This is a genomic window from Bradyrhizobium sp. MI1.7, assembly GCF_055811795.1.
The window spans coordinates 1-57,229 of record NZ_JBVVPO010000034.1; the positions used below are offsets into that span (position 1 = coordinate 1).

At 64.3% G+C, this 57,229-nt stretch carries 50 protein-coding genes, 1 tRNA gene and 2 pseudogenes (1 of these 53 cut by a window edge); 26 read left to right on the plus strand and 27 right to left on the minus strand.

Annotated elements, in window-relative coordinates:
• Positions 1-236: 236 nt before the first annotated feature.
• The 3 genes from AC0L3X_RS27080 to nthA are packed head-to-tail and all read right to left on the minus strand — an operon-like array spanning position 237 to position 1,893.
• Positions 237-614, minus strand: coding sequence for a nitrile hydratase accessory protein (locus tag AC0L3X_RS27080; protein ID WP_354096318.1), 378 nt, complete (start codon positions 612-614; stop codon positions 237-239).
• Positions 614-1,273: a nitrile hydratase subunit beta gene (gene nthB / locus AC0L3X_RS27085; RefSeq protein ID WP_166341639.1), complete on the minus strand. Its 660-nt coding sequence runs from the start codon at positions 1,271-1,273 to the stop codon at positions 614-616. The genes AC0L3X_RS27080 and nthB overlap by 1 nt, the downstream gene beginning before the upstream one ends.
• Positions 1,270-1,893 carry a nitrile hydratase subunit alpha gene (gene nthA / locus AC0L3X_RS27090; RefSeq protein WP_063983312.1) on the minus strand — a complete coding sequence of 208 codons (624 nt, stop codon included), beginning with the start codon at positions 1,891-1,893 and terminating at the stop codon, positions 1,270-1,272. Before nthA ends, nthB begins: the two co-directional genes overlap by 4 nt.
• A gap of 120 nt (positions 1,894-2,013) precedes the next feature.
• On the opposite strand from nthA, the gene AC0L3X_RS27095 reads away from it, so the two are divergent.
• From AC0L3X_RS27095 to AC0L3X_RS27115, 5 genes are all read left to right on the plus strand, one after another.
• Entirely contained in the window at positions 2,014-2,820 is an 807-nt protein-coding gene (locus tag AC0L3X_RS27095; RefSeq protein WP_354096319.1) for an enoyl-CoA hydratase/isomerase family protein, read from the plus strand.
• A 114-nt stretch (positions 2,821-2,934) separates the two neighbouring features.
• Entirely contained in the window at positions 2,935-4,407 is a 1,473-nt protein-coding gene (locus AC0L3X_RS27100) for a DASS family sodium-coupled anion symporter (protein ID WP_354096320.1), read from the plus strand.
• Between the two features lie 233 nt (positions 4,408-4,640).
• Entirely contained in the window at positions 4,641-5,780 is a 1,140-nt protein-coding gene (locus AC0L3X_RS27105; RefSeq protein WP_354096321.1) for a methionine ABC transporter ATP-binding protein, read from the plus strand.
• Positions 5,770-6,426: a methionine ABC transporter permease gene (locus tag AC0L3X_RS27110; protein ID WP_473317003.1), complete on the plus strand. Its 657-nt coding sequence runs from the start codon at positions 5,770-5,772 to the stop codon at positions 6,424-6,426. The genes AC0L3X_RS27105 and AC0L3X_RS27110 overlap by 11 nt, the downstream gene beginning before the upstream one ends.
• Before the next feature lie 28 nt (positions 6,427-6,454).
• Positions 6,455-7,228 (plus strand): MetQ/NlpA family ABC transporter substrate-binding protein, encoded by a 774-nt coding sequence (locus tag AC0L3X_RS27115; RefSeq protein WP_354131523.1) that lies wholly within the window; start codon positions 6,455-6,457, stop codon positions 7,226-7,228.
• A gap of 177 nt (positions 7,229-7,405) precedes the next feature.
• Here AC0L3X_RS27115 and AC0L3X_RS27120 read toward each other — a convergent pair whose 3' ends face one another.
• Complete coding sequence (locus tag AC0L3X_RS27120) at positions 7,406-8,395, minus strand: helix-turn-helix domain-containing protein (RefSeq protein ID WP_135213631.1); 990 nt, start codon at positions 8,393-8,395, stop codon at positions 7,406-7,408.
• Positions 8,396-8,574: 179 nt separating this feature from the next.
• Between AC0L3X_RS27120 and AC0L3X_RS27125 the strand changes: the two genes are divergently transcribed.
• From AC0L3X_RS27125 to fsrB, 5 genes are all read left to right on the plus strand, one after another.
• Complete coding sequence (locus AC0L3X_RS27125; RefSeq protein ID WP_354131524.1) at positions 8,575-9,771, plus strand: serine hydrolase domain-containing protein; 1,197 nt, start codon at positions 8,575-8,577, stop codon at positions 9,769-9,771.
• A 15-nt stretch (positions 9,772-9,786) separates the two neighbouring features.
• Complete coding sequence (locus tag AC0L3X_RS27130) at positions 9,787-11,787, plus strand: primary-amine oxidase (RefSeq protein WP_354131525.1); 2,001 nt, start codon at positions 9,787-9,789, stop codon at positions 11,785-11,787.
• Positions 11,788-11,994: 207 nt separating this feature from the next.
• Entirely contained in the window at positions 11,995-12,453 is a 459-nt protein-coding gene (locus tag AC0L3X_RS27135; RefSeq protein ID WP_028147544.1) for a hypothetical protein, read from the plus strand.
• Positions 12,454-12,534: 81 nt separating this feature from the next.
• Positions 12,535-13,941, plus strand: a complete 1,407-nt coding sequence (locus AC0L3X_RS27140) for a Dyp-type peroxidase (protein ID WP_063983306.1) — start codon at positions 12,535-12,537, stop codon at positions 13,939-13,941.
• 495 nt (positions 13,942-14,436) lie between these two features.
• The gene (gene fsrB, locus AC0L3X_RS27145; RefSeq protein WP_063983305.1) at positions 14,437-15,729 is read left to right on the plus strand and encodes a siderophore utilization protein FsrB; all 1,293 of its coding nucleotides are present in this window, start codon (positions 14,437-14,439) and stop codon (positions 15,727-15,729) included.
• A 350-nt stretch (positions 15,730-16,079) separates the two neighbouring features.
• Here the strand turns inward: fsrB and AC0L3X_RS27150 are convergent.
• A pseudogene (locus AC0L3X_RS27150) lies at positions 16,080-16,173 on the minus strand (ClpX C4-type zinc finger protein); the annotation flags it as partial.
• Between the two features lie 66 nt (positions 16,174-16,239).
• Positions 16,240-16,398, minus strand: a pseudogene (locus AC0L3X_RS27155) (glyoxalase superfamily protein); the annotation flags it as partial.
• Positions 16,399-16,687: 289 nt separating this feature from the next.
• Between AC0L3X_RS27155 and AC0L3X_RS27160 the strand changes: the two are divergent.
• Positions 16,688-17,503 (plus strand): hypothetical protein, encoded by an 816-nt coding sequence (locus tag AC0L3X_RS27160; protein ID WP_063983303.1) that lies wholly within the window; start codon positions 16,688-16,690, stop codon positions 17,501-17,503.
• Between the two features lie 149 nt (positions 17,504-17,652).
• On the opposite strand, the gene AC0L3X_RS27165 is transcribed toward AC0L3X_RS27160, so the two are convergent.
• Both AC0L3X_RS27165 and AC0L3X_RS27170 read right to left on the minus strand, forming a co-directional pair.
• Positions 17,653-18,849, minus strand: coding sequence for a M24 family metallopeptidase (locus AC0L3X_RS27165; RefSeq protein WP_473317004.1), 1,197 nt, complete (start codon positions 18,847-18,849; stop codon positions 17,653-17,655).
• A 148-nt stretch (positions 18,850-18,997) separates the two neighbouring features.
• Entirely contained in the window at positions 18,998-19,975 is a 978-nt protein-coding gene (locus AC0L3X_RS27170; protein ID WP_354079939.1) for a LysR family transcriptional regulator, read from the minus strand.
• A gap of 228 nt (positions 19,976-20,203) precedes the next feature.
• Here AC0L3X_RS27170 and AC0L3X_RS27175 point away from each other — a divergent pair, with 228 nt between their 5' ends.
• The 6 genes from AC0L3X_RS27175 (at position 20,204) to AC0L3X_RS27200 (ending at position 27,775) form a co-directional block, all read left to right on the plus strand.
• On the plus strand, positions 20,204-21,412 hold the full coding sequence (locus AC0L3X_RS27175) for an ABC transporter substrate-binding protein (RefSeq protein WP_354096328.1): 1,209 nt from the start codon (positions 20,204-20,206) through the stop codon (positions 21,410-21,412).
• Positions 21,388-22,158 carry a nitroreductase gene (locus AC0L3X_RS27180; protein ID WP_354096329.1) on the plus strand — a complete coding sequence of 257 codons (771 nt, stop codon included), beginning with the start codon at positions 21,388-21,390 and terminating at the stop codon, positions 22,156-22,158. Before AC0L3X_RS27175 ends, AC0L3X_RS27180 begins: the two co-directional genes overlap by 25 nt.
• Positions 22,137-22,676, plus strand: a complete 540-nt coding sequence (locus tag AC0L3X_RS27185) for a 4-hydroxylaminobenzoate lyase (RefSeq protein WP_354096330.1) — start codon at positions 22,137-22,139, stop codon at positions 22,674-22,676. Before AC0L3X_RS27180 ends, AC0L3X_RS27185 begins: the two co-directional genes overlap by 22 nt.
• Before the next feature lie 486 nt (positions 22,677-23,162).
• Complete coding sequence (locus tag AC0L3X_RS27190; RefSeq protein WP_354123803.1) at positions 23,163-24,182, plus strand: TRAP transporter substrate-binding protein; 1,020 nt, start codon at positions 23,163-23,165, stop codon at positions 24,180-24,182.
• Between the two features lie 30 nt (positions 24,183-24,212).
• Positions 24,213-26,102: a TRAP transporter large permease gene (locus tag AC0L3X_RS27195; RefSeq protein WP_354123802.1), complete on the plus strand. Its 1,890-nt coding sequence runs from the start codon at positions 24,213-24,215 to the stop codon at positions 26,100-26,102.
• A 23-nt stretch (positions 26,103-26,125) separates the two neighbouring features.
• Positions 26,126-27,775, plus strand: coding sequence for an acyl-CoA synthetase (locus AC0L3X_RS27200; protein WP_354131527.1), 1,650 nt, complete (start codon positions 26,126-26,128; stop codon positions 27,773-27,775).
• Positions 27,776-27,790: 15 nt separating this feature from the next.
• On the opposite strand, the gene AC0L3X_RS27205 is transcribed toward AC0L3X_RS27200, so the two are convergent.
• The 6 genes from AC0L3X_RS27205 to AC0L3X_RS27230 all read right to left on the minus strand — a co-directional run bounded on the left by AC0L3X_RS27205 (position 27,791) and on the right by AC0L3X_RS27230 (position 34,504).
• Positions 27,791-28,588 carry an MBL fold metallo-hydrolase gene (locus AC0L3X_RS27205; protein ID WP_283016467.1) on the minus strand — a complete coding sequence of 266 codons (798 nt, stop codon included), beginning with the start codon at positions 28,586-28,588 and terminating at the stop codon, positions 27,791-27,793.
• 13 nt (positions 28,589-28,601) lie between these two features.
• Positions 28,602-29,378 (minus strand): TatD family hydrolase, encoded by a 777-nt coding sequence (locus AC0L3X_RS27210; RefSeq protein WP_283016468.1) that lies wholly within the window; start codon positions 29,376-29,378, stop codon positions 28,602-28,604.
• A 12-nt stretch (positions 29,379-29,390) separates the two neighbouring features.
• Entirely contained in the window at positions 29,391-31,400 is a 2,010-nt protein-coding gene (gene metG / locus AC0L3X_RS27215) for a methionine--tRNA ligase (protein ID WP_283016469.1), read from the minus strand.
• Between the two features lie 109 nt (positions 31,401-31,509).
• Positions 31,510-32,556, minus strand: a complete 1,047-nt coding sequence (locus tag AC0L3X_RS27220; protein ID WP_283016470.1) for a DNA polymerase III subunit delta' — start codon at positions 32,554-32,556, stop codon at positions 31,510-31,512.
• Positions 32,553-33,239, minus strand: coding sequence for a dTMP kinase (gene tmk / locus AC0L3X_RS27225; protein WP_085401502.1), 687 nt, complete (start codon positions 33,237-33,239; stop codon positions 32,553-32,555). The genes AC0L3X_RS27220 and tmk overlap by 4 nt, the downstream gene beginning before the upstream one ends.
• Before the next feature lie 2 nt (positions 33,240-33,241).
• Positions 33,242-34,504, minus strand: coding sequence for a D-alanyl-D-alanine carboxypeptidase family protein (locus AC0L3X_RS27230; RefSeq protein WP_166341880.1), 1,263 nt, complete (start codon positions 34,502-34,504; stop codon positions 33,242-33,244).
• Between the two features lie 152 nt (positions 34,505-34,656).
• Here AC0L3X_RS27230 and AC0L3X_RS27235 point away from each other — a divergent pair, with 152 nt between their 5' ends.
• Positions 34,657-35,613, plus strand: a complete 957-nt coding sequence (locus tag AC0L3X_RS27235) for an alpha/beta fold hydrolase (RefSeq protein ID WP_354113831.1) — start codon at positions 34,657-34,659, stop codon at positions 35,611-35,613.
• Here the strand turns inward: AC0L3X_RS27235 and AC0L3X_RS27240 are convergent.
• The 4 genes from AC0L3X_RS27240 to AC0L3X_RS27255 all read right to left on the minus strand — a co-directional run bounded on the left by AC0L3X_RS27240 (position 35,610) and on the right by AC0L3X_RS27255 (position 37,920).
• Complete coding sequence (locus AC0L3X_RS27240; RefSeq protein ID WP_354123800.1) at positions 35,610-36,125, minus strand: GNAT family N-acetyltransferase; 516 nt, start codon at positions 36,123-36,125, stop codon at positions 35,610-35,612. The genes AC0L3X_RS27235 and AC0L3X_RS27240 overlap by 4 nt on opposite strands.
• 22 nt (positions 36,126-36,147) lie before the next feature.
• Positions 36,148-36,696, minus strand: a complete 549-nt coding sequence (locus tag AC0L3X_RS27245) for a phage tail protein (RefSeq protein WP_354113829.1) — start codon at positions 36,694-36,696, stop codon at positions 36,148-36,150.
• Between the two features lie 40 nt (positions 36,697-36,736).
• A complete protein-coding gene (locus AC0L3X_RS27250; protein ID WP_166096568.1) occupies positions 36,737-37,264 on the minus strand; it encodes a phage tail protein in 528 nt (175 codons plus the stop codon).
• 110 nt (positions 37,265-37,374) lie between these two features.
• The gene (locus AC0L3X_RS27255) at positions 37,375-37,920 is read right to left on the minus strand and encodes a phage tail protein (protein ID WP_063983286.1); all 546 of its coding nucleotides are present in this window, start codon (positions 37,918-37,920) and stop codon (positions 37,375-37,377) included.
• A gap of 521 nt (positions 37,921-38,441) precedes the next feature.
• Between AC0L3X_RS27255 and AC0L3X_RS27260 the strand changes: the two genes are divergently transcribed.
• Positions 38,442-42,950, plus strand: a complete 4,509-nt coding sequence (locus tag AC0L3X_RS27260; RefSeq protein ID WP_441268831.1) for a beta strand repeat-containing protein — start codon at positions 38,442-38,444, stop codon at positions 42,948-42,950.
• A 66-nt stretch (positions 42,951-43,016) separates the two neighbouring features.
• On the opposite strand, the gene AC0L3X_RS27265 is transcribed toward AC0L3X_RS27260, so the two are convergent.
• A complete protein-coding gene (locus AC0L3X_RS27265) occupies positions 43,017-43,949 on the minus strand; it encodes a septal ring lytic transglycosylase RlpA family protein (protein WP_354113827.1) in 933 nt (310 codons plus the stop codon).
• 804 nt (positions 43,950-44,753) lie between these two features.
• Between AC0L3X_RS27265 and AC0L3X_RS27270 the strand changes: the two genes are divergently transcribed.
• Positions 44,754-44,882, plus strand: a complete 129-nt coding sequence (locus AC0L3X_RS27270; RefSeq protein ID WP_256374848.1) for a hypothetical protein — start codon at positions 44,754-44,756, stop codon at positions 44,880-44,882.
• A gap of 31 nt (positions 44,883-44,913) precedes the next feature.
• Here AC0L3X_RS27270 and AC0L3X_RS27275 read toward each other — a convergent pair whose 3' ends face one another.
• On the minus strand, positions 44,914-45,204 hold the full coding sequence (locus AC0L3X_RS27275; protein WP_071913898.1) for a hypothetical protein: 291 nt from the start codon (positions 45,202-45,204) through the stop codon (positions 44,914-44,916).
• Positions 45,205-45,366: 162 nt separating this feature from the next.
• Here AC0L3X_RS27275 and AC0L3X_RS27280 point away from each other — a divergent pair, with 162 nt between their 5' ends.
• The gene (locus AC0L3X_RS27280; RefSeq protein WP_063983282.1) at positions 45,367-45,957 is read left to right on the plus strand and encodes a TIGR00645 family protein; all 591 of its coding nucleotides are present in this window, start codon (positions 45,367-45,369) and stop codon (positions 45,955-45,957) included.
• Between the two features lie 18 nt (positions 45,958-45,975).
• Here AC0L3X_RS27280 and AC0L3X_RS27285 read toward each other — a convergent pair whose 3' ends face one another.
• The gene (locus AC0L3X_RS27285; RefSeq protein WP_063986370.1) at positions 45,976-46,296 is read right to left on the minus strand and encodes a DUF1476 domain-containing protein; all 321 of its coding nucleotides are present in this window, start codon (positions 46,294-46,296) and stop codon (positions 45,976-45,978) included.
• Positions 46,297-46,557: 261 nt separating this feature from the next.
• Here AC0L3X_RS27285 and AC0L3X_RS27290 point away from each other — a divergent pair, with 261 nt between their 5' ends.
• Positions 46,558-46,782 carry a hypothetical protein gene (locus AC0L3X_RS27290; RefSeq protein ID WP_028153369.1) on the plus strand — a complete coding sequence of 75 codons (225 nt, stop codon included), beginning with the start codon at positions 46,558-46,560 and terminating at the stop codon, positions 46,780-46,782.
• A gap of 58 nt (positions 46,783-46,840) precedes the next feature.
• Here AC0L3X_RS27290 and AC0L3X_RS27295 read toward each other — a convergent pair whose 3' ends face one another.
• From AC0L3X_RS27295 to AC0L3X_RS27320, 6 genes are all read right to left on the minus strand, one after another.
• Positions 46,841-47,032 (minus strand): hypothetical protein, encoded by a 192-nt coding sequence (locus tag AC0L3X_RS27295; protein ID WP_028153368.1) that lies wholly within the window; start codon positions 47,030-47,032, stop codon positions 46,841-46,843.
• Positions 47,033-47,147: 115 nt separating this feature from the next.
• Positions 47,148-47,795, minus strand: a complete 648-nt coding sequence (locus tag AC0L3X_RS27300) for a DJ-1/PfpI family protein (protein WP_354113826.1) — start codon at positions 47,793-47,795, stop codon at positions 47,148-47,150.
• 31 nt (positions 47,796-47,826) lie between these two features.
• Positions 47,827-50,034, minus strand: coding sequence for a multicopper oxidase family protein (locus tag AC0L3X_RS27305; protein ID WP_354233553.1), 2,208 nt, complete (start codon positions 50,032-50,034; stop codon positions 47,827-47,829).
• A 10-nt stretch (positions 50,035-50,044) separates the two neighbouring features.
• On the minus strand, positions 50,045-50,824 hold the full coding sequence (locus AC0L3X_RS27310; RefSeq protein ID WP_473317008.1) for a tryptophan 7-halogenase: 780 nt from the start codon (positions 50,822-50,824) through the stop codon (positions 50,045-50,047).
• Between the two features lie 82 nt (positions 50,825-50,906).
• Positions 50,907-53,186: a LodA/GoxA family CTQ-dependent oxidase gene (locus AC0L3X_RS27315; protein ID WP_473317005.1), complete on the minus strand. Its 2,280-nt coding sequence runs from the start codon at positions 53,184-53,186 to the stop codon at positions 50,907-50,909.
• Between the two features lie 18 nt (positions 53,187-53,204).
• Positions 53,205-55,310, minus strand: a complete 2,106-nt coding sequence (locus tag AC0L3X_RS27320) for a tyrosinase family protein (protein ID WP_354123795.1) — start codon at positions 55,308-55,310, stop codon at positions 53,205-53,207.
• Between the two features lie 458 nt (positions 55,311-55,768).
• On the opposite strand from AC0L3X_RS27320, the gene AC0L3X_RS27325 reads away from it, so the two are divergent.
• From AC0L3X_RS27325 to AC0L3X_RS27340, 4 genes are all read left to right on the plus strand, one after another.
• A tRNA-Ser gene (locus AC0L3X_RS27325) sits at positions 55,769-55,858 on the plus strand.
• 358 nt (positions 55,859-56,216) lie between these two features.
• The gene (locus tag AC0L3X_RS27330) at positions 56,217-56,471 is read left to right on the plus strand and encodes a hypothetical protein (RefSeq protein WP_038937372.1); all 255 of its coding nucleotides are present in this window, start codon (positions 56,217-56,219) and stop codon (positions 56,469-56,471) included.
• A gap of 42 nt (positions 56,472-56,513) precedes the next feature.
• Positions 56,514-56,777: a hypothetical protein gene (locus AC0L3X_RS27335; RefSeq protein WP_354123794.1), complete on the plus strand. Its 264-nt coding sequence runs from the start codon at positions 56,514-56,516 to the stop codon at positions 56,775-56,777.
• Between the two features lie 283 nt (positions 56,778-57,060).
• On the plus strand, positions 57,061-57,229 hold the 5' portion of the coding sequence (locus AC0L3X_RS27340; protein ID WP_071917452.1) for a DUF3551 domain-containing protein. It continues 92 nt past the right edge of the window; 169 of the gene's 261 nt are visible here — the first part of the coding sequence; its start codon is at positions 57,061-57,063; its stop codon lies off the right edge, out of view.

A 57,229-nucleotide genomic window follows, 5' to 3' on the forward strand; every position in this document is an offset into this window, starting at 1 on the left:
CGCCGCCGCCCCCCCCCCCTACGGGGCGTTTACTTTTTACCCCTTGTGGTTGCTGCCGCCCCCCCGCGGGGGGGTCGGGGGGCCCGCGCCCCCGCGGGCCCACGACGGAGGAGAGAGCTTGCGCCCTCTCCACGTCGTCATTGCGAGGAGCGAAGCGACGAAGCAATCCAGACTGCCGCCGCGGAAAGATTCTGGATTGCTTCGCTACGCTCGCAATGACGAGATTGTGGCGCGAGCTAGCCAAAATCCTCTGGCTTTAGCTCGATCGGCTTGCCGTGCGGCGTGCGGTCGGCGGCGTGGTCCCAGGCGTCGCGGTAGCGGTGCAGCGTCTCCGCCGATGCGACGCCCTTGCTTGCAACCAAACCTTCCAGCGTGGCGAGCCAGTGCAGGTAATAGGTCTCGCCCGTGTCAGGGTCGCCGGCGGCTTGGGCGCGCTTGATCTCGGAGGCCAGGGCTGCGGCCCATTCCGGCCAGGTGAACACGCCGCGCTCGTGCAGCGTCAGCGCCATCGCGAACGCATGCGCTTCCCAGGGCGCGCGGAAGACCGGGCCGTCGTCATCGCGCGGAATGCTCGGAATGGCCGCCGTCGCGGCGGCCGCAGCCGTGCTGCTCATCACGCCGGGTCCAGATAGGGTTCGAAGGCGTCGATCGACACCTTCAAGGTCGGATCACCGTCCGCGCCCCAGAGATCGCGGCCCTCGAAGACGACCGTGTAAAGCCATTGCGGATTTTCGCCGAGCTCCATCGCCGCCGAATCCGGAAATACATGGCAGCCGTGGTTCAGCTCGACGACACCGACATGGCCGCGCACATAGCGCGGCAGCCGCGTATGCGTGGTCGGATGGATGTTCCTGGCGCGGACGCGGTCGCCGATGTTGAATTTTGCCGGCGCCGGAGCAGGGCGGGCGAACTTGCCGCGCACCATGACGCGCTCGACATTGGCGAGGTCGAACTTGCCGTGCTTGAGCGCCTTTGCAGGCTGCATCGCGTGGCCGGCGGCGACCTCGTCCCGGGTGAGGTAGCCCTTCTCAATCAGCATCTCCTCGAGCCCGAGAAACCATTTCTTGTAGTAGGAGCTCGAGAGATAGACGTGCGGCGGCAGCGTCTCGCGATAGAAGCGCGAGGTGTCGATGTTGAAGGCGCCCGCCGCGCCCATCGCGCGCACCATGGCGAGAACACGCGATTCCCACTCCTCGTGAAACATCGGCTCGTTCGGCTCGGCCTCGACCTTGCCGAACCCGTCCATGCCGCCCATGTCGTGGACGCCGTTCACGAGGGCGCTCCAGGCGTCTTGGGAAAGCCGGTGCCGATCATGGAATCGCGCGTGACGAGCTCGGCGAGCTGCTCCTCACTCCAGCCTTCGGTGCCCGCGGGGCGCATCGGCAGCACCAGGAAGCGGGTCTCGGCCGTCGAATCCCAGACACGGATTTCCATGTCCTTGGGCAGCGTGACGTCGAAATCGGCGAGCACGCCGCGCGGGTCCTTCACCGCGCGCGAGCGATAGGGCGCGGCCTTGTACCAGACCGGCGGCAGTCCCAGCATTTCCCAGGGGTAGCAGGAGCACAGCGTGCACACGACCATGTTGTGTCGCTCTGGCGTATTCTCGACCACGACGAGATGGTCGCCGACGCGGCTGACATGGCCGAGCGTGCCGATGGCCTTCGAGCCATCCTCCAGCAGCGCCTTTTTGAACGCCGGATCGGTCCAGGCCTTGGCGACGACGCGCGCGCCGTTGTGCGGGCCGATCCTGGTCTCATAGGCCTGGATGATGGCGTCGAGCGCGGCCGGCTCGACATAACCTTTTTCTGTCAAGATCGTCTCGAGCGCGCGCACGCGCAGCTCGGTCTCCGACAGCTCGGAATGGTCGTGATGATGGTCGTGATCGTGGCTCATGGCGCAAAGATAGGCGCAATGGTCCCTGCCTGTCGAGTATGCGCTGGGGCGCAACCGGGTCCCATATTCGTGAGGCCGGATGTAGGCTAGCCTCGCAGCAAAGCGGATAGGGAGACATCGGTGACGGACTTCGTGACGATCGAGAAGGGGCTCGGACCGGAGGGGCGGATTGCGGTGGTGCGGTTCGACCGCGGCGACGGCATCAACGCGCTCTCGCCGGAGGCGCTGCGCCAGCTCACCGCGGCAGCGCGCAGTTTCGAGGATGATGCCGCAACGTCCGTCGTGGTTCTGACGGGCAGCACCAGCGCCTTCAGCGCCGGCTTCGACCTCAAGGATGCCGAGGGCCGCTCGCGCAAGGACATGGATCTCGGCACGCTGCGGCGGCATCTCAAGCTCGGGCCGCGTCTGACCCATGCCTGGCATGAGATGGAGCAGATCACGATCGCGGCCATCGAGGGTTTTTGCGTCGGCGGCGGCGTCGCGCTGGCCGTGGCGCTCGACTTCCGCGTGATGGGGCACGACGCGCATCTGCGCGTGCCCGAGATCGGGCTCGGCATGAACATGAGCTGGCAGAGCATCCCGCGCATGCTGCATCTGATCGGGCCGGCCCGCACCAAGCAGGCGGTGATCCTGGCCGACCAGCGCATCTCGGCCGATGAGGCCTTCGAGTGGGGTTTGGTGGAGCAGGTGGCCGATCCCGGCCATGCGTTCGATGCCGCCATGGAGCTTGCCCGGAAGGTCGCCGCGCAGCCGCCGCTCTCGGTCGCCATGACCAAGCTGACCGTCAACCGGCTGGCACATGCGCTGGACGATCTCGCCAGCCACATGGACGTCGACCAGTTCGCACTGGCGAGTCTCACCGAAGACCACAAGGAGGGCGTTGAGGCGTTCCTGACCCGCCGCAAGCCGCGCTTCAAGGGGCGGTAGAACGTGAAGTCAGACCATTGATCGCGCCGCAGACAGTCCGTATACGCCGCGCTAGGACAAAAACGGCTCGGCCAACGGGCGGTACAATGCGACGACAATCGAGGGGGAGGGCCCATGGCCGCAAGCTCGCAGACGCCTCAGGCAAAAGGGTTTAGCTGGAAGCTGATCGCGCCGCTCGTGGTGTGGTTGGCCATCTATCTGTGGCCGGTGCCGACGGGTCTCAACGCCAATCAGTGGCACTATTTTGCCGTGTTCGCGGCCGTTATCACCGGACTCATTCTCGAATCGATGCCGGTCGGCGCGGTCGGGTTCATCGGGCTGACGGTCGCGGGCGTCGCCGGCTATATCGATCCCGATCCCGGCAAATCGCTGCGCTGGATGCTGGCGGGTTTTGCCGAGAGCACGGTGTGGCTGATCGTCGGCGCCTTCGTATTCTCGATCGGTTATCGCAAGAGCCAGCTCGGCCGCCGTATCGCGCTGGTGCTGGTGCAAAAGCTCGGCCGCAACACGCTCGGTCTCGGCTATGCGGTCGCGATGTCGGACTTCCTGCTGGCACCAGCGACGCCATCCAACACCGCGCGCAGCGGCGGCATCGTCTATCCCATCATAAGCAACATCCCGCGCATCTACGGCTCCGAGCCCGGGCCGACCGCCGGCAAGATCGGCACCTATGTGATGTGGACGGCGTTTGCGGCAACCGCGATCACCAGCTCGCTGTTCTTCACCGCGCTCGCGCCCAATGCGGCCGCGCTTGCGATCGCCAAGAGGACCGCCGGCGTCGAGGTGAGCTGGGCGCAGTGGTTCGTCGGCTTTGCGCCGCTCGGCATCCTCCTGATGATCCTCGTGCCGCTGCTCAGCTATGTGGTCTGCCGTCCCGAGGTGAAGCACAGCCCGGAGATCTCCGAATGGGCGGCCAGGGAGGTCAGCGAGATGGGCCCGATGTCGCGCAACGAGTGGATCATGCTGGCTCTGATCGTCCTCGCGATGTTCCTGTGGATCGCGGGCTCGAGCCCGGACATCCACGTGCCGCTGCTCGGCTCGAACTTCGTCAACGCCACCACCGTCGTGTTCATCGTGATCTCGCTGATGCTGGTGACGGGCGTGATCGAGTTCGCCGACATCGTCAGCGAGAAGAGCGCCTGGGAGGTGTTCTTCTATTTCACCTCGCTGCTGACGCTGGCCTCGGGCCTCAACGAGATCGGCTTCATCAAATGGTTCGCGACCGAATACGCCAAACCGCTCGCGGGGCTGTCGCCGTCGACCGCGATGATCCTGCTGGTCGCGCTGTTCTTCTGGATCCACTACTTCTTCTCGAGCATCACCTCGCATGCCGCAGCCGTGCTGCCGGTGGTGCTCGCGGTCGGATCGAGCATCCCCGGCCTGCCGGTTACGACGCTCGCCATGCTCTGCATGTATTCGCTCGGCCTGATGGGCGTGATCTCGCCTTACGCGACGGGACCCGCGCCGATGTATTTCGGCAGCGGCTACATCGGGAAGGGCCAGTTCTGGGGCTTTGGGCTGCTGTTCGGGCTGCTCTATTTTGCGGGACTGCTGCTGATCGTGCTGCCCTGGTTGCAGATCAGCTGAGCGGGGCCGGAAGCTCATACCCCCGGCAGACGAATTTTCTTCGCCGGGGTGGGATTAGGAAAACTTCGTCCAACTCCCCGCAAATATCTGACATTGCAAGGAAGACCTGAAAAGGCGATGGTGCGTGCTGCAGTGCAGCGCGTTCCACCGGAACCATTGCCGCGATTTCACTCTCCGTCGCTTGACGCGACCGGTTCCCGCATGCCCCACGGGGGCAGCAGGAACTGTTGTGCATGAAGGCCGCCTCTATGAACGCCCACCAATCGCTCGCGATCGGACAGAAGATCGAAACGCTTGAAGCGATTTCACCTGCCGCCCGGAACGCTGACGCGATGGTCCGTTTCGAGGGCATCTCGAAGATCTATCCGGCCTATCGCGGCAAGCCCGGCGTCAACGCGCTGCAAGACATCGACTTCGCGATCGCGCGCGGCTCGATCACCGGCGTCATCGGCCGCTCCGGTGCCGGCAAGTCGAGCCTGGTCCGGCTGATCAACGGGCTGGAGAAGCCGACCACGGGCCGCGTGATCGTCGACAACAGCGACATCTCGGCGCTGGCAGGTCGCGAATTGCGGCTGGCGCAGCGCTCGATCGGGATGATCTTCCAGCATTTCAACCTGCTGTCGTCGCGCACGGCGGCCGACAACATCGCGCTACCGCTGGAGATCGCCGGCTGGGCCAAGTCCGACATCAAGGCCCGCGTCGCCGAGCTGCTGGCCCTGGTCGGCATCGCCGACAAGCACGACCGTTATCCGTCAGAGCTCTCCGGCGGCCAGAAGCAGCGCGTCGGCATTGCCCGTGCGCTGGCGACCCGGCCGAGCGTGCTGCTGTCGGACGAGGCGACCTCGGCGCTCGACCCGCAAACCACGCGCGCGATCCTCGATCTGCTCGCCAACATCAACCGCGAGCTCGGGGTGACCATCGTGCTGATCACCCACGAAATGTCCGTGGTGCGCCAGCTTGCCAAGGAAGTGGTCGTGCTCGATGCCGGCCACGTCGTTGAGAGCGGCCATGTCGCCGACATCTTCACGCATCCCAAACATCCGATCACGCAGTCCTTCCTCGCCGAAGTCATCGGCGACAGCCTGCCGGTCTCGCTGGCGAGCCGGATCGTGGCGGAGCCGTCTGTCGGCGGGCGGGCCGTGATCCGCGTCCAGGTGCGCGGGGCAGGGGCCGGCGACACGGTGGTGGCGCGGCTTGCCCGCGAGCTCGGTCTCGACGTGGCGCTGCTGTCGGCGCGCATCGACGAGATCGGCGGCCAGCATGTGGGCTCATTGACCCTCGGTATTCCCGGTGGCGAGGACGCGGTGACGCGCACGCTCGCCTGGCTCTCTCAATATCAACTCCCGGCGGAGCGTCTCGGCTATGTCGCCTGAACTCATCAACCTCATCGTCCAGGCAACAGGCGAAAGCCTGTACATGGTCGGCATCGCGGCACTGGTCGGCACCGCCTTCGGCCTGCCGCTCGGCGTGTTCCTCGCGACCAGCCGGAAAGGCGAGCTGTTCGCGGCGCCCACCATCAATCGCGTGCTCGGCATCGTCGTCAATGCGACGCGCTCCACGCCCTTCATCATCCTGGTCGTCGCCATCATCCCGTTCACCCGGCTCATTGCCGGCACCTCGATCGGCTCGACCGCAGCGATCGTGCCGCTGGTCATCGCATCGACGCCGTTTATCGCGCGCCTGGTCGAAGCTGCGATCCGCGAGGTCGATGGCGGCCTGATCGAAACCGCGTCCTCGTTCGGGGCATCACCGATCCAGATCGTTCTCAAGGTACTGATCCCCGAAGCGTTGCCCGGCCTGCTCCTGGCACTGACGCTCGCGGTGGTCAGCCTGCTCGGCTACTCCGCCATGGTCGGTGGCGGCGGGCTCGGCGATCTCGGCATCCGCTACGGCTATCAGCGCTTCATGCCGGAGATGATGCTCGCCGTCGTGGTCGTGCTGATCGCGCTGGTGCAGCTCGTGCAGAGCGCGGGCGATTATCTGGCACGTCGGGTCAACCGCCGGCTGCGGCAGCGCTGATACACATTTTCTGAAACTGGAGACTTCAATGCGTTTTCTCGCAACCCTTGCGGCTGCAGCCTTGCTTGCGACCACCGCTCAAGCTGAAACCATCCGCGTCGGCGTCACCGCCGGCCCCCATGCCGAGATCCTGGACGTGGTGAAGAAGGTCGGCGCCGAGCGCGGCCTCGACATCAAGGTGGTCGAGTTCACCGACTACGTCATTCCGAACCAGGCGCTGGCGCTGAAGGACCTCGAAGCCAACTCGTTCCAACACGAGCCTTACCTGAAGAACCAGATCTCCAAGACCGGCTGGAAAATCGTCAAGGTCGCGAACACGATCGGTTCGCCGCAGGGCGTCTATTCGCAGAAATACAAGAAGCTCGCCGATTTGCCGGAAGGCGCCCGCGTTGCGATTGCCAACGATCCCTCCAATGGCGCCCGCGGCCTGATGATTTTGGCGTTGCACGGCGTGATCAAGCTGAAGGACCCGAACAACGTCTCCTCGACCATTGCCGACATCACCGAGAACCCGAAGAAGCTGCGCTTCGTCGAGCTCGACGCCGCCCAGCTTCCGCGTGCGCTGCAGGACATCGACGTCGTCTCGATCAACAACAATTACGCCGTGCAGGCCGGCCTCAATCCGGCGACCGATGCGATCGCGCGCGAGAACCCCGATGGTCCCTGGGTCAACATCCTCGCCGTCCGCGAGGAGGACAAGGACAAGCCGTGGGTGAAGCAGTTGATCGCGGTCTATCACTCCGATCCCGTGAAGGCGTTTCTTGAGACGCGCTTCAAGGGTACGTATTTGCCGACCTGGTAACGTGCCCGGCCTGCATGGCTCGAGACGCCCGCTTGCGCGGGCTCCTCACCACGAGGGTCCAATATCTCGCCGCAAAACACGACCTCATCCTGAGGGCCCGCCAGAGGCGGGCGTCTCGAAGGATGGCCGCAAGCGAGCTGCTAGCCACGACTTGTCCTGGAGTAGAAGACGCGCGCGTCAGGCGACAAGCCTCGCGCGCCGCAGTGTCTCCGAGGGCAGTTCGGAGAAGTGGCGCTTGTAGTCGAGCGAGAACTGGCTGAAGTGCCAGAAGCCGTGTTGCACGGCGACGTCGTAGATCGACGTCTCGGCGCCACTGGCGCGCTTCAGGTCCCGCCGCACCCGGTTCAGCCGCATCGCGCGCCAGTAATGCATCGGGCTCGTGCCCACGACTTCCTGAAAGCAATAGCCGAGCTTGCGCGGGCTCGCGCCGACCGCCTTGCAGACCTCCAGCAGCGACAGCGAGCGATCGCCGCTGCCATGCATCAGCTCGCGGGCGCGATCCACGGTGCGCTTGCGCGCCGTGGCGCTGCGGCCGGGATCGCTGGGCTGGGCCGTCGGCAGCATGTCCATGATCTCGACGAGGAGGGCGTCCTCCAGCGCCTGTCGCGCGGCCGGATCGTCGAACCGTTCGGGTGCGGCCGTGATGGTCTCGTGAATGGCGGCGAGATGGGCGCGCAGCCGCGCAACCGGTGCCGCCGCCATCTCGATCACCCGCAACTGGTGCCAGACGGCGCGCGGCAATTCGATGTCGAGCCGTGCCGCAAGCTCCGCGATCAGCACCGCGCTGGCGACGACACCGCGCAGCTCGAAGGCCTTCGGCGTACACATGTCGATCTCGGCATCGATGCTGGCGATGACCTGGGAGCCTGCAACACTGGCGCCGTTGCAATTGACTTCGCCGTCGCCGTGCCAGGGCAGACCGATGCCAAAGCTGTCGGCACCGAGCTGGCCGTATTGGCGGACTTGCTGGCTGGTGATCTCGCAGAACACTTCGAGCCGGGGCAGGGAGAGTTGCGTGAAGCTGCCCCGGAACGCCCCGGCGCTGATCTGGTCGTAGCTCAGCCGCCAGCGGCCGAGCGTGGCGCAATGCTCGTCGACATCCGTGCTGCTCGCTTGAAGTAGATTGGCAGCCGAGTCTTGAATCGGAAGAGTTGCGCTTAAGGCCATGACAGCACGTCAGAATTTGCAAGCCGAATAGCCAGCAAGAACTACGCCAGACTGGCACGGCCATGGCCGCTGTCCAGCAAAATATTGCCGGATCTCGATAACGCCCGATGCGGCCTGTGTGCAGTCTTCTCCCTTGCCGTTCCGACATCGCAGTCGGGATGGCCTTGCGGAGGATCGAGATGCGACCGACGGACATCATGCGCGGCAGCCCGCCTGCGCCCGAGGCCCAAGTGACCCGTGCCAATTGGCGCAGCTTTCCCGCCATCCGCTGGGGCTTCACCCACACCCGCGAAGTGCTGCCGACCGCGGAGGTTCGCCGCTCCGCGCATCCCACACCGATGGCAAGCGCGCCGCGCGAGCTGCAAAAGCTCAGCTTCACCGCGCCGGACGGCAAGCCGACCACGGTCGAGGCCACGTTGCGCGAAACCTTCGGCGATGTGCTGCTCGTCATGCACCGGGGCACGCTGATCCACGAATGGTACGGCGACGGCATGAGCGCGACCACGCCGCATCTGATCTGCTCCATCAGCAAGTCGATCGCCGGCACGCTCGGCGGCGTGCTCGCCGCGCGCGGCCTGCTCGATCCGGAGGCGAGGGTGGTGCGCTACGTGCCGGAGCTGGAGAGCTCGGTCTATGGCAGCTGCACCGTCCGCAACGTCCTCGACATGGCGGTCGCGATCAAGTTCGAGGAGGATTACGAGGACCCCGCCGGCGACGTCGCGCGCTATCGCTTCTCCTCGGGCTGGGACGTGCCGCCGCCGGGCGTCGAGGCCGGCCATCAGCGCGCCTATCTCACCACGCTGCGCGGGACAGGAAAGCCGCACGGCAAGGTGTTCCACTACGTCTCGACCAATACGGAAGTGCTCGGCTGGGTCTACGAGCGCGCCTGCGGCATGCCCTACCATCGCATCCTCTCCGACTATCTCTGGCAGCCGATGGGCGCCGAGGAGGATGGCTCCCTCACGCTCGACAGCCACGGCATGGGCCGCATCGCCGGCGGGCTTTCTGTCACCGCACGCGATCTGCTGCGCTTCGGCGAAATGATCCGCTGCCGCGGCGTGGTCGAGGGGCGGCAGGTGGTGCCCGGCTGGTGGATCGACGACATCCACGAGAACGGCGATCCCCAGGCGTGGAAAGACGGCGATCTCGCCGACATCTTCCCGGGCGCCCGCTACCGCAGCAAATGGTACACCATCGATCCCTCGCGGAACGATCTCGCGGGGATCGGCATCCACGGCCAGTGGCTCTATATCGACGCGGCCACCGACACCGTCATCGTCAAGCTCGCGACGCAGCCGAAGGCGATGGACGTTCCGCTCGACCACCGCTGGCTCGCCGCCTTCCGCGCCATCACCGCGCATCTCGCCCTGCGCTGATTTCTGGTCATCATCATGCTCGATACCGTCAAAGCCAAATCACCGATTCAAGCGGCCGCACCTCATCCGCTCGATCCTCTGACAGCCGAAGAGATCACGGCCGCCTCCACGCTGGTTCGTGCCGCCGCGACCTCGCCCGAGAACTGCCGCTTCCCGACGGTGCGGCTGGAGGAGCCGACCAAGCAGGAGCTGGCCGCTGGCGGAGCAGGGCGCCGTGCCTTCGCGCTCACGCTGGACATCACCACGGGCGAGGCGATCGAGCACATCGTCGATCTCGGCCGCAACGAGATCGTCGGCCGCAAGGTCATTCCGAACCGCGAGGCGCCATACGGGCAGCCGCCGGTGATGCTGGAAGAATTTTTCAAGTGCGAGGCCGTGGTGAAGGCCGATCCAGGCTGGCGCGCGGCGATGGTCCGCCGCGGGCTCACCGACAAGGATATCGAGCTGGTCCAGGTCGATCCGTTCTCCTCGGGCTTCTTCGATTTTGAGTACGAGCGCGGCGCCCGTATCGTGCGCGCCGTCAGCTTTTTCCGCGAACATCTGCAGGACAACGGCTACGCCCATCCGATCGAGGGCGTAGTCGCTGTGGTCGACCTGATCGGCGGCAAGGTCATCGACCTCACGGACGCAGACCCGATCGTGCCGATCCCGCGCAAGAAGCGGAATTACGGCGCGCATGAAGTCAAAAACCCGCGCACCGACATCAAGCCGCTGCATATCGAACAGCCGGAGGGCGCGAGCTTCAAGGTCGATGGCTGGAAGGTCGACTGGCAGAAATGGAGTTTTCGCGCCGGCTTCACGCCGCGCGAAGGGCTGGTGCTGCATCAGCTCGCCTACCAGGACGGTGATCGCAAGCGCTCGCTGATCCATCGCGCCAGCGTCACCGAGATGGTGGTGCCCTATGCCGATCCGACCGAGAACCATTTCTGGAAGTCGGCGTTCGATGCCGGTGAATACGGGCTCGGCATGCTCGCCAATGCGCTCGAGCTCGGCTGCGACTGTCTCGGCAACATCCATTATTTCGACGTGCCGGCCGCCGACAACAAGGGCGCGCCCTTCGTCATGCAGAATGCCATCTGCATGCATGAGGAAGATTACGGAATTGCCTGGAAACACTACGAATTCCGCAACGGCCTGTTCGAGGTGCGCCGCTCGCGGCGCCTCGTCATCTCGTTCTTCGCCACCGTCGGCAATTACGACTACGGCTTCTACTGGTACCTGTACCAGGACGGCACGATCCAGCTCGAGACAAAACTCACCGGCATCATCCAGACCGCCGCCGTGCCATCCGGCGAAAAGTACAAATGGGGCGGCATGGTCGACGACAATCTGGGCGGCCCAACGCACCAGCATTTCTTCAACGTGCGCCTGCACATGGACCTCGACGGCGGCGGCAATACCGTCACCGAGCACGAGTTCCTGCCGCGGCCCTGGGGCGCGGACAATCCGCACGGCAACGCGTTCGATACCACGACCCGCATCCTGTCGCGCGAGCGTGATGCGGCTGCCATTGCGAACGGCGAGACCGGCCGGTTCTGGAAGATCAGCAATCCCAACGAGACCAATTCGGTCGGCAACGCGCCGGCCTACAAGCTCGTGGTCAATCCGAGCCCGCTGATGCTGGCGCAGGAGGGCAGCTATGTGCGCAAGCGCGGCGGCTTTGCCACAAAGCATGTCTGGGTCACGGCCTTCGACAAGGACGAGAAATACGCCAGCGGCGATTATCCCAATGTCCACGCCGGCGGCGACGGCCTGCCGCGCTACGCCGCGCAGAACCGCAACATCGAGAATACAGATCTCGTGGTGTGGCACTCCTTCGGCCACACCCATGTCTGCAAGCCCGAGGATTTTCCGATCATGCCGGTCGAATATGCCGGCTTCATGCTGAAGCCGACCGGATTCTTTTCGGCCAATGCCGCCGGCGACATTCCGCCGGAGCGCAACAGCCGCAGCGTGCTGGCGGGCGACCCGAAGGATGCCGCCGGCGGCGCGTGCTGCCACGCCGGCAAAGCGTAGGCTCGTCGCGCGACAACAACGTTCGCAGCAGGCCAACCAGCGCTGGTTCGCTGGTCGCATGCGCTCGCGGTCGAATTGTCAGGGGAGTATTGCTGCCCCTTTCGAAGGGCCCGCGACGCGACGGCCGGCCGCACGTCGAAAAGATCGCTTCCAATTCCTTTCGAGAGTGATACCATCTTAAGGTTGTATTCTTTAAGGAGATTTCCCATGACCCATGCACTCAATCTCACGCTGCCGATCAAGCAGGATGCCGAGACCCTGGCAAAGCTGCGGAATCTCGAGGCGAGCTTCACTGAGAAGGTTCAGCCCGCCATCGCGGCGGCGCTGAAGCAGTCCAGGATTGTTCATTTCGCCCGGGTCGTCGTCATCGAGGACAAGTACATCCAGGTCATCACCGAATATGAGGGAACGCACCAGGAATACACGGAGTTTTTCCGGCGAGCGCTCACGCCGATATTTGCCGCGATATTTTCCCTGGCAGATACGACTGGCCTGGACATCAACGATCCCAATGCGTTCTTCGAATTCTCGAAGAACCACAACGCGCGCTCGCTGGGCACTGCGACCGACGGCTCAACCGACATCAGCGGCAACCCGTCCGGCTGGCTGTTCTCGGCTTACGACGGCATGACTGTCGCAGACATTCTGGCAAAGCTCGGGAAATAGCTTTCAGAGCGTATTTGCGCTTTCGGGATAGGCCGGCTTTGAGGCTGCCTATCGACTGACCGTTCTTGCAGGGCAGGCGCCATGGTGGATCTCGGCAATTTGCAGGCGATCGTCGCTCGAAGCTCGGCCAAGCCGCTACTTGCGGCTCTGTTGTTTAGGTTTGGCGACGCCGGCGGCGCCAGGTCCTTCCTGCGGCAATGGATACCGCGGGTCGCGGTGGGGGCGGGCCCGGACGCCGAGGGTCCCGCGTTCCACTTCATGTTCAGTTGGAACGGCATCGCGACGATGATGTCGGGTCGCGCCGACCTTGACGTCGCGCAGGGGCGGCAGCAATTCGAGGTATCGTTCGTGGACCCGGCGCAGGCGCCGGATGGCGGCATTGCGACACAGCTTGGTTTCTTCGACGCCAGCGCTCCGGCGGGATGGTGGGACGGCAAGTTCAAGTCGAGCGATATCGATCTCGCCATCCACATCGGGTTCGACACGCCCGAGCAGAAAGCCGATTGCCTCGCGCAGGTGCGGCAGTCCGCGACAGGCCTCGGTGTCCGGGAATTGTCGCTCGACAGTTGGGACGACGGCGCGCTGTCCGGCTGTCGGCCAGCCGACGGCCGCCTGCATTTTGGCTATCGTGATGGAATCACCGCGCCCAATATTGACTGGCAGGATGCGCCGGCTGCCAGGGCTTCCGACGCCGTCGATTGTCGCGAGATCGTCGTCGGCTATCCGAACAGCGATTTTCCCACTGCACCGTTCAAGCCCGGTCCATGGCAGGACTTCGCGCGCGATGGATCATTCGTCGGCCTGTCGTGGCTTTATCAGGACGTCGCGGCCTTCAACAGATTCCTGAAGGCGAATGCACCGCAGGCGGCGCCGCATGTCGGCCCGGAACTGGCCGAAGAATGGATCGCGGCCAAGATGATGGGGCGCTGGCGACACGGGTCGCCGCTGTCACGTTTTCCGGATGCACCACCGTCGACCCCGCAATTGAACGATGCTTTCGGCTATGGCGACGATCCAAACGGCGTCAAATGCCCGCTCGGGGCTCACATTCGCATTGTCAATTGCCGCGATCATCCGCTGAAATTTGCCAATCAGATTCGTTTCCCCAAGGGGCCGCCACGCGTCATACGCCGCGGATTTTCCTACGGTCCTCATCTGGAGGGCACGGAGGACGACGGCAAGGACCGCGGCATCGTAGGGCTTTTCTACTTCGCCAGGATCAACGAGCAATTCTATACCATCCTGCGGTGGATGCATCAGACCGACTTTGCCGACGCCTACATGCGCCTTCCGAACGGAGCCAACGCGCAGGATGCCTTGACTGGAAACCGGGCAGATCCAAAGGCCGAGACCCGGTTCCAGGTTCCGCTCGCGGGGGACGCCTCCGTGACGTTCCAGATGAAGCAATTTATCCGCTACAAGGGCGTCGCAGTGCTGTTTGCGCCGAGCGTTAAAGCGCTCAACACGATGATTGCCGTGCAACGTTGAATTGCCGGCTCCCGTCAGCCTTCGCATCGTCGTCGCAGCCATTCGCTCGCGGCAGCGAGTCCGCCGTTGTCACGCGTTTGCGGACAAGCGGCGAATGTTCTCACTCTAGAAGCATTCCATATCGAAGCGCTCATAGAAGCCGGCGATGCGCCTCGACGCGCAGATGGGCGCATTGGTCGCACGATTTATTCCCCGGTCTCGATAGATTCTAACTCTGCGTCTCTCGCACTGAGAATGCCCCCGCGTTAGGGCGAGAGTCCAAAAATCATTCCGGCAAAGCCGGCAGCGCGGGACCTCGCTAGACGTGTCAGACTTCCAACTTCGTTCGTGCTCCAATGCGCGTGTTCGACAGCTTCAGGTGCTTTTCTTCGGCGCCGTCAGCACATTCGCTCTCTGCGTTCCCTTCGCGCCCGTACAGGCGCAGACTCAAATTCCCACGGTCTCGGTGGAAGCGCCGGCGCAGCGCGCCCGACCCGCTTAATGAGAGTCGAGACGATGAGAGCGATATTTGGCAGGCTGCATCGCTGGGCGGGACTGCTCACGGCCGGATTCCTGTTCTTCTCCGGCATCACCGGGGCGATCATCTCCTGGGACCACGAGATCGACGAGGTGCTGAATCACCACCTGTTCGATGTCACCAGCAAAGGCCCGGCCATTCCCTCGATCGAGCTCGCGAAGATGATCGAGCAGCGCGATCCCCGCGCGCGCGTCGTCTACCTCTTCATGACGCCGGAGGAGGGGCACTCGCTGTGGTTCTTCGTGATGCCGCGGATCGATCCGGCGACGGGAAAACGCTTCGCGATCGACTACAACCAGATTTTCCTCGATCCCAACACCGGCGCGGAGCTCGGCCGGCGCTATTGGGGCGCGGTGTGGCCGGTGACGCGCGAAAACTTCGTCTCGTTCCTCTACAAGCTCCACTATACCATGCACATCCCGGAATTCTGGGGCAGCGATCGCTGGGGCATGCGCGTGCTCGGCGTGATCGCCATCATCTGGACCATCGATTGCTTCGTCGGCTTCTATCTGACGCTGCCCTCGCGACGGCGCGCCAAGACCGCGCGGGCGCCCCAGGTCACGCGCCAGCTCGAACGCGGCTTCTGGGCGCGCTGGGCGCCGGCCTGGACCATCAAGGCATCGGGCAGCGCCTACCGGATCAATTTCGACATCCATCGCGCCTTCAGCCTGTGGACCTGGGGCGTGCTGTTCGTCATCGCCTTCACGGCGTTCTCGCTGAACCTCTATTTCGAGGTGTTCTCGCCGATGATGAAGATGGTGTCGAACTACACGCCGACGCCCTATGAGCAGCGGCCCTACCGCAATCCCGACGATCCCATCGAGCCCAAGGTGACGTTCGCCGACATTGCTGCGCGCGCGGCGGCTGAGGGCAAGGGGCGAGGGTGGACCGTCCCGGTCGGCGCGCTCAGCTACGGCCCGGCCCATGGCGTCTATGCCGCGGCGTTCTTTCATCCCGGCGACGATCACGGCGCCGGCGGCGTCGGGCCGGCGCAGCTCTATTACGACAGCGAGGACGGCCGCCCGATCGGCGAACGGCTGCCCTGGGTCGGCACGGCCGCCGACATCTTCGTGCAGGCGCAATTCCCGCTACATTCGGGCCGCATCGTCGGGCTGTTCGGCCGCATCTTGATCTCGATCATGGGCCTCGTGGTGGCGGCACTGTCGGTCACCGGCGTCGTGATCTGGTGGCGCAAGCGCCGCGCCCGCGTCCGGGCGCGCGAGACGGCGGCGATGCGCCTGAGCCGGCAGCAACTCACGCCGGCGGAGTAGGGCCGGCGTGCCGCTCGATCGTCTGCGCGTTTACCGAGTCCGCTCGTTGACGATGGGCATCGCTGTCTGCAGCGCCTGCTCGTAACGCTTCGACTGACTGAGCGAAAACTTCTTCATCGCCAGCAGTTCGTCGGACGTCTTGCCTCTCAATCGGGCGACGTTGGATGTCTTGAACACGTCATCATTTGCCGCCGAAGCGTTCTGTCGAAGCGCAAAAACCCTTTCGATGTTCTGCGACAACAGCCGATTGCGCTCCACCCCTTTGTTCGCGTGCTCCACATAGTGAAGCAGTCTATCGGTGGGCATGGCGCGAGCACTGTCTGCATCGCCTTCGATGAGGCGAAGCAGCTGCTCATCAACGATATCGGTGCATAGGTCGATACATTCGTCGCATATAAAGACAGCTGGCCCAGCCACCAGCTTGCTCACTTCATGCTGGTTCATGCCGCAGAACGAACAGTAGATGGGACGATCCTGCTGGGCAGGATTCTGCACGCCAGCACTCGGCTGCGCCGCATCAATCTTGGCCGACAGAATATTCCAGTTCTCGTACCCGAACGCTTTCGCGATCAGTTCCAAAGCTTCGCTGTGAGTGGTTTGCACGGCTTTGGCATTCAAGGCATCGCGCAAGGAACGAGCCATAGCCTTCGCATCGCGGAAATCGCGCATGAGAGCACCCGTATCGGCGAACGGAGAAGATCGGTGCCTGCCTTGCCGACCCGCTCGCCAATAGCGAGGGTGAGGGCGACTTTGATACGTTCACCATCCCCAAAGGGCGCAGGCAGCGGGTGTATCGACCCAACCGAATTTTGGCGCTGGACGGCCGCTCTTGTCAACCTGAAACGGGTACATCGACACCTCCGGCCGCCGCGCAGTTTGCAGTTCAGGAGCCGATGAACCTTCCAGTCCGGCACCGGCACAAAGACTGGAGATCGCTCCCAGTCTTCCGGAAATTGCAATGAGATCGCTCGCCTTGCTCTGCCTGCTCGTTTTCGCGACGCCAACCGACGCCGCCACGCCCGAGCAGCACTATCTCGATTTACGCGATCGCTACATCGCAAAATTCTCCAAAGCCAAGGAGAACGACGAGACTTTCAAGCAGCACGATGCAGCGCTCAACGAGCTGACCGGTGTGCTGCGCGGCCTGGTCGGACCGGTCACGATCAAGGGGCTGCCGGCCGAGGGCAAGTCGAACGCCGACACGCTGTTCAAGGGCGACTCGGGCTTCGGCCATCTCGACGGTCTGGGCTTTGCCTCCGAAGGCGACAAGATGCAGGCCGTGGTGACCACCACAGGTCTGCTCAAGCACTGGCTGCGCGAGCACCGCGAAGACGGCATGCCGCAGGAGATCGCCGCAGCCTTCAAGCCGGATCGCTTCTACTATCAAGCCATCCAGGACTCGGCCTTCGCCAAATATGCCGAGCTGCCGATCACGAAGCCCGCATCCACGAGTACCGCGGTCGCCGTGCTCGGCGTGCGCGGCAACGGCGACCTGAAGGGCGCGCCGCACGAAATCGATGTCGTCGCGATCCAGGGCGAGAAGGTCTTCTTCCTCGCCGTCACCGACGCCGTGAAGACGGCCGAGATCCCGGCCTGCGAAAAAGTCTGGAAGCAGATGATGGCCAGGAAGACTCCAGAGGACGCCATGGCCAAGGAAGACCAGGCGATGGACGCCTACACCAAATGTTTCGCCAAGGAAGCGCCAAGCCAGAGCTGGTTCGCGGGCGCGGTGAAGAAGGCGCAGAGCCAGCTGGAGATGCTGCTGGCGCGGTAATTGCGCAGCTTCACCACACTCCGCACCTCATCCTGAGGAGCCCGCAAAGCGGGCGTCTCGAAGGATGGCCACACGCGAGAGGCGGGCCTTCATGGTTCGAGACGCGCGTGCCGCGCTCCTCACCATGAGGGTATTGCAACGCCATCAGGCTAGAGCGCGCTGCCACCCAAATTCCACCCCCGTCCGCCCTCGCCAAAAATCTCATACCCGATCGGCGTCACCACAACCGTGTCCTCGAGCTTGATGAAGCCGCGCTTCGGATGCTTCATGGTGGTCTCGATCGAGACCACCATGCCTGTTTCGAGCGGCAGGCGGGCGTCGGTGTCGTCGTAGGGGACCGGGCCCTTCGCGGTCAGGCGAGGGGCCTCGTGGCTGACGAGGCCCATGCCGTGGGCCAGGAAATCGGTGCAGTCGCGCTGGGTGATCTGGGCAAGCTGCCGCTCGGCCGCGACGTAGATGTCGCCGCCCAGAGCGCCCGGCCGGACCGCGGCGAACGCGGCGCGCTGCACGGCTTCGATCTCGGCCAGACAGTCTCTCAGTTCGGCATCGGGCTCGCCCAGCACGGCCATTCGGGCGAGGTCGCCGATATAGCCGTGATAATTGCCGCCGGAGTCGAGCGACAGCACGTCGCCTTGCTCCCAGCGCTGCGATGACGGCGCCCTGTTGTGGCTGCTGCCGCAGGCGAGCAGGCAGTATTCGAAGGTCAGGCCGCGATTGGCCTCGGCGACACGCAAGCTGTCCGACAATTGCTGCTTGGTGGTGCCCGGGCCGTGCGCGGCGATCACCTCCAGCATTGATGCAATGACGAGCTCGGACGCCGTCTTGAGCTTGGCCAGTTCGTCCGCCGACTTGACCGCCCGCAGCCGCTCCAGCACCAGCAGCGCGTCCTTGAGCTCGGCGCCGGGCAGGGCGTCAGCGAGCGCCCTTCCTGCATCCATTGGCAGGAACGCCATCTCGACGCCGACCCGCTTCAAGGGCACGCCGGCGTCGCGGATCAGGCTAATCGCCCGTGTGACCGCGTCGACCGAGCCATTGGACTCGGTGCGGACCTGCGGCACCCACGGCGGCGCCACGGCACGCTGATGGGTTTCCAGACGGTGACCGATATAGACCGCCTTATCAGGTGCGCCCTTGGGATAGACCAGGACCGGCAAATAGCGGCTGACGCCCATCGCGTCCATGTAGTCGAAGAAGATCGCGCGCTCGGCGCCCAGCAGGTACTGCACATTGTGCTTGGAGGTCGCGACCAGCACGTCGAGGCCGGCGGCGTCCATCAGCTTGTCGAGTTTGGCGGCATCGAACGGAATGGCGCGCGAGCTGTTCGCGCGTGCGACGCTCTCTTGCATGACGGGGCTCCCTTGGGCGGGCGGTTGGGACCGCCTTGTATCGTTGACCTCTGCAGGACTGCGACGCCCAGTCTAGCACAACCTCCACTCGCGCGCCCCAACCGAACGACCCGATGGAAAATGGAACCAGGACTGAGAGCGTCTCCAGCTAGCGTCCACGCCTGAGATCCGCTGTCGCGCGCCTGAGGATATCGTGAAGCCAGTCATGCGACGGCTCGCCCTCGATACGTTCGTGCCACAACAGCCGGACCTCGACCGGCGTTGTGGCGTAAGGCAGTTCGTACGTCGTGATGGCATGCTCACGTTCGAATGCCCGCGCCAATGGACGCGGAACGATGGCCGCGAGTTCAGAGTCCGCGAGCAGGGCGGGCAGCGCCAGGAAATGCGGCAGCGAAACAGCTATGCGCGGCGGCCGGTCGCTTTCGGACAATGCCCGTTCGAGTGCCGCGCGGTCATACATCTCCGATCGCCTTGCGAGGCCGCGCTCGGAGATGAAGCCCCCGATCGCGCCCTCCTGCTCGCCGCCGAAGGAGACGACGACCAGCGGCATGCGCGCCAGGGCCGCGTTGTCGATCCGCCCGAGCTTGCGCTTTCCGCCCACGATCAGCACGTCGTCATATTCGAACAACAGCGAGGTCCGGAAGCGGCTCGGCGGATCCGAGAAGACGCCGATCGCAACGTCGATGCGACCAAGGTCGATCTGCTCGGCAAGGTCGATCCGTGTCACCGGCTTGATGATCAGGTCGATCGCCGGCGCCTCAAGCCCAAGGATCTTCAGGAGCGGTGACGCCAGCACCATCGTGGTGAAGTCGTTGGCGGCGAGGGTGAATTGCCTTGTGGAGGCCGCCGGAACGAAGCGCGGCTGCTCGACCGCCGCCTCGAGAGATCGCAGCGCTTCGCGAACCTGTGGCGCCATCGTCAATGCGCGCGCGGTCGGCTGCATGCCGGTCGCCGTGCGCACGAACAAATCGTCTTCCAGCATCTCGCGGAGCCGGGCGAGCGAATGGCTCACGGCGGATTGACTGAGCGCAACCCGCTGGCTCGCCCGCAGCACGCTGCGCTCCTCCATGACGGCGTCGAAGACCTTGAGCAGGTTCAGGTCCAGGGTCTTGAAGGAAACAGCCACGTGCAGGACACCGTCGCAGGCGGATCGCGCGCCCGTTGCGTACCTGCGATCGTTTCGAGTTAAGGCCATGCGCGCGGCCAACGCAACCGAGCAGGGCGCCCGGACCGCGACGCCCAGCCGTTCGCGCCACCAATCTGAAGGCGGTTCAGGATCACTCTGCAAGAGTTTCACTTCCGAATTCGCGCGATCCCGTCATGATCCCGACGCCGAATTTGGAGGAGACGGGCAATGAAATCCTGCGGGATGTCGATCGGAGCTTTCGGACTGGCACTCGCGCTGTTCTCGGCGCCGGCCCTTGCGCAGGACGGTCCGGTGAAGCTCGGCGTTCTCACCGACATGTCCTCGCTCTACGCCGACAATGGCGGCCAGGGCTCGGTGATCGCGGCGCAAATGGCGGTCGACGACTTTGGCGGCCAGGTGCTGGGGCGCAGCATCCAGATCGTCGCGGGAGATCACCAGAACAAGGCCGATGTGGGAGCCACCATAGCGCGGCGCTGGCTCGAAAATGAAAACGTCGAGGTGATCCTCGACGTGCCGAATTCTGCGGTCGCGCTGGCGGTGCAGGGCATCACACGGGACAAGAAGAAACTGTTCCTCGCCACCGGCGCCGCCACGTCGCGCCTGACTGGCGACGAATGCTCGCCGACCGGAATTCACTGGACCTACGACACCTATGCGCTGTCGCAAGGAACAACGCGGGCGATGTCGCGTCTCGGCGCAAACTCCTGGTACTTCATCTCGGTCGACTATTCCCTCGGCGCCCAACTCGAGGCCGACAGCCGCAAGGTCATCGACGCCATGGGCGGCAAGGTGATCGGCGCGGTGAAACATCCGCTCAATACGCCGGATTTCTCCTCCTTCCTGCTCCAGGCACAGTCCTCGAAGGCGGACGTGATCGCGCTCGCCGACACCGGCGGCGACTTCATCAACGTCGTCAAGCAGGCCGGCGAATTCGGCATCACGCAGCGGCAGAAGCTGGTCGGGCTCCTCGTCTTCATTGCCGACATTCACAGTCTCGGGCTCCAGAGTGCCCAGGGCCTGATGCTGAGCTCGGCGTTCTACTGGGACCTGAACGAGGACACGCGGGCGTGGTCGAAGCGCTTCATCGCCAAGACCCAGAAGGTCCCGACCATGATCCACGCCGGCACCTATGGCGCGGCGATGCACTACCTTAGGGCGGTCCAGGCGGCCGGCACGCTGGATGGGCCGACCATAGCCGCCAGGATGCGCGCCATGCCAGTGAACGATTTCATGACGAAAAATGGCCGGATCCGCGAGGACGGCCGGCTGGTCCGCGACATGTATCTGTTTCGCGTCAAGTCGCCCGAGCAGTCCAAATACAAGTTCGACTATTACGAGTTGCTGGCGACGATTCCGGGCGAGGAAGCCTTCCGGCCGATGGAGCAAGGCGGATGTCCGCTCCTGAAGCAGCCATGATTGGCGAGGGCACGGCCGTGCAGACCGGGATCGACGAGATCATCGCAGGCCGTTTTGCATGCCGCGACTTCTCAGGCGCGCCGGTCGGGCGAGGGACCATCGAGCAGATTCTGCGCGTGGCACGGTTTGCGCCAAGCGGTGCCAACATCCAGCCCTGGCACGTCTACGTGCTGGCTGGCGATGCCAAAGACAGGGTCTCGGTGGCGCTGCGCGAGGCGCACGAAACCGCCCGCGACGCGCATATGTCGGAATACAGATACTACGCCAGTGACCTGCCCGAACCCTACCTGCAACGACGACAGCAGTTCGGCCGGTTGTTCTACGGTTCGCTCGGCATCGCCCAGACCGATATCGAAGCCAGGAGCGGCCAGACCGCCAAGAACTATGCGTTCTTCGGCGCGCCCGTCGGGCTGATCGTCACGATCGACCGGCGCCTGGAGGTCGGCAGCTGGCTCGACCTCGGCATGTTCATCCAGAACGTGCTGCTGGCTGCGGCAGGCCATGGGCTCCAGTCATGTCCGCAGGAGACGTTCTCGAAATACCACCGAATCCTGCGTCCGCTGCTGTCGATCCCGGCGGAGCAAATGGTCGTGTGCGGCATTTCGATCGGCCGTGCCAGGCACCAAATCGCGGGCAGGCTGATGCCGCGCGCGGACATCGCGGACTTCGCCTCGTTCGCGGGCTTTGAAGAACAAAGTGCAACCCAAATGGAAAGGACAACGCCATGGGAAGCCGAGACGAACTGATTCAGTGCAGCATTCCGTTCCTCCGCGAGGTCAAGGACATGACGCCCGGCGCGGAGATGGAGCGGTGGCTCAACCAAACATACGGCGAGGGCAGCCAGCTCTACCAGGACCTGGCACGCCTGATTAAGCTCGGGGTCGCGGAAGGCTGGGCGGCGAACCAGGAGGTCGAAGGTCCGAACTATCGGCGCAGCCGCATCCATGAGCCGATGCCCGAAACGTTCCAGTTCAGCATCACGGCCGTCTACATGAACAGCACCGATCCACGCCGCTTCAAGGACGACGATGACCACGACGTGCTCCGCGGGCAATATCACGGTCACCCATATGGGGAACTGAACCTGGTCGTGCCGCTGGACAAAGGCGCCGAGCTGATGGGGCTGCAAGGCTGGCAAGGGCCTGGCTGGACCGCGCCCGATCCCGGCAGCCGGCACTATCCCGAGGTCCGCGGCGGCGCCGTCATCGCGCTGTTCTATCTGCCCGCCGGACGCATCTCCTACGACTTCGCCGCACCGTCCTGACTGCCGGCCGGGCCTTCTCGGGTGACGCCGTGTGCGAGCGTCACCCGTTCAAAAGAATGCACAGCTGAGTCCGCGCGCGGCGATGCGCCGCGACGCCACGGCCAGCAAGGCGGCTCACCATGGACGGTGGGGAGGGATTTCGGCGACCATGCGCCAAGCGGGCCCCAGCCCGGCACCGCCATATCCTTGATTCGCATAAGGTATATTATGGAATATCTTTATATACAATTAGATCAGATATTTAGATCGAATTCCTGACACCGCGTCTTCGCTTGCCGTCCGTTTTCGGTCTACGCCGCGACCGGCCTCTCGGCTCTTGTTGTTTTTCAGATTTTGAATCCGGGCCATCTGCCGAAAGCCGATATTGCCGCAACGGTGCCCGGCTGCAATAAGCGAGACCTCGCGAGATCGCAGATGACCTTCAGGCCTTCCGTCCGTATAGGTTTGCATCTCAGAACAATAACAAACTTCCGAGGAAGCAGACCCATGAGCTTTTCCCGACGCACGCTTCTCAAGGCCTCCGCCGCGACCGCGGTCCTGGGCGGCCTCGGTGCGCCCCATGTGGCCCGCGCCCAGAGCGCCGAGTTCACCTACAAATACGCCAACAACCTGCCTGACACCCATCCGCTGAACGTGCGCGCCAAGGAGATGGCGGCGGCGATCAAGGCCGAGACCAACGGCAAGTTCGACCTCCAGATCTTTCCGAACAACCAGCTCGGCTCCGACACCGACATGCTGAGCCAGATCCGGTCCGGCGGCGTCGAATTCTTCACGCTGTCAGGCCTGATCCTGTCGACCCTGGTGCCGGCCGCGTCCATCAACGGCATCGGCTTCGCGTTCCCGGACTACGGCACGGTCTGGAAGGCCATGGACGGCGACCTCGGCGCCCATGTCCGCGGCGAGATCAAGAAGGCCGGCCTCGAGGTCATGGACAAGATCTGGGACAACGGCTTCCGCCAGACCACGTCGTCGAGCAAGCCGATCACCGGTCCCGACGACCTCAAGGGCTTCAAGATCCGCGTGCCGGTGTCACCGCTGTGGACCTCGATGTTCAAGGCGTTCGACGCCGCGCCCGCCTCGATCAATTTCGCCGAGGTCTATTCCGCGCTTCAGACCAAGATCGTCGAGGGCCAGGAGAACCCGCTGGCGATCATCTCGACCGCCAAGCTGTACGAGGTGCAGAAGTACTGCTCGCTGACCAACCACATGTGGGACGGATTCTGGTTCCTGGCCAACCGCCGCGCCTGGAGCGCGCTGCCAGAGGATGTGCGCACCGTCGTCGCCAAGAACATCAACGCCGCCGCCGTCAAGGAGCGTGAGGATACCGCCAAGCTCAATGCGAATCTCCAGCAGGAGCTCGCGGGCAAAGGCCTGACCTTCAACCAGCCTGCGGTGGCGCCGTTCCGTGACAAGCTGCGCTCCGCCGGCTTCTATGCCGAGTGGAAGGGCAAGTATGGCGACCAGGCCTGGGATCTCCTGGAAAAGGCCGTCGGCAAGCTGTCGTAACGCGTCGGGGCCGCCGAGGTTCTTATCGAGATGGCTCATGTCGAGGTTCAGGCGACCGAAGTGGTGGGCGAGGTGGCTGTTCAGCCCCCTCGCCGATCCCCCGTGCTGGCCTCGCTGGAGCGCCTCCTCGGCCTCGCCGTCGAGATCCCCGCGGCAATCCTGGTCGTCGCCGAGATCGTAATCCTGTTTGCCGGCGTGGTCGCACGCTATGGCGTGCACCGGCCGCTTATCTGGTCGGATGAGCTCGCCTCGATCCTGTTCCTGTGGCTGGCGATGCTGGGCGCGGCGGTCGCATTCCGCCGCTCCGAGCACATGCGCATGACGGCGCTCGTCGCGAGCGCGCGGCCGGCGTTGCGCGCCTATCTGGACATGGTCGCGACCTGCGCGGCGCTGGCGTTCCTGGCGCTGATCGTCTGGCCATCCGCCGAATACGCCTACGAGGAAAGCTTCATCACCACGCCGGCGCTCCAGATCTCGAACATGTGGCGCGCCGCGGCGCTGCCGGCCGGCATCTGCCTGATGGCGGTGTTCGCGCTGCTGCGGCTGCTGCGCGCCGCCGATTACCGCATGGTGCTGACGGCGGTGATATCGGTTGCCGTCATCGTCGGTCTGTTCTGGTTGGCGCAGCCTTATCTGCGGCCGCTCGGCAACCTCAACCTCGTCATCTTCTTCGTCGGCGTCGCCGGCTTCTGCGTCTTTGCCGGCGTTCCCATTGCGTTCGGGTTTGGCCTCGCGATCTACGGCTATCTGGCGCTGACCACGCGGACGCCGGTGATGGTGCTGGTCGGGCGGATGGACGAGGGCATGAGCCACCTCATCCTGCTCTCGGTGCCGCTGTTCGTGTTCCTGGGGCTTCTGATCGAGATGACCGGCATGGCGCGGGCCATGGTCGCGTTCCTGGCGAGCCTGCTCGGCCATGTCCGCGGCGGCCTGCATTACGTGCTGGTCGGCGCGATGTATCTCGTCTCCGGCATCTCCGGCGCCAAGGCCGCCGACATGGCGGCGGTGGCGCCCGTGCTGTTCCCGGAAATGAAGCAGCGCGGCGCCAAGCCCGGCGACCTCGTGGCGCTTCTTGCGGCTACGGGTGCCCAAACCGAGACCATTCCGCCGAGCCTCGTGCTGATCACGATCGGCTCGGTCACGGGCGTATCGATCGCCGCCCTCTTCACCGGCGGCCTGCTGCCCGGCGTCGTGCTCGCCATCACCCTCTGCATGCTGGTGTGGTGGCGCTATCGCCACGAGGACATGAGCCATGTGCGCCGCGCCACGGGTGGCGAGATCGGCAAGACCTTCGTCATCGCCCTGCCCGCGCTCGCGCTTCCCTTCGTGATCCGCTACGCCGTGGTCGAGGGCATTGCGACCGCGACCGAAGTCTCCACCATCGGGATCGTCTACGGCGCCCTGGTCGGCCTCCTCGTCTACCGCCGCTTCGACTGGCGGCGGCTGTTTCCCATGCTGGTCGAGACCGCGGCGCTGTCGGGCGCGATCCTGCTGATCATCGGCACGGCGACCGGCATGGCCTGGGGGCTCACCCAATCCGGCTTCTCGCGCTCGCTGGCTTCAGCCATGACCGGATTGCCCGGGGGGCCTGCGACCTTCATCGCCGTGTCGATCCTGGCCTTCACCATCCTCGGCAGCGTGCTTGAGGGCATTCCGGCAATCGTGCTGTTCGGGCCGCTGCTGTTTCCGATCGCCCGTGCCGTCGGCGTGCACGAGGTGCACTACGCCATGGTGATCATTCTCGCCATGGGTATCGGGCTATTCGCCCCGCCCTTCGGCGTCGGCTATTATGCCGCCTGCGCCATCGGACGCGTCGATCCGGCCGAAGGCATCAGGCCGATCTGGGGCTATCTGCTGGCGCTGCTGGTGGGATTGATCATCGTCGCGATCTTCCCCTGGATCTCGATCGGATTCCTGTAGAGCGCGGCGTCAAGGAGGGTTCGATGAGCGAGCGGCAGAACCAGTACAATATCGGCCTCGACAAGACCCCCGCCAATTACGTCCCCCTGAGCCCGCTGAGCTTCCTCGCGCGCAGCGCCGCCGTCTATCCCAACCACGTCAGCACTGTCTATGAGGGCCGCAGCTTCACGTGGCGCGAGACGCATGAGCGCTGCAAACGCTTTGCGTCCTGGCTCGGCGGCAAGGGCATCGGCGTCGGCGATACCGTCGCGGCGATGCTGCCGAACATTCCGGCGATGAACGAGGTGCACTTCGCCGTCCCCATGACCGGCGCCGTTCTCAATGCGCTCAACATTCGTCTCGATGCGCCTTCGATCGCGTTTCAGCTCGATCATGGCGGCGCCAAGATCATCCTGGTCGATCCGGAGTTTTCGACTGTCATCACCGACGCGCTCGCGCAGATGAAGGGCCCGAAGCCGTTCGTCGTCGACGTCGACGACGCCGCTTTCAAGGGCGGCAAGCGCATTGGCGAGATCGAGTACGAGGCGGCGGTTGCGCAAGGCGACCTGGACTTCGCGGCGATCCCGCCCAAGGACGAATGGGACGCCATCGCGCTGAGCTATACTTCGGGCACCACGGGCAATCCCAAGGGCGTCGTCACCCATCATCGCGGCGCGTATCTCAACGCCGTCAGCAACATCCTCGCCGGCCAGCTCGGCCAGCATCCGGTCTATCTCTGGACGCTGCCGATGTTCCACTGCAACGGCTGGTGCTTCCCCTGGACCATCGCTGCGGCCGCCGGCATCAATGTCTGCCTGCGCAAGGTCGAGCCGACAAAAATCTTCGAGCTGATCAAGCAGCACGGCGTCACCCACATGTGCGGCGCGCCGATCGTCTACAACACGCTGATCAACGCACCCGATGCGCCGAAGGGCAGTGCCGCGCGCGGCGTCGTCGGCCTGATCGCCGGCGCCGCACCGCCGGTCGCGGTGCTCGAAGGCGCAGAAAACATCGGCATCAGGCTTACGCACGTCTACGGCCTGACCGAGGTCTACGGCCCCGCCTCCGTCTGCGCCGAGCAACCCGGCTGGGACGATCTGCCCGCCGCCGAGCGCGCCAGCATGAAGCGGCGGCAGGGCGTGCCCTACCCGCTCGAGGAAGGCGTCACCGTCATCAATCCGCAGACGATGCAGGAGGTGCCCCGCGACGGCGAGACCATCGGCGAGGTCATGTTCCGCGGCAACATCGTGATGAAGGGTTACCTCAAGAACGAGAAGGCGACGAAAGAAGCCTTCGAGGGCGGCTGGTTTCACACCGGCGACCTCGGCGTGCTCGACGAGCACGGTTACGTCATCATCAAGGATCGCTCCAAGGACATCATCATTTCCGGCGGCGAGAACATTTCCTCCGTCGAGGTCGAGGACATCCTCTACAAGCATCCGGCCGTGCTGTTCGCAGCCGTCGTCGCAAAGCCCGATCCGAAATGGGGCGAGGTGCCCTGCGCCTTCGTCGAACTGAAGGACGGCGCCAGCGCGACCGAAGCCGAAATCATCGCCTTCTGCCGCACGCATATGAGCGGCTTCAAGACGCCGAAGGCCGTCGTGTTCGGACCGATCCCGAAGACGTCCACGGGCAAGATCCAGAAATTCCTGCTGCGTAACGAGATCGGCTCGTCGAAGGCGATCTCGGCCTGAACCGAGCCGGCGCGATCAGTGCGTCTCGAGCCGCATGCCGTCGTAGGCCGGCACCACGCCCGCCGGCAGCGATTGCCGGATCACCTCGTAATCGACGTCGGCCGTCATGTTGGTGATGACGGCGCGCTTGGGCTTGAAGCGCTCGATCCAGGACAGCGCATCGTTGATGCTGAAATGGCTGGAATGCTGGGTGTAGCGTAAGCCGTCGACGATCCAGAGATCGAGATTCTCCAGCGCGCCCCAGCTCTCGCGCGGGATGTCGTTGAGGTCGGGCGTGTAGGCGGCATTGCAGATGCGATAGCCGAGCGCGGGGATCTGGCCGTGCTGGACCAGGAAGGCGGTCATGGTCACGTCCCCGCCCTTGCCGCTGATGGTCCGGCTTTCGCCGGCCTCGATCGAATGCCGGTGCAAAATCGGCGGATAGTCGCTGCCCTCGGGCGAGATGAAGCAATAGGAGAACCGCGCCATGATGTCTTTCGCGGTCGACTGGTTGAAATAGACCGGAATGCGCTTGCGCATGTGGAGCACGACGGAGCGCAGATCGTCCATGCCGTGGGTCTGGTCGGCATGCTCGTGGGTCAGGAACACCGCGTCGATGTGGTCGACATTGGTATCGATGAGCTGCTCGCGCAGGTCGGGCGAGGTGTCGATCACGATGCGCGTGGTGCCGTGGTGTGATGTCTGCTCAACCAGCAGCGAGCAGCGGCGGCGGCGGTTCTTTGGATTGTTGGGGTCGCAGGCGCCCCAGCCGAGTGCCGGGCGCGGCACGCCGGCGGAGGAGCCGCAACCCAGGATCGTCAGCGTCAGCGTCATGCGGCTCCCAGTCCTAAGATTTCACCTTGGAGAACAGGCGGAAGAAGTTTTCGGTGGTCTGGCGTGAGATCTCATCGAGCGACACGCCGCGCGTTTCGGCTAGCACCTTGGCGACCTCGACCACATAGGCCGGCTCGTTGCGTTTGCCCCGGAACTTGCCGGGCGCAAGATAGGGCGAGTCTGTTTCAACCAGAATACGGTCAGACGGCAGTTCAGCCGCAAGCGCGCGCAGGGTCTCCGACTTCTTGAAGGTCAGGATGCCCGTGAACCCGACATAGAGCCCGAGCGACACCGCCTTCAGCGCCAGCTCGCGCCCGCCCGTGTAGCAATGCAGCACGGCGCGAAACGATCCCTTGGCCGCTTCCTCCTCCAGGATGCGGCCGCAATCCTCGTCCGCCTCGCGGGTGTGGATCACCAGCGGCAGGCCGGTCGCACGGGCCGCCGCGATGTGGGCGCGGAAGCCCCTCGCCTGCGCCTCCGGCGCGCCGTTGTCGTAGAAATAGTCGAGCCCGGCCTCGCCGAGCGCGACCACCTTGGGATGCCCGGTCAACCCGATCAGTTCGTCCGGCGAGATGCCGTCTTCCTCGTCCGCGTTGTGCGGATGGGTGCCGACCGAGCAGTAGACGTCGTCGTAGCGCTCAGCGATGGCCAGAAGCTGATTGAGCTTTCGCACCCGCGTGGAGATCGTGACCATACGGCCGATGCCGGCCGCACGTGCACGCGAGACGATCCCGTCGAGATCTTCCGCAAAGTCCGGAAAATCCAGATGGCAGTGGCTGTCGACCAGCATCGCCCGAACGCCCTAGGCCGCCGGCTCGATGTAGCGCGGGAACGCCGGTGTCGGCGCCGGTAGCGTCGAGCCGGGCGCGATCCGTTTGGCGCCCCCGAGCATCACGAAATTCCGCTCGCCCGCGGGAATGCCGAGGCTGTCGAGCAGCAAGCCCGAGGCAGTCGGCATCGCCGGCTGGGCCAGGATCGCGATCTGGCGCACGACTTCGGCGGTGACATAGAGCACCGTCTTCTGCCTGACAGGATCGGTCTTGGCGAGCGCCCACGGCGCCTCGCCCGCGAAATAGCGGTTGGCCTCCGCGACCACGGCCCACACGGCGTTGAGCCAGTGATGGATCTGCTGCGTCGCCATCGCTTCGCGCGATGCGGCGATCATGCCGTCCGCCATCGCCAGAATCGCCTTGTCGTTGTCGCTGAACTCGCCCGGCTCCGGCAGCACGCCGCCGAGCTGCTTGGCGACCATCGACAGCGAGCGCTGCGCGAGGTTGCCGAGGTCGTTGGCGAGATCGGCATTGATGCGCGCGACGATGGCATCGTGGTTGTAGTTGCCGTCCTGGCCATACGAGACCTCGCGCAGGAAGAAATAGCGCATCTGGTCGACGCCATACTGGTCGGCAAGATTGAAGGGGTCGACGACATTGCCGACCGACTTCGACATCTTCTCACCCCTGTTGAACAGGAAGCCATGGGCATAGACCCTCTTCGGCAGCGAAATGCCGGCCGACATCAGGAATGCGGGCCAGTAGACCGCGTGGAAGCGGATGATGTCCTTGCCGATGATGTGCACGTCGGCCGGCCAGTAGCGCCAGTTCTTGTCGCTCTCGTCGGGGAATCCGACGCCGGTGATGTAATTGGTCAGCGCGTCGACCCAGACATACATCACGTGCTCTTCGTCGCTGGGCACTTTCACGCCCCAATCGAAGGTGGTGCGCGAGATCGAGAGATCGCGCAGGCCGCCGCGTACGAAGCTCACCACCTCGTTCTTGCGCGAGTCCGGGCCAATGAATTCAGGATGATCTTCGTAGAGCTTCAGAAGCTTGTCCTGATAGGCCGACAGGCGGAAGAAATAGCTCTTCTCCTCGACCCATTCGACTGGCGTGCCTTGCGGGCCGAGGCGCACGCCGTCGTCGTTCAGGCGGGTCTCGTCCTCGGCGTAATACGCCTCGTCGCGCACCGAGTACCAGCCGGCATAGGTGTCGGAGTAGATGTCGCCGTTCGCTTCCATGCGCCGCCAGATTTCCTGGCTGGAGCGATGGTGCTGCTCTTCGGTGGTGCGGATGAAGCGGTCGAACGACACGTTCAGACGCTCGTCCATCTCCTTGAAGCGGCCAGCATTGCGGGTCGCGAGCGCGGACGGGGTCAGGCCCTCGTTCTGCGCGGTCTGGACCATCTTCTGGCCGTGCTCGTCGGTGCCGGTCAGGAAGAACACGTCCTTGCCGTCGAGCCGCGCAAAGCGCGCCAGCACGTCGGCCGAGATCGCCTCATAGGCGTGGCCGATATGCGGGCTGCCGTTGGGATAGGCGATGGCGGTCGAGATATAGAAGACGTTGTCGCGCGCGGGCGCAGCAACGGGAGTTGCGGCTTGCGGAGCGGCGACGGGCTTTGGCGCGGGCGGCGCCTCAGGCTTCGACACCTTCGGCTTCGACACCTTGGGCTTCACAACCTTCGGCGGCGTGGCGACGGGAGCCGGTGCGACGGTCACGGCAGGCGCAGTCACTTTCGTTTTCTTGGCGGCCTTCTTCGCGGGAGCCTTGCTCTTCGCCGGAGACTTGGCTGCCTTTTTGGCCGCTTTCTTCACCGCCTTCTTGGCGACGGCCTGCTTCTTCGCAGCCTTCTTGCCGGCCTTCTTTGTCGTCTTCGCAGCGCTCTTCTTCACGCCCTTCTTGGCGGCAGCCTTCCTGGTTTTCTTGACCTTCTTGGCAGCTTTGCGCGCGAGCGCCTTCACGGCCTTCTTCACGGCCTTGTTGGCAGCCTTCTTCTTGCTGCTCTTGCCTCTAGCGGTTTTCTTAGCTCGCGTGGCCACGACGAATTCCTTTACCGGCTTCTCGAAATTTGGAAACGAACCTGCGTTAGGTCATTATTTGGAGCATGATCCTGTCGGAAAACCGCTGCACACTTTTCCGGATCATGCTCTAGCGCGTTGCGTCCGCCAGCCAGCCAAACACCGAGAAAACCAAGGGCTTTCGCTCCAGATTGTAGGTTTCGGTGTCGCGCGCGGCGCGGACGATCTTTTCCCATACCTCAGCTAGGCGCGCAAGGCGCGGCAGATTCTGGTTGGCATTGGCCTCGTCGGAGTGCAGGCGTTCCGCAATCCAGCGATCGATGCCGTCGATGAAGGCCGCCAGCGCGACGCGGTCACTGGTGCCGAGCGAATCGCCGAGCGTGTGCAGTTCGCGCGGATCGACCTGTGGCAGGCGCGCAAGCAGCGCCGCCGTGCGCTGCTGCAGCTTCAGGGCATCGCCGCCGAGCAGCGTCAGCGCCCGCGCGACGCTGCCCTCGGAGGCCTCCGCGGCCTCGCGCAGCGCCGGATCGTTCGGATCGAGGTCAGCCGTCGAAGCTGCGGCGCCGATCACATCATCCGTGCCGAGCGGGCGCAGGCGCAGCTTGCGGCAGCGCGACTGGATCGTGGCGAGCACGCGCGCCGGCGCGTGGCTGACCAGGAGGAACAGCGACTGCTGCGGCGGTTCTTCGAGGATTTTCAGCAGCGCGTTGGCGGCATTCGGGTTGAGCTCGTCGACGGTGTCGACGATGCAGACGCGCCAGCCCTCTGCCGCGGCAGTCGAGCCGAAAAAACCGATCGTCTCCCGCGTCTCGTCCACGGTGATCACGGTGCGCATCACGCCGCGATCGTTGGCGGTGCGTTCCAGCGTCAACAGCCCGCCGTGCGAGCTGGCCGCAACCTGCCGCGCCACGGCGTTATCAGGATCGATCGCGAGGGTCTGGGCTTGCTGCACGGACGGCGCCAGCGGCTGGCCGTTGGAAAGCACGAAGCGCGCCATGCGATAGGCCAGCGTCGCCTTGCCGATCCCCTGCGGCCCGCCGATCAGCCAGGCATGCGGGATGCGCCCGCTGCGATAGGCCGCGAGCAGCGCCGTCTCGGCCTCGCGATGGCCGAACAGAAGGCTCGTCTCGCGCGGATGCGGAATGGCGGTTTCGCGTTCGGCCTGGCGCGGGCTCATAGGGAAACCACCGATGCAGGGGTTGGGAGAAGACGGTCGCGCAGCGCCGTCCAGACTCGTCCAGCAACCGTGTCGGGATCGGAATTGGCATCGATCAGGACGCAACGGCCGGGATCGTCCTCGGCGATCTTGCGATAGGCCTCGCGCAGGCCCTGGTGGAAGCTGAGCTGCTCGCCCTCGAACCTGTCAGGTGTGCCGCTACCACGACGCACGGCGGCGCGCTGCAATCCAATCTCGACCGGCAAATCGAGGATGAGGGTGAGGTCCGGCTTGAGATCGCCGATCGTGACCCGCTGCATCGCGTTGATCAGGCCCATCGGCACGCGGCCGAGGCTGCCCTGATAGGCCCGCGTCGAGTCGGCGAAGCGGTCGCACAGCACCCAGGCGCCCCGATTGAGCGCAGGCTGGATCACGGTGCGGACATGGTCGTCGCGGGCAGCCGCGAACAGCAGCGTCTCGGCTTCGGGCCCGAGCAGCTTGCCCATCCCCGACAGCACCAGGTGGCGCATGATCTCGGCACCCGGCGAGCCGCCGGGCTCGCGCGTGACGAGGGTCCGCATCCTGGCCGCAGTGAGGCGATCGGCGAGCTTCTTGATCTGGGTCGACTTGCCGGTGCCCTCGCCGCCTTCAAAGGTGATGAAGCGTCCGCGTCCGGACGGCCGCTGTGCTGCGCTCTCACTCATGATCAGAGCTTCTCGGCGCCCGCGCGGAACATGCCGATCACGAGCTCGCTGGCGCCGTCGATCGCGCGGCGCATGGTCGAGCCGGTGCCGATCGCTTCGGCGGCATAGACGGGCGTTTCCACCGCGATATTGCCGCTGCGCCAGACCTTGACCACGCCGACCTTCTGCCCGGCTTCGATCGGCGCGCGCACCGGTCCGCTATAGACGATGCGCGCAATCAGCTTGTCGCTGCCGTTCTTGTGCACCATCACCTTGACGGGCGTCTTGGCGACCAGCTTGACCGAGCGGCTCTCGCCGCCAAACACTTTTGCGTAGCCAACCTGCTGGTCGGCCGCGATCAGGGTGCGGGTCTCGAAATTGCGAAAGCCCCATTCCAGCATCTTCTTGGCTTCGGTGGCGCGATCCTCAGGATCTTCCAGGCCATTGACGACCACGATCAGCCGCGTGCCGTTCTGCACGGCCGAGCCGACCATGCCGTAGCCGCCTTCTTTGGTGTAGCCGGTTTTCAGACCGTCGGCGCCTTCCATCGAATTGAGCAGAGGATTGCGGTTGGGCTGGCGGATCTTGTTCCAGGTGTACTCCTTCTCGCCGAACAGTTTGTAGAATTCGGGGAAGTCGAGAATGATGTGGCGGGCGAGGATGCCGAGCTCGCGCACTGTCATCTTGTTGCCGGGATCGGGCAGGCCGTTGGAATTGCCGAAGGTCGACTTCGTCATGCCGAGCTCGCGGGCACGCTTGGTCATGAAGTCGGCGGCAAAGATCTTCTCGTTGCCGGCGATGCCCTCGGCCAGCGCGATGCAGGCGTCATTGCCGCTCTGGATGATCGCGCCATGCAGGAGGTCGTCGACCGAAACCTTGCTGTTGATGGCGGCGAACATCGTCGAGCCGCCCGAGGGCGCCCCGCCTTTGCGCCAGGCATTCTCGCTGATCCGGTACTCGTCGGTCGGCTTGATGTCGCCCTTCTTGATGGCATTGAAGACGACTTCCGCCGTCATCAGCTTCATCATGCTGGAGGGCGCACGCAGCTCGTCGGCGTTCTTCTCGAATAGGACGCTGCCGCTGGAAGCCTCGATCAGGATCGCGGTGGGGGCGTCGCCATCGAAGCCGGAATCCTCGGCTTTCTTGGCGCCCTGGATGCTCTGGTTGGCGGCGTAGAGGGCCCCGCCCCAGCCGATGCCCGCCACCAGAACCGCCGCGATCAGCCCACGCGCCAGCGCACCGGCGGAGAACCGGGTGCGACGGAGCGGAAAAAGACGAAATGCCATGGCGAAGCCCTGAGAGCGGCGTTCTAACAGCAGGAACCGGTGCGAACAACACGGGGCTGGCCGCCGAACCCGAGATTGCACGATTCTCGGCGCGCCCCTATCGTGGCACCTGATATTTCCCGACCAAACCCCTGAAACAAGGCGGAAAAGCGATGTTGTCCACCCGCGTGATCAAGGCCAACGGGATCGACCTGTTCATCCGCGAGGCCGGCCAGGGTCCGCTGGTGGTGCTGTGCCACGGCTGGCCCGAGCTATCCTACTCCTGGCGCCACCAGATCCCGGCGCTGGCGGACGCCGGTTTCCACGTCGTCGCCCCCGACATGCGCGGCTACGGCCAGAGCGCGGCGCCGGCGGACGTCGCCGCCTACTCGATCTTCGACACGGTCGGCGACATCGTTGGCCTCGTGCACGCGCTCGGCGAGAGCAAGGCGATGGTGGTCGGCCACGACTGGGGCGCGCCGGTCGCCTGGCACGCGGCGTTGTTCCGGCCCGACATCTTCACGGCGGTGGCGGGCCTGAGCGTGCCGCCGCCATTCCGCGGCCGCGGCAAGCCGCTCGATCTGCTGCGCCTGGGCGGCGTCACCAATTTCTACTGGCAGTATTTCCAGACGCCCGGCGTCGCCGAGGCGGAGTTCGAGCGTGATGTTGCCCGCACCATGCGCATCGTGCTCGGCGGCCGCGGCCTTGCCGATCCCAGCGCCGCGATGTTCGTCCAGGAGGGCAAGGGCTTTCTCGGTCACGCGCTCACCGAGGAGCCGCTGCCCAACTGGCTCAGCGAGGCTGACCTCGCCTATTTCACCGAAAGCTTCCGCAAGTCCGGCTTCCGCGGCGGGCTGAACTGGTATCGCAACCTCGACCGCAACTGGGAGCTGACGGCGCCCTGGCAGGACGCGCAGATCCATCAGCCATCGCTCTTCATTGCCGGCTCGAAAGACGCTGTCATCACCGGCCTGATCGGCGCCAAGCGCGTCAACGAGCTCGAGCGCGTGCTACCCAATCTGACGCGGAAGCTGATCATCGAGGGCGCCGGCCATTGGGTCCAGCAGGAGCGGCCCGACGAGGTCAATGCCGCGCTGCTGAAGTTCCTGCGCGAGGTGACTGTGCGTTAGGCGAGATCCTTTTTCATCGCGATGTGGACGGCGCCCGCCTGCCCCATCTCGGCAAATCCTCGCCGCAGGTAAAGCCTATGCGCGGCCGAATTGTCCGCAAGCACCGAGAGCGTCAGCGCACCGACACCCTGCTGCCGTGCGCTCGCTTCGAGCGCGTCGAGGATCTTCGTGCCGGCGCCGCGACCGCAATCGGCCGGCAGCAGCGCGATGTCGATGATGTGCCAGCACTCGCTTGCGCAATGAAGCAGCAGCCGGCCGATCGCGGTCGCGTCCTGTGTGACGATCAGCGAGATCGCACGCGGAAACTGCGCGGCATAGCCGGCCGCCTGGCCGCGGAACTGTTGCGCGATGATCTGGCCGACGATCGGCCCGGACAATCCGGTCGCGGTGAATTGCCCTGTCCGCACCTCCTCGAAGAGACGCCGGATGAACGGCTCGTCATTCGGACTTGCGGGCCGAAGCCGAAGAGCCGGATCGTCCGGGACGATGTCGAGCGGCGCGCCGTCAATCATGCCGTCGCGCACTCAAGATCGTTCAGGAGCTGCCGAAAGCCGGAAAGATTCCCGCGTAGGCGATACACCACACGATCGCCTGGGTCGGCTGCATGTTGTCGTGCGGCAGGTTCTGCCCGGTGAGTGTGACGGCGCTTGGCACCAAGGTGAGACTGCCGGGTGGCGCCGTGAAGCCGGTGAAGTTCGGGTCGATCGCAACCGTGGTCCCCGCCGCGCCGGGACCTGCCGTAGCGCCTGTCGCGCTCTTGTCGCCGAGTTGCAGGGCGTGCGTGTGCCTCGCCATGTTGTCGCCGATCAGCGTCACCGTCGAACTGCCGACGGTCTCGCCGACGACATAATTTTGCAATCCCGGACCTTGCCCCTGGCCGATCGCGACCGAACCGTTCAGGTTCGGCAAGGCGAAATTGGTCGTGCCATTGCCGCCGTAGTAGGTACCGACGAGTGCAAATAATGCACTGTAACCCTGAATTGGCAGGAGCTGGCCGCCGCACGGCAGCCAGGCGCTGTTGAAGCCGCCGACTGCAAAAGGAAACGCAAAAGCCTGGATTTCTCCGACGAACGGATCTGACATGGTGTCTTTCCTCGAGACTGAATACGGATGCGCGCGCAGCCTAACCGGACGAAGGGAAGACGCCCGCGTAGCAAATGCAGTAATTGGCAACGACGCTCGGCATCATGTTGTTGTGCCCGAGGCTGTTGCCCGAAGTGGCGACGCAGGGGGCCATCGTGGAGTACGTCCCGGCGTTCGCAATCGGTGCGTAGAGTTCACCTGCTGACGCCGTGGCAAGATGAAGGGTCGGCCCGGGCGTTACATCCGTTGCCGTCACGGTCGAGGACATCAGCGCATGACTGTGGGTCGGCATTTCGGCTTCGATCAGGGTGTGGTTCTCCTCACCCCCGGGCTGGCCCAGCGTATAGTTCGGAAGGCCTGTCCCCTGTCCCTGTCCAATCGGCACACGGCCGCGCAGATCGGGAAGGTTGAACGTGTTGACGCCATCGCCGCCATAGGTGGTGCCGATCACGGCGTAAAGCGTCTCAAATTGGGCAATCGAGACCGACTGTCCATTGCAGGCGAACCAGCCGTCCGGCACCCGCGGAAAGCCAAACAACCTGATCTCGCCGAGAAACGGATCTGCCATCGCATATGATCCTTTGGTGTGCGCCCGTTCCGATCCGATCGGCGAATGCGCGAATGTGGGAAAACTGAAGTGGATGGATTACGGTTGCGAAAATGCGGCCGTGCAGCCGCTCAGCTTCGCGACGGAAAAATCCCCTGCGTCGCGATCAGATAGCTGATCGTGAGATAGGGCTGCATGTTGTTATGCTGCTGGTTGCCGCCTTCGTTCACCAGATTGGTGGCGGTGGCCAATGGCGTGTCGCCGCTCCCGGCTGCGGCAAAAATCTTCGTCGGATTGGTCGCCGGCAGTGAGTTTGTCGCGAAGACGTTGCCTGTGGGAGGGACGCTCCCGCGTCCGCCTCCTCCGACCGCTGCAGACACTTGAATAAGATGATTGTGGGCCGGGAGCTGCTGCACATTGAGGCTGGCCATATACGATCCGCCGGTCATGCCCACGGGATATTGGCCGGCGCCACTCGAGCCGAGGATCGCGCGACCGCGCAGATCCGGGAGTGCAAACGTCGTCACTCCGTTGCCGCCATAATAGGTGCCGAGCAACGAGAACAGTGCGGAATTTTGCTGGATGGCCAGCAGCGCACCGTTACACAGCGCCCAACCTCTGGGAATCACTGCGCCCGCAAAAGGCATGATCTGTCCGAGAACCGGCTGTAACGGCATGACCCCTCCCCCAAAAAACTAACGACCCGTCGCGTGATGATGCAAACCACGACGGCGGCACTTAAATTAAAGAATGAATTTATTGCGGCCCACTCGCCGAGATTGTTGAACAGCCAGCGTCGACAGTCAAGCGCAAGCGCAACCATAAATTGATACATCAAGCGTTTCCGTCGATTGCCATCAAAGCACGCTTTTGTTGCCGCTATGCAACGGTTCGCCGCAAAGTAGTGCCCGCGACTTGGTTCCGGCAGTTTGGCTGGCTCGTTCGCTTGCGTTGCGCACCGCGTCCCGTCAAATGCACGCAACGATATAGGCGAATAATTTCACAATCAGGGATTTTAGGCGGATGCTCTATCGAGAGCTGCCGCTAAGGGGGGCCGGTGAGTCACGCAATTGCGGTGGCCATTCCAGAGATAGTCGGGGAACTGGCGGTCCCGACACGCGATGGTGAAGCTAAGCCTTCGCGGATATTGCGCTCTCTCTGGCGGGCGGCTCAACGCATCTGCATCGCGGCCGTCGTGATGCTCGGCGCGATGGCAGCGGCGAACGCGGCTTGTGATCAAACGACGGATTCGACGTCGGGCGTGACGATCAACTTCACGTCGGTCGGTCAGATCTATCGCCTGTGTTTGACCGTTGGCGCAGCCGCGGCCGACGACTCGGTTGTATACGGCGTCTATTCCGTCGCGGGCACAGACGCCTTTTACAATGCACCGATCGCAAATTCGAGCGGCCATTCGGGCAGCCCACTGCTCACAGCGGCCGATTATAATCCGACCACGTCAAAGGCAACTTACACATTTCATCCAACGAACCCGAACCAAAACGGTCAATCCGCGAAGGCCGGCCAGGCCGAGATCGATATCACGCTGAACAGCAAGACAGGTAACGGACAGGACTCGATCATCCTGTATTACGCGCCGGGCTGCAGCGATTTCAACGTGGGCTGCTCCGGCAGTTCGATAGCAAACACCGCTTACACGTTCACGATCAATCTGCCCGTCCCCGCGCCGACCATCACTTCGATTACGCCGACTTCAGGCCCAGGTGGAGGCGGCACCAACGTGATCATCACTGGCACCAATTTCACAGGTGCGACGGCCGTGACGTTCGGGACAACGGCCGCGACTGGCGTCACGGTCAATTCGGCGACCCAGATCACTGCGACATCTCCGGCCGGGACTGGCACCGTGGATGTCCGAGTGACGACGGCCGGCGGGACGTCGGCGACGTCGGCGGCAGACCAGTTCACCTATATTGCCGCCCCGACTGTCACCTCGATCTCACCGACCGCAGGCCCCACCGCCGGCGGGACGTCGGTGACGATCACCGGCACCAACTTCACCGGAGTCACGGCCGTGACGTTCGGCGGGACCGCGGCGGCCGGCTTTACGTTCAATTCAGCGACATCGATCACGGCGACCTCGCCGGCGGGTGCCGCCGGTGCTGTTGACGTCAGGGTCACGACACCGGGCGGGACATCAGCGACCTCGGCTGCGGATCAGTTCACCTATGCTGCTCCGCCAACCGTGACGTCGATCTCGCCGGCATCAGGCCCGCAGACCGGCGGCACAACCGTGATCATCACCGGCACGAACCTCTCCGGAGCAACTGCGGTCACGTTCGGCGCAACAGCGGCAACCGGTTTAGCGGTCAATTCCGCGAACCAGATCACCGCGACATCGCCCGCAGGCACTGGTACGGTCGACATCACGGTGACGACCGTGGGCGGAACATCGACAACGTCAGCAGCCGATCAATTCACTTATGTTCCGGCACCGACGGTCACTTCGATTTCGCCGACCTCGGGTCCGGGCTCTGGCGGCACCTCCGTAACCATCACCGGCACCAACTTCTCAGGCGCGACGGCCGTGGTGTTCGGAGCAACGGCTGCGACTGGCGTCACGGTTAATTCGGCGACCCAGATCACCGCGACGTCGCCGGCAGGAACCAGCACGATCGACATCAGGGTGACGACAGCCGGCGGCACGTCGGCAACATCGGCAGCGGACCAGTTCACCTATATTCCCTCACCGACCGTCACCTCGATCTCCCCCACTGCGGGCTCGCAGGCCGGCAGCACGGTGGTGACGATCACAGGCACAAATTTCACCGGCGTCACGGCCGTGTCATTCGGCGGGACGGCCGCGCTCGGCTTCACGTTCAATTCAGCAACATCGATCACAGCGACCTCGCCGCCCGGGACCGGCGTCGTGGACGTGAGGGTCACGACGCCGGGCGGGACGTCCGCGACCTCGGCGGCTGATCAATTCACCTATGCCGGCCCTCCCTCCATCACGTCGATTTCGCCGACAGGCGGCCCCCTGGGCGGCGGCACGACGGTCACGATCACCGGCGCCAATCTGTCAGGTGCAACGGCGGTGACGTTCGGCGCCACGGCGGCGGCCGGCTTCACCGTCAATTCGGCAACCCAGATCACCGCGACATCGCCTGCCGGGGCCGGCACCGTAGATGTCAGAGTGACCACCGTGGGCGGAACGTCGGCAATGTCCGCCGCTGACCAATTCACCTACACCGCCGCGCCGACCGTCACCTCGATCTCACCGACTACGGGTCCGCAGACAGGCGGCACGGTCGTGACGGTCACGGGCACAGGCTTCACCGGCGCCACCGCAGTGACATTCGGCGCAACCGCCGCAACGAGTATCACGGTCAATTCGTCAACATCAATCACCGCGACGTCACCCGCCGGTACCAGCACCGTTGACCTCCGCGTGACCAATCCAGGCGGCACCTCGGCCACCTCCGCCGCCGACCAGTTCACCTATGTCGCCACGCCAGCCGTCACGTCGCTTTCGCCGACGTCGGGGCCGGCGGCCGGCGGCACGGTGGTAACGATCACGGGCACCAATTTCACCAGCGCGACAGCCGTGACGTTCGGTGCAACCGCGGCGGCGGGCTTCACCGTCAACTCCGCAACCTCGATCACCGCGACATCGCAGGCCGGCACCGGTACCGTCGACGTCAGGGTGACGACCACGGGCGGCACCTCGGCCACATCGGCGGCAGACCAGTTCACCTATTTCGCCGTGCCGACCGTGACGTCGATCTCGCCGACGGGCGGCCCGCTCGCAGGCGGCACGTCGGTGACCGTCACCGGCACCAATTTCACCGGTGCGACCGCCGTGAAGTTCGGGGTGACGAATGCATCGAGCTTCACGGTCAATTCCGCGACCTCGATCACCGCGGTCTCGCCGGCCGGCGCCGGTACGGTCGATGTCACCGTGACGACGCCAGACGGAACGTCCGCCACATCGGCATCGGACCAATTCAGCTACACGCCGGCACCAACGGTCGGCTCAATCTCACCGAGCTCCGGATCCGCGATCGGCAGCACCTCCGTGGCGGTCACGGGGACCGGATTCACCGGCGCCACCGCAGTGAAGTTCGGCGCCAACAACGCGACCAGCTTCACGGTTAATTCGGCAACGTCGATCACGGCAACCTCGCCGCCCGGCGCCGGCACGGTCGATGTCACCGTGACGACGGCCGGAGGAACGTCGCCGACCTCGGCGGCAGACAGGTTCACCTATCTGTCCGCGACGACCACCACGGAGCTCACCTCGTCGAAGAATCCGAGCAGCTACGGCGAGTCTGTAACGTTCACGGCCAAGGTGAGGAGTTCGGGCGGAACGCCGACGGGAACGGTCACTTTCAACGACGGCGGCACGCCGATCGGCACGTCTACCCTGTCGGCCGGTGACGCCACCTTTGCCACGACCACGCTCCCCGTCGGCAATCACAGCATCACGGCGACCTACAACGGCAGTGTGGCCTTCAACGCCTCGACATCGCCGGCTCTGAACCAGTCGGTCGACATTCCCGCCGACAGCGCCAAGCTGCGCGCCCTCCAGCTCAACGTCACCAAGATCGTGGCACAGAGCTCGGGACAGGCGATCTCCGGTTCGATTGACACCGCGATTTCCGAAGGGTTCAGCGACGGCGGGCAATACATCATGCCAGGCGCGGGCGGGCTGCGCGTCAATTTCGCCGCCGCGCCCGACGGCGATGAGGACGACAAGCCCAAATCCGGTCAGCAGCCCGGTTCTCAAAGTTTGAACGCCTATTCGGGCGACGGCGGCTCCGGCCGGACCGGCGGCCGCGGGCGCGGCTCCTCGCGGATCGATGACGCCTTCGCCGCGATCGATCGGGCGGCTCCGACCAAGGCACCGGCTGCGCGCTTCAGGGAGCAGAAGGACTGGCTGTTCTGGATCGACGTGCGCGGCAGCGGCATCGATCAATGGGGCTCGTCCGGCAACATCGGTCAGGGTGCAACCCAGGCCACGCTTTTCGGCCAGCAGATCAACCTGCTGTCGGGACTGACCTACCGGGCGAGACCCAATTTGCTGGTCGGTGTGACCGGCGGCTACGAGAACTTCAGCTACACCCAGACCGACATCAACGGAAAGCTGAAGGGCGACGGCTGGACCGTCGGCGCCTATCTCGGCTGGAAGATCATCCCGACGCTGCGTTACGATGTGGCCGTGACCTATTCCGGCATCGGCTATGACGGCACCGCCGGCACGGCGCAAGGCAACTTCAACGGCAATCGCTGGATATTCGCGACCGGCTTCACCGGCAGCTACAGCTGGGCCAATTTCAATATCGAACCGTCGGCCAAGGTCTACGCGATCTGGGAGCGGGAAAACGCCTATGTCGACTCGCTCGGCACCCAGCAGGCGGCCCGCACCTTCTCGAGCGGCCGCGCGTCTGCCGGCAACAGGGTCTCCTATCCCGTGCCGTGGCTCGATAGCGTGCTGCTGGTCCCCTATGCCGGCGTCTTTGCCGACTATTACTTCACGCAGGACGATGCGGCCGCGATCGTTGCTGCGGGCGGCATCCCGCTCGCTTCGACACCATTGCTCCAGGGCTGGTCAGCCCGCGTCACGGGCGGCATCGGCGCAAGGCTGGCGGGCGGCACCACGGTCGGCTTCGGCGCCGAACTCGGCGGCATCGGCAGCAACACGCAGATCTGGACGTTCACGGGACGCGCGCGCATCCCATTCTGATCCCTGAGCGCGACGACGTGCCAGCGGCGCTACGTCGCTCGCCGGATTTGCCGGCTTGGTACCTGCTTAGTAGAGGCCGCGGCCGCTCAGGATGCTGCGGGCCTCGGCGGCGCCGTCGGCCGATGACGGAGCGTTCTCGGTCGCGTAGCGGCCATCCTCGTCATAGGACACGGCGCGCGCGTTCTGGAGCGCCCGGCCCCGGCCCCGGCTGCGGCTCGAGGCCGACATCTCCGAGGTCGCGTTGAGCGACGCCATGTCGGCGGAGGTGTTGCCGAGATTGTAGGGCCGCCCTTCCGGCGTCGGAACCTCGCCGCGAATGGCGCCGCGGTTCGAGGACGGAAGCTCCGGCACGAAGGGCCTTGCCGAGGCAACCCGCACCATCGAGGGCGACGGCGCCGGGATCCCGGTGCGCAGGGTCGCCATCAGCTGGCGATCGTCGGAGCCTTCCAGCGGCGCCCGGCCAACGTATTCGACACGGACCTTGGCGACGCCATTGCCTTTGAATTCAAGGAGTTCAGCGGCTTTGTTCGAGACGTCGATCAGCCGGTTGCCGTGATAAGGCCCCCGGTCGTTGACGCGCACGATCAGCGATTTGCCGTTCGAGACATTGGTCACCCGCGCATAGGACGGCATCGGCAGAGTCGGATGCGCCGCTGTCAGCGAGGTCATGTCGAACACTTCGCCATTGGCGGTCAGGCGGCCGTGGAAATCGTCGCCGTACCAGGACGCCATACCCTCGGCGCGGTAGTTGACGTCCTCCTCCGGCACGTAGGTCCGGCCGGCCACAACATAGGGCTTACCGACGCGGTAGGTGCCGCCGCCTTTCGGAACCGGATCCCCAAGCGCCACGACCCGCGGGCTCGAGGACACGCCGTACTTCGGATCGACCCGGCTGGCGAACTTGTTCGAGGAGGCGCAATTGGCGAGCGCGAGGCAGGTCGCGACCGCGGCAACACCGCGTGCGGCCCGCAAAACCGAATCTGACCGTCGGATCCCCATGCGCCCCAAATACCACTTCGCCGGAGGCGTACCCAACCCGCTTTGGCTACGGGGGAGCGCTGTCCGGTCCCAAAATCCGAGGCGGCCCACCACCGCGTCGGAAGCAGTAAGGATAACGCAACCCGAACACGGCGGAAATGGGGAGCCCACAGCGTTCACGCCGGGATGGTAAACGGGGCGTTCGCTTCTCCCCGTTGATCTACGGAGCGCAGGCCCCCTGCTCTGTGCCACTCCTGGACATTCTGTTGCGCCAAATCCTCACTCCACCCCCATTGTCTTGTGGTTCACTGGAATTCTTTTGACTGTGCAAGGCCGCACGCGTTTTCTCGGTTGCAGGGGCGAACTGGAATTTGACGATGATCGAGACGGTTTCGGCACTGATGGGTCTGGTAAGCGCGGGGATCTTCCTGGCCCATGCGTTTGAAGGTTACCGCACGAGGGCCTGAGGGCATTCGCGCGGACGGCAAGGATCACCTCTTTCAAGACGGCACGTTCGGACAATCTTAATCGATCCGACCGAGCATCGAACACGAGAGCGGCAGGTGTCCCATGCGCAACCATGACTTCGTATCCGATGGCTTCCTGGCACTGACCGCCGGCGGCTTGTTTCTTCTCTGCTCGAGCCTCGTGGCACTGGCCTTCGCCTGAGCACCACCACCAGGCTCCTTCTTTCTAACCACAACTACACCGCGATGCAGCATACAGCTCTGTCCGGTATTGCCCTGCTCCCGTTTAGTTGATTGAATTTCTGCGTTCGGCGCCTCGACTCATTTCAAGAGGCCATCACCAACGAGGGTGACGCAAATGCTTGCTGAGAAATTTTTTCTGGTTCTGGAATCGCTGATCCGCGGCGACCGCACCTATCCCGACGGAAGCCCCCGGGTGATCAGCACCTCCCCGCACGTGCCGGTGAAGCTGCCGGACCGGAAATAGCCATCCCCCAAACCTCCGAATCACGCGCTGCTCAGCGCAGGCCCAATAGCGAGCGGCGATAAAGGCTGTCGCGGGCCTCGCTCAGGCACACGAAGCTGCCGTCGAAACCCTGGCCATACCGCTTCTGGCCCTTGCCGTAGTAGATGCCTTTCCTGAAATCGAGCCAGACCACCTGATCGTGCGGGCAATGACGTTGCGCCTGCGCCTCGTAGCGAAACGGCGTCAGCGGCGTCGCCGAGACCTCCGCGCCACCGGCGCCAACCACGATTGCGACGGCGACCGCGATGCCGCCGAGCCCTTTGCCGAAGCCGCTCCAAGACACCCCCGCCTCCCGATTCAAGCCCTGACTCTTTGGCCGTTCGGCACAGTAGCACGAGACTGCGCGATCTGCCGGCCGCAGCCAGCGGCTTGGCCGTCTTCCACCGGCCATCTTGTCGGGTTACATGAAGGCGAGATCATCTCAGCTCGCGAGGATGCTGCCTGAATGTCGGTTGAGCCTGGACCCGAGTCCGAACTGCGCACCGAACCCCGCCCGCCGTTGCCGCGTTTGGGCCTGCTGCCGATGATCATCTTCGGCTCGCGCTGGCTGCAACTGCCGCTCTATCTCGGACTGATCGTGGCGCAATGCGTCTACATCGTGCTGTTCCTCAAGGAGCTCTGGCATCTTTCCTGGCACGCGATCGACCTCACCGAACAGCAGATCATGATGAGCGTGCTGGCGCTGATCGACGTCGTGATGATCTCCAACCTGCTCGTGATGGTCATCGTCGGCGGCTACGAGACCTTCGTTTCGCGGCTCGACCTCCAGGGTCATCCCGACGAGCCGGAATGGCTCGGCCACGTCAATGCGAGCGTCCTGAAGATCAAGCTCGCCATGGCCATCATTGGCATCTCCTCGATCGCGCTGCTGCGCACCTTCATCGAGGCCGGCAATCTCGGCTCGAACCGCGCCGGCTTCACCGAGACCGGCGTGATGTGGCAGGTCCTGATCCACATCACCTTCATCGCCTCGGCGATCGGCATTGCCTACGTCGACAGGCTCAGCGACTCCGGAATGCGCAAGCACGCCGAGTGAGGGCAACGGCCGGCCTTCTTATTGTTTGCTTGCTTCGAGCTGCGCGAGCGCCTGGTGCAGGCACTCCTGAAGCTTCTGCGCGACCTGCTCGCGCGCCACGCCCTTGGCGGCAAGATCGCCGGACACCTTGCCCACGACATCGTCGATGCTCTGGCTCTCCAGATTGTCTGTCACCAGCGCCGTTGCGTAGCTTGCCGCGGCGTCGCCGCTGAGCCCGAGCTGGCCCGCGGCCCAGAGCCCGAGCAGCTTGTTGGACCGGGCCGTGGCCTTGAACATGAATTCCTCGTCGTGAGCGAATTTGGCCTCAAAGCCCTGCTCGCGCTTGTCGAACGTGGTCATGGTCAGCTCCAATGCGTTTTCGCTGAAGAGAATCGGACTGGCTGGGAGCGAGCGTCTCCGTGGTTCTCGTCAGTTTAGGATCATTTGAATCTTCCTCCCGGAAGGCAGAGGCCGTCAAGCCTGCGCGGTGGTGCGCCGCAGCCCGGGCGTGGGCACGGCACGCACCAGCGCCACGCCAGCCAAATCGGCTAGGCAGAGATGTTTACCGTCCGTTAAGCAGACTCGGCGCCCGATGGGCCGGGGGACATCGAGAGCTGACGCATGAACAAAGAGCTGCGGGAGTTTCGACGGCTTGAACGGGTCTGCCTCGAGCAGGCCGCCCTCTCCACCATGGATCTCGCGCGAAGCGGGTTGCTCAAGGTCGCCGACGATTGTCGGATCGCGGCCGAGGCGATCGAGGCGCAAGCGCCCCGCGGCGCGTTCGCCGGCGCCGTCCAGGCGCTCAAGCTGGCTTTGAGCGCAACGGGAATGTCCAACCGGCATTAGCGGCCGGTCTCCGGTTGGGAGATCGCTTCAGAAGATTGCGGGCGGAGACCGCGTTCGGTCAGCCCTTCGCCTCGGCCGCTTCGCGCGCGAGCCGCTCGGCCCTCAGCCGTTCCTTGTTGGCGTAAAACGCCTTCTGGGCCTCTTCGTGATCGCGCATGGCCTTTTCGGCCTCGATCCGGCGTGCGGCATCACGAGCCTGGCGCTGCTCAGGGGTCAGGGGTTTGCGTCGGAAGGAAAGGTCTTCGGTCATGCGGAGACAACGCGCAAGCAACGAAACGGTTCCATGAGTTGAACCCGGCAGTCGACGCGGCCGATTGAAGTATCAACATATCAGATAGTTAGATGATGCATTCGGTCGGCCGGACCTATTGCGTCGACCCCGGCGGCTTGACGCCTGTGAGCGGGCACTGCGGCGCTGCGGGAATCGCGCTGCGCACGGGCGGATCCGGATAGTATTCGGTGTTTTGCTGAACCTGACGCGCCAGCTCCGTGCCTCCGAGCAGCGTGATCAACATCAGGGCCTCGTCGAGGCCCGCGGATATTCCGGCTCCGGTCAGGCGATTGCGATCCAGCACGAAACGCGGATGTCCGTCGGCAACCTTCACCTTCGGGAACAGCGTCGGGAAGCATTCCAGGAAAGCCCAGTGCGTCGTCGCCCAGTGGTCGTCGAGAAGGCCCGATGCCGCGAACAGCATTGCTCCCTCGCAGACCGAGCACATGTACTTCGCACCAGCGGCCTGCCCGGTCAGAAACTGGACGTAGGTCCGGTGCGGATCGTTGATGATCTCGGTGAGCGCGTCTGGATCGCCGCCGGGAATCCAGACGGCATCATACTGGGTGCATTCCGCGAAGGATTTTGCGACCTCGAACGGAAATCCCCGGTTGCGAAACCGTTTCATTCCCGGCTTTGCCGCGACGATCTCGACGTCGAAGTCGGCCCAGTCGAACATTTCGAAGGGACCGGCGACGTCGAGCATGTCGACGCCGTCGTAGACGGGAATGCCGATCTTCATCGCGCGCAATCCTCCCTACCTCCTGTGACGATCAATGTTTGTGGCCTACGGGCGTCGCCGCGGGTGTCGCCGTCGGCTGCTTGGCATGGCGCATCCCCGCCATCCCGAGGCCGCCGCCCGGCGCGTTGAGGTCAGGAACGATCGCGATATTGGCCATCATGCCCGCGTCCTCGTGGTCCAGGATGTGGCAATGCAGGACGTACTCGCCGATGTAGCGGTCGTACCGCGTCCTGACGCGGATCTGATAGTTGTTCTCGACGATGATCGTGTCGCGGAATGTGTGCCACATGCCGCAATACTGGTTGGCCAGTTGCTGCTTGTCGGCATACACGATGTCAGCTTTGCAGGTGCCGTCGGGATTATAGATCGATATCTGCTGACCGTTGGTGTTGGTGGTGGTGACGTCGATCACCTGGAACGGATTGACGTGGATATGGAAGATGTGCGGCTCGCCTTGCGCGGACAGCAGCCAATCGTCCGTGGTGTTGACCTCGCGCGTGAAGTTCACCACGTCGGGATCGTACGAGGCGTTGTTGACCGTGAAGGCCGGGAAGTTGATCGCGAAGGCCGCCTGCTGCTGCTGGCTGCCGGCAGCCGGCGGCGCAAGGTTTTCGAATGGCGCCCACGGCCGCAGATCGCCGTCACGCAGCCCGGTGCGAACGGCGTCCGGCAACGTCGGATTGGCATCGTATAGCGCCTTGCCGACATAAGCCTGCAGATCCCCCGTCACGGGCTGCCCTCCGCGCACATGGACGTAGGCCAGCAATTGCGGGGTCGACGGCCCCTGCCCGCCGCCATTGCCGTTGGACACGCGCTCTGCCTTCGGCGCCGCCTGGTTGAGCAGGCAATAGTCACCGTCCGAGGGGAATACGACGAGGACGTCGCTGCGATAGCCGGGCTGCATGTAGTTCGATTCAAGCACGCCGCCGACTTGCGAGGCGTGCACGGTGCGCAATTTGGTCCGGGTCAGACCGTCGGATGCGATCTCGAACTGCGGGATCAGTGTGCCCGTCGAGGCGTTGCAGGCGGCCAGAAGATCGGCCTTCTGCTGCTGGCGGTTGCCGCTCAGCGCCGAAGTCGCGATCAGGTTCGTTGTGCCGACCGGCGTAGCCCGCACGAGCTGAATGTTGATCGTGTCGTGAATGCCGGCATGCACGAAACGCCAGCGCTGGATCTCGCCCGCCGGCACGGTGAGCGTCGGCTGCACGATGCCATTGACGCTGGTGAAGCGGCCATTGGTGTCCCAGATCGACGATGAGTCCAGTTGCAAGCCAAAGTTCTCGACGACGCCAGGGCTTACCGGATTGCCTGACGTCGCCAGCGGGCACGTCCACGGCGCGTTGGCGATATTTGCCGGACTGCTGGCGTTGTAGAGTCCCTGCGTGGTGTAGATCTGTTGCCACGGGCCGCCGGGCTGGTTCGGCTGGTTGGCGAAGCAGGCATAGGCGATCTGCTGAAACAGGAAGAGCTGCTCCTTGAACGGGGCGCCGTTGACGTCATGCAGGACCGTGTCGATATCGGCAATCGGCTTCGGGTTCTGCGACGACGGTGGCGTATAGGGACGCTCGCCCTTGACGACCAGCACGCCCGAGGCGCCGCTCGCCACCTGCACTGCCGTCGAGCCATGACGGTGGGCGTGATACCAGAACGTCCCCGCCGGATGGTCGTTGGGGATGTTGATCTCATACGGAAACTTCGTCTGCGGGGCGATGTTGAGCAGCACGTTGTCGCTGTTGCCGGCGGGCGAAACGTGCAGGCCGTGCGTGTGCAGGTTGGTGGTGTTGAAGCACCCGACCAACGCCGGCAAGCCCAGCCCCTCCGGCGGATTGGGCAAACAGCTCGGGTCGTCCTTCGCGAGCTGGTTGATCAGGTCGACGCGCAGCGTATCCCCGGGCTTGACGAAGATCGCCGGGCCCGACTTGCAGCCGCCATAGGAGCGCAGCTCGACGGGGTCGAGGCCATCGGGTTGCGGATCGGTCGGATCCGGGTTGTTGATGAAGAAGCGGCCACGCACGAAGTTGAGCACCACCGAGACGATCGAGCCGCTGCGCGAGATCGATCCTTGCGGCCGGCAGCCGCCAACGGCCGGCGCCACGCCGGCCTCCAGGGCCACGACATTGCCCTGTCCGGGCAGCGTCGGCGGCGGTTCGAAAGCACGGGGAACCGGCGCCGCGAATGCTGGAAGGCTCGGTCCCAGCGCGGCGATGACAAGACCAATTCGCGCGAAGCTCTTCATCATGTTGTCCGCCCTACTGTTCCAGAAGACTGCTCGAAGGATTGCGTGAAGGCGCGTCGGCACGCCGGCGCCGCCAGAACGGGCGCTCGGGCCAGCGCGAGACACTGCCGTAGTGCTCGCTTAGCGTCGTCGCGTAGGCCGCAGCTTCGCGCGCGATCCACGCGCCGTAGCGATCGAGAGCGGCCGCATCACCGCGCGCGAGGCAATCGCTGGCGGCATAGGCGGCGAACACGCCCGAGCGCATGGCCTTGACCACGCCATGACCCGAGATCGGATCAAAAGCGCTCGCGGCATCGCCTGCGCAGAGGAAATGGAAGCCGGCAGTCGTTGCGGCGCACCGACTGCCCGCAGGGATCAAGCGGGGTGGTTCGAGCCGAATGATCTTGCTCGCGAGCGCCGAGACGAATTGCGTCCTGGCGAGAGCTCTGCGCCAGCCGTCCGGCGTGTTCAGCCTGAGGCCACGCGCGAGATCGGCATCGGTCATGCACGCAAAGGCGCGCCTGCCCTGGTCGAGTGCCATCGTGTACCACCAGCCGTCTTCAAAGGCCTCGACGAGCAGTTCCGGTGCGGCCGGTCCCGATGTCGTCGCCTCGGCATAGGCCGCAATCAGGCGGTCCTGCGCTTTCGCCCGCGAACCCTGGCGGTCGGCGAGTGCGCGGGCGCGGCCCGTCGCATCGATGATCAGCCGGGCCGAATGGCTGTTGCCGTCGTCGCAAACGACCGACCAGCCGTCCGCCTCGCGCGCGAGATGACAGACCTTCGCATCGACGCGCTCGGCGTGCCACGGCCGAATTCGAGATTGTTGAAGGCCGTGTTGACGTCGGGATCATTGAGCAGGCTGCGATAGGTCCAATGTCCGACGAATGGATTGTCGCTCATGATGCCTCGCTTTTGGGATCGGGCCGCGCCCCCGTTGTTCGCTCGACGCTGATGTATTTGGGCCCTTGATAACTGTCGGCGGGCTTGACGGCCGGCTCGTAGGGATTGCGCACGATGAAACCAAGCAGCGACCACTCGGTGACCATCTTGAGGTCGCCGACCGGCGTCTGGGGGACGCCGCGGCTCCACGTGGTCCAGACGTAATTGGGCTTACCGTTCGAGACCGAGGCGATCTCGAACGACTGCAACGGCCGATGCGCCGGCCACCACAGCGTGGTCCAGGTCTTCTCGTCGCGCCGCAAGCGATCGTCATTGTCGCTGTCGGGCCACAAATTGTTCCAGTCGGCGTAGGTGATGTTGATCGGCTGCGTGGTGCACTCGTTGAAATCGGACTGCCAGGGCAGACCCATATATTTGGTGAGGTCACCCGGCTGAAGACCGGTCTCGAAGTCGTTGTCCTGGCTGAGCGGCGAGTTGACGTTGAAGGTCGGGTCGGCAATCACGGTGCCGTGGTCCTGATTGGCCTGGGCGGCGCTCTGCAGGAAATCCGAGACGCTGCGATCGGCGTTGATCCGATACGGCGCCCAGTAGATCGAAGGGTTGCGCATCACCCAGCCGAGCTCGGCGCCCGGACAAAAGGCGCCGCCGAGCACGTTGCTGAGCACGCCGCGGTCGAGCTCGCGACCGGTCTTCGGCGGTGTCTTCGGATAAGGCGCGAAGGGTGAATAGCCGTCGGGCAGCCAGCCCTCCTCCTTCTCGTTGATGAACCAGCCGCGCGCCCATTGGCCGAGGATGAAGAGCTGGTACTCGGTGAGATGAAGAAACTTCGACGGCGTCTCGTTGGTCAGCGGATTGTCGCCGCACAACAATGGCATCAGCGGCAGCGAATGGACGCGCGACGATGCCCGGTCCTGCACCTGGAAGGAATTGGCCTCGCCCGCACGGCGCAACAGATCGAACAGGAAGCGGCGCATCGGTCCGTAGGGATCGTCGGCCTTGGAATAGTGGGTCGGACCTGCGACCGCCGCCACCGCCATGACCGCTTCGCCCTGACTGGCATCGCGCAACGGTGCATCCGACGGTGTTGCCGTCGCCGTCGGCCGCGTCGCGCGTTTCGGGGTCTTCGATAATTTGTCGGGATCGAACGTGCCGCGCTGCGCCTGATCGTGCGGGTAGTTCGATTGCTGAAGGATATCGTTCAGATACCTGAATTCATCCGGCCGGAACAGGATCGGCCAGATGTCGCGATAGAACCACGGCCGGTAGTTGCGATTCCAGGCAAGACGGCCGGCCTGCCAGTGACGCAGCGCCGCCTCGTCGCGGAACGGGATCTGCTGCGGATCGTCATAGGTGCCGAGCGTACCGTAGATGCCGGTGTCGGTGGCGAACTGGCGCACATAGAGATCGTACAGCACCTCGTCCATCGTGATCATGTCGAGGATCTCAGGGACGAAGCGCGGATAGCCGACCACGACCCAGGCCGGAAACTCGACGTCGATGTAGCGTGTCTGGCCGACCTGCTTCGAATACATGATCAGCCGCGCCATCACCGGCCCGTCGGAGATGTCGTCGTACCAGCCGTCGGTGTTGGCATAGTCCTCGATCTTCGGACCGAAGCTGCCGTTGACGTCCATGCCCGAATTGCCGTGACCGCCGAGCACGACCAGGCGGCCCTTGTTGTCGGTCATCATCTCGCCGAGCGTGTCGATGTCGAACGGCTGGAGGCCCCTGGGCGGGAACGTGGTGGCATAGCCGCCGGGGCCGCCCGAGCGATCGAAATGCGCGCGCCGGTTGGTGGTCGTATTCACGCTGCGCGGGCCGGGATCGATGATGAGCAGGTCGCGGTCCTGGCCGGTGATGTCGGCGTTGCGGCGCGCACTGCCGGGGGCGTAGCCATGCTCGCCCTTGAGCTCGGTGAACGGGTACCAGGAGGCTTTCTTGTTGGCGACATAGACGCGCCACTGGATGTCGACGAGCACACCATGATTGCCGCCGCCCTCCACGGCATCGCCGAGCGCCAGCGGCCTGCCTTCCGGGGACTCCTCGTCATAGACGAAGATCTGGAAGCGCGCGGCCTGGCGCTTCACGCGGCCCTGCGCATCCTTGAAGGTCTTGACCGGAACAGGTGTGACCCCGTCGGGGCCGTGCACGGGATTGCCGAAACTGTCGCAGGCGAGCGGCATCGCCGCGGGCGTCTCCGGCGCGAGGTAGAATTCGCTGTCGCTGTTGCCCAGGCGCGCGATGCCGATGCCCGGATGGATTCGATACGTCGCCATGACTTCCCCGCCGCTTTCTCAATCCAGGAAACTGATCGACACGCCTTCCAGCTTCAGAAGCTCCCTCTCCTCCTGGTAGTCGCCGCCGATCACGACCAGCGTGATCTGCAGCGGGCCCTTCTTCTTGAGCGCCTGCCTGGCGGCGGCCGTGACGTCGATGCGATGGACGCGCGGCATATTGTGGCTGCGCCCGCGCTGGTCGAAGCGCCGCGGCTGCGGCGGCGGGATATCGCAATGGCCGGGACCGCCGTAGCAGGCCCCATGTCCGAAGATCGAGATGTAGCCGGCGTAGTGCGGATTGCCCTTGATCGGCGTCGAGGCGTCGGCCCCGGGTTCGTTCAGGAAGGCGCGCACGAAGCAGGAGCGCATCAATTGCGGCACCTGATGCAGGCGGATCTCCGCGCGTTTGAAACTGCGCGCGGCCTGCGGCACGTTGATCGGCTGCGACACGAAGCGGCTGACCGGCGCCTCGAGGCCGACCGGCATGAAATGCGAGCTGCGGACGTATTCGTAGCCGAACGGCGCGATGTCGAGCGTGTCGCGGATGGTGTAGTTCCACGGCGACAGCACGGAATCGAGATCGGCCGGCAGCGCATTCGGATTGAGCTTCTGCCACTCCCACCAGATCCGATCGATATTGACGTGGATCGGCCAGAACACGGGATCGTAGGAGGCCGTCAGGTTGCTGAACATGTCGCCGGAGCCCGGCTGCGAATAGAGATCCGGGCGGGCGTGGAAACGGCGCCCGCCGACCTGTACGGCATCGTTGCGGCGCTTGGCGAGCGCGCGCAGACGTGTGGTCTCGGCGTCGGATTGCGACGCAGCCGCCGCGGTCGGGGCATCTTTGCAGACATAGGTCGCCTGCCCTGCATCCGGATTCTGCCCACCGGTCCAGATGTGCATGGTGTTGTGCGGATTCTGGTCGAGGAACCCGAACGCCGCGTCGTAGATGCTGCCGCCGCCGAAGTCGCGGAAATTGTTGAGGCTCAGGATCTGGGCGATGTCGTCGGCCGACGGGTAATGATAGTTGATTGCCTGGTTGATCGTCTGTCCCTTGGGATATTCGGCCGGGTAGCGCAGCGGATACCAGAGCGAGTTCGACTGAAGCAGCGCGTCGATGAAGCGCTGGCGGTTGGCATTGTCAGGATCCGGCGTGACGGCCGCATAGCCGATGTTGCTGATGACATAGCAGAAGAAGCTGTGCTGTGAGGTGAAGGTGACGCGGTCATGCGCGAGCGCCAGGATCGCCTTCTTCTGCGCCGCCGTCGGCGCCGGGTCGAGCGCCGCCAACAGCGTCTCAGCCGCCTCCTCGGTGAGATAGGCCTTCATCGAATTCGGAATGATGCGGCCCTTGTCCGGCTCCTCCGGCCGGTACTCCGGCATCGTGAAGTCCCAGTACGGGAGCATCAGCCCGGGCTCGAAGTCCTGAAGGTTCTGTTCGAACTCGTAGAGATAGGCGCGGTGCCAGGGCAGGAAGCGCTCCCAGCCGTGCTGGCAATGGTTCTGGTGGATCAGCGCCTGGTTGTTGTAGTTGCGCCGGTCTTCCGGCCAGTGGTCGAGATCGTAAAGCCGGCGGAAGCCGCGGCGCAGCCGTTCGAGCTGCGGCTCGCTCATGCAGTCGATGTTCATGCGCCGCCGGGGCTCGCCGGCATCCGCGGCCGGCGAATAGCCGTCGGCAGCGACCGCAAACTCGGCGATCTCGCTCACCTTCACCGTCGCGGTCTTCGCCGGCTTGCCAGGCGCAAGCTCGACTGCGACGCTGGTCGCATCATCCGGGCAACCGGCATCGATCCAGTCGGCAATGCGGTCGACGTCAGCGGGCGCGAGGCGCTTGCCGCCCCATGGCAGCGCCGGGAACCGGCCACCGTCGAACGGTGCTTCACCGCGCAATCCCTTGATCAATCCGGACGCGTCGCTGCGCGCATGCGGCGGGATGCAGCAGGCGTGGCCCTCCGGCACTGGAGCAACCATCTTGATGCCGAAGATCTCGGCCGCCTCCAACGCCTGTGCGCCCTTATCCCAAAACCGTCCAGCGCCACCATAATCAGCGGTGCTATCGCCGGCAGCTTCATCCAGGATCGCCTTCACGCGCGCATAAGCAACGGTCAATGCTTCGGTGTCCATTCCAGCCCCCGGACAGCAAGACGAAGAAGGCGGCCGGAGACTAATCACAACTTTTGGGTGATGTCACGTAGACACGCACCTTCAACGTCGAAGCAAGCGCGAATATTTTTCGGGGTTGCGTGATCTATTTCATACAACCTTTATCGAAACGACAGATCTGGCCATGCGTCGTGTGGATGAGGCGGATGCGAGCACGAGTGCGTTGCTCAAGCTCAGCGCCGGCCATCGGACGTGTCCGGTCATCAAACGCTGCGTGATTGAGCGTAGCGTGCATTCCAGTCGTCGTGGGATGAAGCCGAGCCACACCGGGAGCGAATCCGCGCCGAACGACTGCTCGACGAAGCCGAGCTTCGCCCTTCCCGGCCCGTTTCCCCATCGGACTTGGTTTTCCCCCGCAAGCGCCAACTTCGCGTTGCCTTGCGCGGTCGACTGCGTTAAGCGACAACCATTCTCTGTCCGGAAGGGTGGCCGAGTGGTTTAAGGCACCGGTCTTGAAAACCGGCGTGCCCGCAAGGGTACCGTGGGTTCGAATCCCACCCCTTCCGCCAAAACATCAACAAAAGCAATTAGTTAGCTCGCGGTTTTCGCTTCAGCGCACAATCGAACGTACAATCGTCGCTTGGTGGCGCCGTAAGCGTCGCGGTGAGATCGAGTCGATTTGTCGCAGTTCGGACGAGGCGACGCCCGATCCCAACACTGATGCCGCCGCCGATCTCATCAGCTTTCCGACGTCGCGATGGACTGTCGTGTTTCGACGCGATGCATCGAAGGAGCGACAAGACGGTCCTTGAATCACAGCGATGGCGTCCCGCATCTATCCACACCCACGACCGGCAGTAGCTCGCGAGCATTCCGCGCCGCTAGGAATCGATAATTTGACTCTCGCCTGCGCGGTTCGATGGCGTCATGACCAAGGCAGAGAACAGAGCGGCGGCGAGAGCTTGGCACCAAGAGCGCATGCGTCAGCGCGCGGAAGAAGTGCGGGCCGAGGCGGTAGCAGCCGACCTGGCCGAACTCGGCCGGCTTCGCCACTACCTCATCTTTGGCAGGAAGGATCGCCGTGCCGACCGCGAGAAGCTGATGAGCGCCATTGACGACTACGTCGGTGAGATGACTGGCGACCGAACCGCGCTGCACGCCAAAAACCACAAGTGCGGGTGAAGCAGTACGGCCTGGGGACGAAGAATCGGGTAGTCGATCTGCATGAAACTCGCCGCCGAACGTGCCTTTGCCGCTCCTGAAGCCGCCGCCCGCAAACTCGCGAAGACCATTGAAGCCGTCCAGGACGGTCGCATTCACATCGAAAAGCTCAATGCTTCATTTCTCTACGCGCTCAAGGCCACCGGGTTGGAGTTCGGCGCCGGCATCAAGCATGCAGTTGAGAAAGGCTGGCTCGAGCTGCACGAGAGCGGGACGTATGTCCGGCTGATCGGCACCAGCGCAAAAGCGGCCCCAGCAAAAGACTAAGTTGCCGGGGCCGTTTGGAGGTCACCTTGGCGGTAATGGGGTCGCCAGGTGGTCATGAGCATAGGAAAAACCGGCAATCAGTTCTGTCCACTTGTGCCCAAAGCGGTATAGTTCCTCATCGGGAACGGAACCGATCGCAATGAAGTTTAGAAGGGACGGCCCGCCAGCGTGACCAGCGGGCTGGTAGCGATCGTCAGGCGCAGTCGCGACCTCCGCGGGGCACGATCGAAGTACTGGCTCGTGGAGCTTCGCACGCGTTCTCAATGTCCGAATGGAGGTTCCAATGCGTACTCCGGCCTTGGCGATTTTGGCAATCGGGATGGCATCAACAGAGCCGGCGGCAGCTCAGACGTATAATCCGGCCTTTCCGGTTTGCCTGCACGTTTACCGCGCGGGGGCCAACTATTACGATTGCAGCTACACATCGCTGCCTCAGTGCAATGCTTCGGCAT

Coding starts and splice junctions, on each gene's coding strand:
- AC0L3X_RS27220 (WP_283016470.1), bottom strand. CDS start 32,556: ATGAGCCCGCGCCAGGCCGAACGCGAAACCGCCATTCCGCATCCGCGC.
- AC0L3X_RS27285 (WP_063986370.1), bottom strand. CDS start 46,296: ATGACCACGTTCGACAAGCGCGAGCAGGGCTTTGAGGCCAAATTCGCT.
- tmk (WP_085401502.1), bottom strand. CDS start 33,239: ATGAGTGAGAGCGCAGCACAGCGGCCGTCCGGACGCGGACGCTTCATC.
- AC0L3X_RS27290 (WP_028153369.1), top strand. CDS start 46,558: ATGAACAAAGAGCTGCGGGAGTTTCGACGGCTTGAACGGGTCTGCCTC.
- AC0L3X_RS27280 (WP_063983282.1), top strand. CDS start 45,367: ATGTCGGTTGAGCCTGGACCCGAGTCCGAACTGCGCACCGAACCCCGC.
- AC0L3X_RS27315 (WP_473317005.1), bottom strand. CDS start 53,186: ATGGCGACGTATCGAATCCATCCGGGCATCGGCATCGCGCGCCTGGGC.
- AC0L3X_RS27160 (WP_063983303.1), top strand. CDS start 16,688: ATGAGATCGCTCGCCTTGCTCTGCCTGCTCGTTTTCGCGACGCCAACC.
- AC0L3X_RS27260 (WP_441268831.1), top strand. CDS start 38,442: ATGCTCGGCGCGATGGCAGCGGCGAACGCGGCTTGTGATCAAACGACG.
- AC0L3X_RS27190 (WP_354123803.1), top strand. CDS start 23,163: ATGAGCTTTTCCCGACGCACGCTTCTCAAGGCCTCCGCCGCGACCGCG.
- AC0L3X_RS27200 (WP_354131527.1), top strand. CDS start 26,126: ATGAGCGAGCGGCAGAACCAGTACAATATCGGCCTCGACAAGACCCCC.
- AC0L3X_RS27265 (WP_354113827.1), bottom strand. CDS start 43,949: ATGGGGATCCGACGGTCAGATTCGGTTTTGCGGGCCGCACGCGGTGTT.
- AC0L3X_RS27110 (WP_473317003.1), top strand. CDS start 5,770: ATGTCGCCTGAACTCATCAACCTCATCGTCCAGGCAACAGGCGAAAGC.
- AC0L3X_RS27125 (WP_354131524.1), top strand. CDS start 8,575: ATGCGACCGACGGACATCATGCGCGGCAGCCCGCCTGCGCCCGAGGCC.
- AC0L3X_RS27080 (WP_354096318.1), bottom strand. CDS start 614: ATGAGCAGCACGGCTGCGGCCGCCGCGACGGCGGCCATTCCGAGCATT.
- AC0L3X_RS27130 (WP_354131525.1), top strand. CDS start 9,787: ATGCTCGATACCGTCAAAGCCAAATCACCGATTCAAGCGGCCGCACCT.
- AC0L3X_RS27270 (WP_256374848.1), top strand. CDS start 44,754: ATGCTTGCTGAGAAATTTTTTCTGGTTCTGGAATCGCTGATCCGCGGC.
- AC0L3X_RS27300 (WP_354113826.1), bottom strand. CDS start 47,795: ATGAAGATCGGCATTCCCGTCTACGACGGCGTCGACATGCTCGACGTC.
- AC0L3X_RS27335 (WP_354123794.1), top strand. CDS start 56,514: ATGAAACTCGCCGCCGAACGTGCCTTTGCCGCTCCTGAAGCCGCCGCC.
- AC0L3X_RS27140 (WP_063983306.1), top strand. CDS start 12,535: ATGGTGGATCTCGGCAATTTGCAGGCGATCGTCGCTCGAAGCTCGGCC.
- AC0L3X_RS27105 (WP_354096321.1), top strand. CDS start 4,641: ATGAAGGCCGCCTCTATGAACGCCCACCAATCGCTCGCGATCGGACAG.
- AC0L3X_RS27245 (WP_354113829.1), bottom strand. CDS start 36,696: ATGTCAGATCCGTTCGTCGGAGAAATCCAGGCTTTTGCGTTTCCTTTT.
- AC0L3X_RS27320 (WP_354123795.1), bottom strand. CDS start 55,310: ATGGACACCGAAGCATTGACCGTTGCTTATGCGCGCGTGAAGGCGATC.
- AC0L3X_RS27115 (WP_354131523.1), top strand. CDS start 6,455: ATGCGTTTTCTCGCAACCCTTGCGGCTGCAGCCTTGCTTGCGACCACC.
- AC0L3X_RS27120 (WP_135213631.1), bottom strand. CDS start 8,395: ATGGCCTTAAGCGCAACTCTTCCGATTCAAGACTCGGCTGCCAATCTA.
- AC0L3X_RS27205 (WP_283016467.1), bottom strand. CDS start 28,588: ATGACGCTGACGCTGACGATCCTGGGTTGCGGCTCCTCCGCCGGCGTG.
- AC0L3X_RS27240 (WP_354123800.1), bottom strand. CDS start 36,125: ATGATTGACGGCGCGCCGCTCGACATCGTCCCGGACGATCCGGCTCTT.
- AC0L3X_RS27235 (WP_354113831.1), top strand. CDS start 34,657: ATGTTGTCCACCCGCGTGATCAAGGCCAACGGGATCGACCTGTTCATC.
- nthA (WP_063983312.1), bottom strand. CDS start 1,893: ATGAGCCACGATCACGACCATCATCACGACCATTCCGAGCTGTCGGAG.
- AC0L3X_RS27180 (WP_354096329.1), top strand. CDS start 21,388: ATGTCCGCTCCTGAAGCAGCCATGATTGGCGAGGGCACGGCCGTGCAG.
- AC0L3X_RS27135 (WP_028147544.1), top strand. CDS start 11,995: ATGACCCATGCACTCAATCTCACGCTGCCGATCAAGCAGGATGCCGAG.
- AC0L3X_RS27175 (WP_354096328.1), top strand. CDS start 20,204: ATGAAATCCTGCGGGATGTCGATCGGAGCTTTCGGACTGGCACTCGCG.
- AC0L3X_RS27165 (WP_473317004.1), bottom strand. CDS start 18,849: ATGCAAGAGAGCGTCGCACGCGCGAACAGCTCGCGCGCCATTCCGTTC.
- AC0L3X_RS27305 (WP_354233553.1), bottom strand. CDS start 50,034: ATGATGAAGAGCTTCGCGCGAATTGGTCTTGTCATCGCCGCGCTGGGA.
- AC0L3X_RS27195 (WP_354123802.1), top strand. CDS start 24,213: ATGGCTCATGTCGAGGTTCAGGCGACCGAAGTGGTGGGCGAGGTGGCT.
- AC0L3X_RS27230 (WP_166341880.1), bottom strand. CDS start 34,504: ATGGCATTTCGTCTTTTTCCGCTCCGTCGCACCCGGTTCTCCGCCGGT.
- AC0L3X_RS27210 (WP_283016468.1), bottom strand. CDS start 29,378: ATGCTGGTCGACAGCCACTGCCATCTGGATTTTCCGGACTTTGCGGAA.
- AC0L3X_RS27250 (WP_166096568.1), bottom strand. CDS start 37,264: ATGGCAGATCCGTTTCTCGGCGAGATCAGGTTGTTTGGCTTTCCGCGG.
- AC0L3X_RS27330 (WP_038937372.1), top strand. CDS start 56,217: ATGACCAAGGCAGAGAACAGAGCGGCGGCGAGAGCTTGGCACCAAGAG.
- AC0L3X_RS27185 (WP_354096330.1), top strand. CDS start 22,137: ATGGGAAGCCGAGACGAACTGATTCAGTGCAGCATTCCGTTCCTCCGC.
- AC0L3X_RS27295 (WP_028153368.1), bottom strand. CDS start 47,032: ATGACCGAAGACCTTTCCTTCCGACGCAAACCCCTGACCCCTGAGCAG.
- fsrB (WP_063983305.1), top strand. CDS start 14,437: ATGAGAGCGATATTTGGCAGGCTGCATCGCTGGGCGGGACTGCTCACG.
- AC0L3X_RS27100 (WP_354096320.1), top strand. CDS start 2,935: ATGGCCGCAAGCTCGCAGACGCCTCAGGCAAAAGGGTTTAGCTGGAAG.
- AC0L3X_RS27255 (WP_063983286.1), bottom strand. CDS start 37,920: ATGCCGTTACAGCCGGTTCTCGGACAGATCATGCCTTTTGCGGGCGCA.